Origin of the sequence: Aeromonas sp. S19(2024), from assembly GCF_041402625.1 — a bacterium.
Lineage (GTDB): Bacteria > Pseudomonadota > Gammaproteobacteria > Enterobacterales > Aeromonadaceae > Aeromonas > Aeromonas caviae.
The window spans coordinates 1-57,671 of the sequence record NZ_JBGLQU010000003.1 but is presented as its reverse complement, the minus strand read 5'-3'; the positions used below and the strand labels follow the sequence as shown (position 1 = coordinate 57,671).

The following is a 57,671-nucleotide window of genomic DNA, read 5'->3' as shown; positions in this document are numbered from 1 at the left end:
CTGGCATCGTGCTCACAGCAGCAAGACGGTGAGCACGCCCCCCGGCAGGGCTTGCCAGTGCAGGGTGGCGCGCCAGCCGGCTGGCAGGGTCGGTGTCAGCGGGCATTTGAGCTCCAGGGTGAGAGTCTGCGCCGTCATGGCGAGCCAGCGGGCATCGAGAAAGTCAAAGTAGCGCCCCACCCGGGAATAGAGCCCCTTGAAGAGGCTCTCCTTGGCGGAAAACACCAGAGTCAGTCCCTCTGCCAGGCTCAGCTGGGCGTCGTGAGCCCCCGCCTCCAGCCGTCCCCACTCCTCCCCATCCATGATGCCGGGCCAGAGCTGCGCCCCTTGGTCGCCATCGAGCCAGGCCTCCAGATCCAGCCCGATTCCCTCCTGGCCCGGACGCACCGCACACAGGGCCACCCCCTCTCCCGCCAGCCGGCTGTGGCTGATGCTCCCCTCCACCCCTTCAGGCCAGAGTGGCTCCCGGGCCGCTCCGATGGCCACGCTGCATCCTGCAAGACCGAAGGGACGCAGGGCCTCACGGGCTGCGAGACGCCCTGCCAGAAACTCCCCGAGGCGCTTGGGGGCAGCCCCCTGCAATGAAGCAGGCAGGATGATGCCCTGCGCCCCAAAGCACTCCGGCGAGAAGGCGGCGGGATCGAAACAGACCCGATGAAGAGGCAGCGTCTCCAGGCCCGGCAGGCACAAGGTATCGGATTGACGGACAAAGGATCCATCGAGTGAGGGACAACGAGGCAACATGCAAGGCTCCTGACAGGGGCCTGCGATGGTACCAAAGCAAGCCGAGGTCATGCCACAAATACAAATGACAACGCTTCTCACTTGCTTTGTGGTAGCATGTCCCCGCCCATTCGGGGCTGGCCGGGCGGCTCTCAGGCACTTTCCACAGACTCCGGCCCACCGATTTCACCCATAAGGATGTCACCATGAAGATCTTCTCCCCGCTGGCCACCTTGCTCATGCTGGCCAGCCTGACGGGCTTCCAGGCCCAGGCGGGCAGCCGCCAGGTCATCGATGCCAACGGCCAGCCCCAGAGCGTCCCCGATGCGCCCCGGCGGGTCGTCGTGTTGAGCGAACTCGATCTCGACAGCGCCCTGACTCTGGGGGTGCAGCCGGTGGGTACCGTCAATGGACGCGGCCAGTCCACCCTGCCCCGCTATCTGCTGGACAAGGCGGGCAAGGAGATCGCCGTGGTCGGGGATCTGGACAACCCCAATCTGGAGACCCTCATCGATCTGGAGCCGGACCTCATCCTCACCGGCCAGACCAAGCCCGAGCTCCTGGCCCTGCTCAAGGAGATCGCCCCCACCGTCGTCACCGGCAACTGGGGCGAGCCCTGGAAAACCGTGTTCGGTCGCAGCGCCGACGCGATGAACCGGGGGGCCGAGGCCAAGGCGTTCCTCACCCGGTATGAGGCCCGCCTGGCAGAGGCCCGCAGCAAGCTCGCCCAGCATCAGGGGGAACAGATGAGCATAGTGCGCTGGAACCCCAAGGGGCCGAGCTACATGCACGGCGGCACCTTTGCCAGCAGCGTGGTCACCGAGATGGGGCTCACCCGACCCTCTCACCAGATTGGCGACAAGAGCCCCCACTCCCCGGCCCTGAGCCTCGAATCCCTCAACCTGCTGGACGGTGACTGGCTGGTGATCGGCACCCTCAGCACCAGCGGGGATGCGGTGGATGCCATGAAGCAGGCCGAGCAGACACCGGCCTTCCAGCAACTCGGCGCCATCAAGGGCAAGCGCTTCGGCGCCGTGGACGGGTCGCTGTGGACCTCCACCGGCGGCCCCCAGGCGGCCCTCAAGGTGATCGACGACGTCGAGCGCCTGCTCACCAAACCGGATGCCGCCCCCATCGCTCACTAAGCCCCCTCGGTTTACAGCCAACAAGAAGCCCGCATGATGCGGGCTTCTTTTTTATCCATCGCTCTTACCGTCCGGCAAGGCCGCCTACTCGGGCAAGGGCAGCGCCTTTCTGTCGAGCTTGCCGCTGCCGGTCTTGGGCAGGGCATCCAGCAAGAGGATCCGTGCCAGCACCCTGTTGTTGAGGCATCGAGCCTGCAAGCCCTTTGTCACACCGGCAATGGCAGCGCCTTTCTGTCGAGCTTGCCACTGCTGGTCTTGGGCAGGACATCCAGCAGGATGAGCCGCGCCGGCACCATGTAGTGCGGCAGCGTCGCCTGCAACCCCTTGCGCAGGGCGAGGCGATTGAGGGTCACCCCGCTTTTCGCCTCCACGTAGCCCACCAGCATGGCCTCGTCCCCCTCTCCCACCAGACGCACCGCTGCCTCCTGCACCCCGGCCTGGCGGCGCAGTCCCGCCTCCACCTCGCCGAGCTCGATGCGAAAACCGCGCAGCTTGATCTGATCGTCGCGCCGCCCCAGATAGAGGAAGCGGTCCGCCCCAAGGAGGCGCACCCGATCACCGGTGCGATAGAGGCGATGGGTGGCAAGGCGCAGGAAGGCGGCGCTGGTCAAGGCCGGCTTGCGCCAGTACCCCTCGCACAGGGCCGGGCTCTCGATGCAGAGCTCGCCGCACTCTCCCTCTGCCACCTGCTGCCCCGCCTCGTCCAGCACCCAGTGCCGATAGCCGGGCAGGCTGTGGCTGATGGTGATCTGGCCATCAGTCGGTGGCCAGCGCACCTCGCTCACCAGGGACCAGACGGTGGCCTCGGTCGGCCCATAGCAGTTCCACAGCCGCCGGGTGCGGGCACAGAGCTGCTCGGCCAACCCTGAGTCCAGCGCCTCGCCACCGCACAGGGCGGTGAGGGTATTGCGCCCCTGCCAGCCCGCTTTAAGCAGCATACGCCAGCAGGCCGGGGTGGCCTGCAGCCAGTTGATGGAGGAATCGGCCTCGAGCAGCGCCATCATTCCCAGCGGATCCTTGTTGTGCTCGCCGCCGGCCACCGTCAGCCGACCACCGCCCCAAAGCGGCCCCAGCATCTCCAGCAGGGAGATGTCGAAGGCCGGGGTGGTGATGAAGAGCCAATGGCAGCCAGGTGATAACCCGAGCCGCTCGCGGATCCCGTCGAGGAAGCAGAGCAGGGCCCGCCGGCTGATGACCACCCCCTTGGGCTCGCCGGTGGAGCCCGAGGTGAACATCATGTAGGCGGCCAGGGCGTCATCCACCTGGGGCCAGGAGACGGGCCCTGTCGCTGCGGGGCCATCGAGGGTACGCAGCGGACAGCCGAAGGCGGGGGCCGGTCTGTCGCCGTCGCAGATCACCGCCGACAGGCGCGCCTGACGGGCGATCCCCTGCAGCCGCTCCACCGGAAAGTCCGGCTCAAGGGGCACGAAGGTGAGACCGAGCCGCAGGCAGGCCAGCAGGCTGGCCACCAGATCGGGGCTGCGGGAGAGATAGAGGCCGACCCGCTCCCCCACCGCCAGCCCCTGCAATCGCGCGGCAATCTCGCCGACTCTGACATTGAGCGCGCCGTAGCTGAGCCACTGCTCATCTGAACCGCCCTCACTGATGCCCTCCCCGCCCATACGGATGGCGGGGGCCAGCGGAGTGGCGGCCAGACAGGCCGCCAGCCGCGCGCCCAGGTTGGCCGCCCCCTCACGGGGTGCAGGCCGGGTTTGCACGAGCGGAGCCTCATGCTTGATGGTCACCGTCATAACGCTGCCTCCGTTTGGCTTACCAGCCAGTGCCGATAGAGCCGGCTGGGGGATGGATGGGCCTTGAGCGTCTGCAGGGTAAGTGGCGCCCGATCCTGGCCAAACGCCTCGTTGAGGGCCGCCAGCAGGGCGAGCTGCTGCACCGAATCCACCCCGAGTTCACACAGGGTCTGCAGCCAGATCCCGGGCACGCCGCACTGGCGCTCCCACAGGGCCACCAGCACGCGGGCCTCGGCCGGCGGCTGAGCCAGGCTGGGCTCCGCCCTGGTGGCTACCACCTGCGGCATCACCGGGGACTGTACCGCCGCCACGCTGGCCGGCTGGCTCAGATCCGCCTGTGCCAGCCAGGCGAGTTCGGCCAGCCAGTCAGCCAGCACCGCCTCGGTCCGGGCCTCGGGGATCTGCTCGCCGTCGAATTCGAGGCGCAGTTGGAGCGTCTCGCCCCGGCTGCTGACCACCAAGGAGAGCGGCAGCTCCACCTTCTCCACCACGGTGCCAAAGCGCGGCACCAGCTGGTGAGGCTCGGGGGCGACAGGGGTTGCCGGCATGGGGTAGTTCTCAAACACGAACAGACTCTGGAACAGACGCGACCGGCCTTTGGTCAGTGCCGCCAGCGACTGGGTGCCGTGCTCATTGAGTGCCATCAGGTCGGTCTGCAACCGGGCGATGTGCTCGGCCAGGGTCAGCTCGGTGTGCCACGCCAGCGCCAACGGCAGGCTGTTGATGTAGAGCCCGACGCTTGCGGTGATCCCCTCGATGGGGTAATCCCGGCCCGGGGTCACGTTGCCCACCAGGGTGACGGCATCGCCAGAGCGGCCTGCCAGCAGACGGTGCCAGGCATATTGGGCCAACAGGCCCGCGGTCACGCCAAGGTCGCGGGCACGATGGGCGAGCAAGGTCGCCACCTCGGTCGGCAGCGCCGTGGCGCACACCGCCGGTCGCTGCTGGGTATGGCGCCCGCTTGAGCCCGCGTCCAGCGTCACCCCGAACAGGCAGGCGAGATCGTTGGGCGTTGCCAAGAGCTCGCCCCGCCCCTGCCAGTAGGCGTCGGCGCTGCGTGCTTGGCTGGCGATATGGCGGCCAAATTCGAGCCAGGCGGTATCCGGCTCGCCCTGCGGCAACAGGCCGTTCATCAGCGCCTGATAGCCCCGATGCAAGGACCCCAGCAACACGGGGCCGCTCCAGCCATCCAGCACGCCGTGATGGGCGCTGAAGACAACCTTGTGGTGATCGGGGGCCACTTTGAAGCAGGCAAGGCGCAGCAGGGGGGCCTGCTCCAGCGGGATCGGGCGGGCCAGATCCTGCTCGCGGTAGGCCTGGATCCGTGCCTCTGCATTACCCACTTCAGACAAGTCCTCATAGTGGAATGGCAACTCGGCGTGCTTGAGGATGCGCTGGAGCGCCACCCCATCCGCCAGCACCAGCTCGCTGCGAAGGGCCGGCCAGCGGGCGATCTGCCCCTGCCAAGCCTGACGGTAGACCGCCACGTCCAGCGGCTGGTGATAGTCCATCTCGGTCTGCAGGTGATAGGCGTGATCTCGGGGCAGCAACGCCCTGTGATGGAACATGCTCTGCTGAAGCGAGGTCATGGGCAGCAGGGTCTCCACTTCGCGTCCGCTCAGCACCCCATCGAGCGCGGCTTGCGAGAGGCCAAGCCCCGGGAAGTCGCTCGGGGTATGGCGCGGAGCCTTCACCGTGCAGCAGTGCTCCACCAGCGCCGTCAGGTTGTCCGCCAGCCTTGCCATCAGGGCGTCGCTCGCCTGCTGGTTGAGGGCGCCCACCTGGCGCAGGGTGAGACGGCCATCAAACACGCCCCCGTGCAGGCTGACCAGCTCGCGCGGCAGGTTGTCAGGGGACGTGGGGGCCCCCGGCGCCACGGGCAGGGGCTGCCAGGGCTGAGCGGCCTCGCCCTGATGGCTGACCCCCAGGTAGTTGAAGACCACCAGGGCCTGGGGCAGCTCAGACCCACGGGGGTGGTGCAGTCGCAGGGCGTTGAAGCCCACCCCCTTGTCCGGCACGGCGCGCAGCTGCTCCTTGGTGGCGCACACCAGCGCATCCCACGCTCCGGCATCCGCCAGCGCCAGCGGGTAGGTGCTGGTGAACCAGCCCAGGGTACGGCTCACGTCGAGTTCAGCATCGATGGCCTCACGACCGTGTCCTTCCAGCATCACGCAGTGACGGCTGCCGTAACCCTGCTCGCTCAGGGTACGAGTCAGTGCCGCCAGCAGCAGGTCGGGCACCCGGGTGAAGTAGGCCTGGTTGGCGGTGTCGATGAGCCGGGCAGTGGTCTCCTGACTCAGTTGCAGCAGGCTGGCGGCGGCGCGGCCATCGGCGGCGCGCGCCGCTTCCAGCAGGTGACCCTGGCTGCCCTCCCCCTGAGCCAACCAGAAGCCAAGCTGATCCTCTTCCCGTTTGGCGTAGGCTGCGAGCCCCTCGCCCCACTGGCGATAGCTGCTGCCCTTGGCGGGCAGCGGCTCGCCCCTGCTCACCCGGGCCAGATCTTCGGCCAGAATGCGCCAGGAGACCGCATCGATGACCAGGTGATGGAAGGCGAGGAAGAGCCCCTCCACCGTCTCGCCCTCGCGCGCCCCCTCGAGGGCGAGATTGCGCAGGCGGGCCCAGGCCAGGGTGTGGCCGCTGGCAGGGTCGAAATCTCCCTGCAGCTCGGTCAGGCGGGCCTGCAGCTTGGCCTCATCGAAATTGGCGGCATCCAGGGTCGGCAGCGGCGGCAATGGCAGTTCGGCCAGGTAGCGCTGGCCGGTCGGGGTCACCGCCAGGCGCAGGGCATCGTGGTGCTGGCGCAGGGCATTCAGCCAGCCGCGCAGGGCCTCATCGTCCACCCCGGCCGGCAGACGCAGGATCACCCCCTGGTTCCAGTGACCGGACTTGGCAAAGCCCTGTTCGAAGAACCAGTGCTGAATGGGGTGGAGCGGGAACTCGCCGGTCAGGCTGCCCTGCTCGCTTCTGTGGCTGACGGCTTGCTGCTGGCCGAGCTGGCGGCAGAGGCGGCGCACCGTCTTGGCTTCGAACACGTCCTTCACGCTGCAGTGCAGCCCCGCATCCCGCAACCGGGTAGTGAGCTGGATGCTGAGGATGGAGTCACCACCTAAGCGGAAGAAGTCATCCTCCACCCCGAGCGGTTGCTTGAGCACCCCTTGCCAGATGGCAAGCACGGTCTGCTCCAGTTCGTTTTGCGGCTCGCCCTTGCTCTGCAGCCAGACGATGGCGGGCAGGCGGCGCAAGTCCAGCTTGCCGTTGGGGGTGAGTGGCATCTCGGGCAGCCAGCACAGGCGCGCCGGCACCATGTATTCGGGCAGGCACTCGCCGGCCCGCTGCAGCAGGGCATCGCCGTCGGGCTCCCTTGCCCCGGCCTGCAAACAGGCGTAAGCGAGCAGGCGCCCCTCCTGCACCACCACCTTGATCTGGCGGATGGCCGGGCACAATTCGGCAAGCCGGGTCTCTATCTCACCCGGCTCGATGCGATAGCCGCGCAGCTTGATCTGCTCGTCTATCCGGCCCAGATACTGGATGTTGCCGTCGCGGCGCAGCAGGGCCCGATCGCCGGTGCGATAGAGGCGATGGGTTCGTGCCGCCAGCGCCAGCTCGATAAAGGCCTCCTGAGTGCGCTCCGGCAGATTGAGGTAGCCGCGGGCCAGCCCCAGCCCCGCCAGGCAGAGCTCGCCGGGCACCCCCACCGGGCAGGGGTTGCCCGCCTCGTCCAGGATCAGCGCCTTCAGGTTGTTGACGGGTCGACCGATTGTGATGGGCGCCCCCGGAGTGAGCCGCGCGCAGAGCGCGGTGACGGTGCACTCGGTCGGGCCGTACATGTTGAACAGCGCCACCCGCTCCCCCCAGCGCTCCACCAGGCTGCTCGGGCACGCCTCGCCGCCAAAACCGATGGCCTTGAGGGAACCGAGATCCGTCGGTGGCAGCAGGTTGGCGAGCAGGGCGGTCGGCAAAATCATGTGGCTGGCGCCGCAAGCAAGCGCGGCACTGATCACCCCCTCACCCGGCTCGCCGAAGTGCAGGGCCGCGCCGCAGTAGAGCGGCAGCAAGCTGGTCATGTTGCCGGCATCAAACGAGAGGGACATGCAGTTGAACATGGCGCCATTCTGATCAAGGGCGATGCGCTCACCGTGATCCGCCATCAGGTTGACCAGGCTGCCCTGCTCCACCATGACCCCCTTGGGCAGGCCGGTGCTGCCGGAGGTGTAGATGATCTGGGCCAGCATGGCGGCGTCCCGAGGCAGTGCAGGCGTGCTGGCTGGCATCTTGTCCAGCGCCAGCCCGTGCAGATCGTGATATTCGGCCGTCGTGCCCGCCAGCGCCTCGCCAAGCCGCGGATCCGGCACGCCACCCAGCACCAGGCTGATGGATGCATCGCCAAGGATATGGGCCAGCCGCTCGGCGGGATAGGCAGGATCCAGCGGCACATAGGCCGCCCCCGCCTTCCAGCAGGCGAGCAGGGCGATAACGAAGGCCACATCGCGCCTGGCCTGGATGCCGATGGCGGCGCCCGGGGTAACGCTGCGAGCCTGCAACCAGTGGGCCAACTGGTTGGCTCGCACCTCCAGCTCGCCATAGGTCAACGATTGCGCACCGTCGCTGACCGCCAGCACGTCCGGCAACTGCGTGGCCCGCCGCTCGATATGACAGAGCAGGGTATCGCGGCTCGGGTAATCCGGTGGCAGGTCGGCAAGCTCGGCGGCCAGCGCGGCCTGGTCGGTGCCCGCCTCCAGCGGCAGTTGCCAGATGTCGGTCTCGGGGGCCGCCACCACGGCGCGCATCAGGTGCAGCAGACGATCGGCATAAGCCTGGATGGTCTCCCGCTCAAACAGGGCGGTGGCAAACAGCCAATCCACCCTGACGGAATCCATCAGCTCGGTCACCTTGACCGAGATGTCGGTCTTGGCCGGCAACACCGGCGAGGTCTCCTCCACCAGCTGGCAACCGGGGATGAGATCGTTGAAGTCCACCTTGGCCTGATACACCAGCATGATCTGGAAGATGGGGTTGATGGCGGTAGTACGATCCGCGCCGATGGCCTCAGCCAGCGCCTCAAACCGATAGAGTTGATGGTCAAAAGCAGCTAAATCTTCTTCCCGACACTGCTGCAGATAGTCGACAAAGCTGGGCTTGCCGCTGAGTTGAGTGCGCAGCACCAGGGTATTGACGAAAAAGCCCACCAGGGACTCGATCTCGTGGCGCTCACGATAGGCGAGCGGGGTGCCGATCACCACCTCCTTCTCACCGCTCTGGCGCACCATCAGCAAGGCAAACAAGGCGTGCAGGCCGATGAAGTTGGAGGTGCTGTGGCGCTGGCAGAGGCGCTTGAAGCTCTCCCACAGCGCGTTGTCGATGGTGGAGAAGACCAGCTCGCCGCCGCTGTCCTGATGGGCCGGGCGCGGCTTGTCGAGCGGCAGACCGTGCACCTCGGGGCTGCCACCGAGCCGATCGACCCAGAACGGCTTGAACTCGGCGTGATAATCGAGAAAACGCGGTGAGTTGAACCAGCGGGCATAGTCGATGTAGGTGAGCGGCAGCTCGCTCACCTGCAAGGGCTCGCGGTTCTGGTGGGCAAGAAAGGCGCGCTTGAGATCCGCAAACATGTTCTTGACCGACCAGCCGTCGGAGATGATGTGGTGCTGGGTGATCAGCAGCACGTGCTCGCGGCTGCCCAGCCGAATAAGATGCACCCGGCTGAGATCCCCCTGGGTCAGGGAGAAGGGACGTCCAATCTCCTCGCGCACCCGGCGAGCCACATAGGCCTCCCGCTCAGCAATGGGCTCTGCGCTGACATCCTCTATCTGCAGCTTGAAGGGCGTGTGGGGCAGGATCTCCTGGGCCCCCCTGCCCGCCTCGTCCTTGATGAAGCGGGTGCGCATGCTCGGGTGGCGGGCGAACAGGTGGTCGAAGGCAAACTCCAGCGCCGCCGTGTCCAGCTCTCCCTTGACGCGAAAATAGACCGGCATGTTGTAGAGGTGGGAGGCCTCCTCGTACTGCTCGATAAACCAGAGCCCGCTCTGGGACGAGGAGAGCGGCCCCTGCCGGGCGCCCCCGGCGGCGATTGGTTCTTCGAAGGCGGCGCGGGCCGCCAGGCAGCGCACCAGCTCATCCTTGTGGGCCTTGATGGTGGCGCCGATGGACGGCGTCACCGCCTCCTTGCTCGACTGGGAGATAAGCTGGCCCTTGTCGTTCAGGGCCAGCTTGACCCCCTGCCGTTCCAGCTGTTTCAACAGCAAAATCATATTGTTCATCTGTTTCTCAAGCCTCAGGCACTCAGGGTGGCGCCGCCGTCGACGACCAGATCCTGCAGCGTGATGTGGCTGGCCAGATCCGAGGCCAGGAAGAGGACGGTATGGGCGATCTCCGCCGGAGTGGCTACCTTGCGCAGGGGGATGCCGAGCTTGAACTGCTCCGGCAACCCGGCAATGGTGCGGGCCATGGCCTCCTCGCTTGGCAGCATGCCGCGCAGCATGGGGGTATCCGTCGAGCCCGGCGACACCAGGTTGGCGCGCACGCCGAAGGGGGCCAGCTCCAGCCCCACCGTCTGGGTCAAGCTGGTGACCGCCGCCTTGGAGGCGCAGTAGGCCGCCATCTGCATGCGCGGTACATGGGCGGCGTTGGAGCCGATGGTGACGATGGCGCCGCGCTGCTGCTCCTTGAAGTGGGGCACCAGGGCCCGCAGCAGATAGAAGGCGCCGCTGGCGTTGACCGTCATGCAGTCGTGCCAGTCGTCATCGCTTAAGGTTTCGGTGGAGCCGAGGCGCAGCACACCGGCCCCGTTGACCAGCACATCGAGCCCGCCGTCCGCCAGCAGCGCTGCGCAGCAGGCGTTGACCGCCTTCGAGTCGCCGATATCGAGCAGCCGGGTGGCATAGGGGTAGTCGGCTTCGGGAAACGCCAGGTCCAGCCCCACAACGGCGGCGCCTGCCGCCACGAACTGCGTTGCCACCTCGCGGCCGATGCCGCGCCCGGCTCCGGTCACCCAGACCCGCTTGCCAGTAAAATCAAAGGCCATTGCTTGTTGCTCCTTGCTCATCACCACACCATCTCCACGCTCTCTTCGTCCTCGGCAAGCAGGCCGTCGAGGAAACGGCAGAAATCATCCAGCCGAGGGTGATCGAACACGTCGGAGACCTTGACTTGCACCCCGAACTCGGCGCCGAGCCGGTTGACTATCTGGATGGTCTGCAGGGACTGGCCCCCCAGTTCGAAGAAGTTGTCCGTGGGCGCCATGGTGGCGAGCCCCAGGATCTGCTGCCAGATGGCGCCGACCCGGTTCTCGGTCTCGCTGCCCAGGGTCAGGGCTTCACCGCCCGCCTGGTAGGCGGCCAGCAAGGCCTTGCGATCCAGCTTGTTGGAGCCGGTGCGAGGCAGCTGGTCATAGTGGCGATAATCGGTGGGGATCATGGCGGCAGGCAGCACCCTGGCCAGCTGCGCCTTGATGACCCGGCTGTCGCGCTCCGGCCCCGCCACGAAGGCCACCAGCCGGCGCACGCTGCCGATGCTCACCCCCTGCACGCAGGCCTCATCCACCCCCGGCAGGGCCAGCAGCTGGGCCTCCACCTCACCGGGCTGGATGCGATAGCCACTTATCTTGAACTCGTTGTCGCGCCGGCCGAGGTAGACCAGCCGGCCGGCCACCAAGCGAACTCGATCGCCGGTGCGATAGACGGGCATCAGCTCCGCACCAACCCGCAAGGTATCGAAGCTGCCTTGCACGCCACCCACATAGCCGTTGGCCAGCTGCGGGCCAAGCAGCACCAACTCTCCTTCCTCGGCAGGTTGCTCCCCCGCCCCCAGAACGAGCGCCAGCATGCCGGCCAGCGGCAGGCCGATGGGCAACTGGGCCTGGCTCGGATCTTCCTGTTGCAGCTCCTGGGTGGTCACCACCACTGTGGTCTCGGTGGGGCCGTAGGTGTTGAAGAGGCGCACATCGGAGCGGCCCTGACGCTGCCACTGGGCCAGCTGCTCGGGGTAGACCGCCTCGCCGCCGATGATGACGGTGGCCAGATTGGCAGGGATATGGGCCTGACCCGCCGTCAGCGCCACCACCCACTCGTTCCAGAACGCGGTGGGCAGGTCGAGGTGGGTGATCCCCATCTGCTCCACCCCGGCCGCAAAGGCGGGCATGGATTCGAGCAGGGCGTCGGTGCGCAGCACCAGGGTGGCACCGGCGCTCAAGGTGGCGAACACCTCCTCGATGCTGGCGTCGAAGTTGAAGGGGGCGAATTGCAACATCCGCGCCTCTTCATCCAGGTGATAACGGCAGCGGGCGGCGGCGGCGAAGTGATCCAGCGCGCCGTGGCTCACCGCCACCCCTTTGGGCAGACCGGTCGAGCCCGAGGTGAACATCAGGTAGGCGACGGCGCGGCCGGCGGCCGGCTGGTTGAGCCGATCACCGCTCACCAGATCCCCCGCCAGCAGATCCCCAACCAAGAGAGTACGGCCCTCAAACAGGCTGGCCAGCTTGTGGCGGTACTCGGCCTGGGTGATCAGGGTCTTGACCTCCCCCAGCCGCAGGATATGGCCCTGACGCTCCAGCGGCTGCTCGGGGTCGAGGGGCACATAGACGGCGCCCGCCAGCAGCACCGCCAGCTGGGCGAAGATGGCCTGTGGGGTGCGGGCCAGCATGACCCCCACCTTGTCGCCGGGGACGACGCCTGCGGCCTGCAGGGCGGCCGCCATCTGTTCGGATCTGGCCAGCAGCGCCTCGTAGCTGAAGCGGGCCTCTCCCTGCTCCGTGCTCTGAATCAAGGCAATCTTGTGCGGGGTCTGGGCGGCGAAGTGGCAGAGCGCCTCCAGCACCGGCCGCACCTGGAGAGCTTCATGGGCGGGGCCGTCGATCAGGGCGCTGGCCCGCTGCTCGGCCAGCCAGTCGGCCTTGAGCCCCCCCAGCGTCTGGGCGGGCTCGGTCAGCCAGCGGCCCAGCAGGGCAAACAGGGTATCGGCGATGACCGCCAGATCGGCCTGACAGTAGCAGCCGGGGTTGGCGTCCAGATCCAGGCGTGGCTGGCCATCGACGCCGACCTGCACCTCGATGGTGAGATCCTCCACCGGGCCGGCGCTGATGTTGAGAATATGGGCAGATAGCGGCCCGAAGCGGCGAGCGTGATCGAACGGCATGATGTTGACCAGCGGGCCGAACAGGCGTTTGTCGCCCCCCACCAGGCCAAGGTCGCGGCGCAGCAGCTCGTAGCGGTAGTGCTGGTGCTTGCGCACCCCGCGCTTGGCCTTGGCCACGGCGCCGGCAGCCCCCGCAAGATCCAGCCCCTCTTCGAGCTCCAGAGCAAGGGGGGTGATGTTCATCTGCATGCAGGGCACGGTCAGCGACGCCGAGCCGATGCGGTTCATCATCATCAGTCCGAGCAGTGTCTTATTCTGGCCGCTCGACAGCGACAACTGAGCCGAGAGGCCGGCCAGCAGCAGATCGGGCCAGCCCAGCTTGTGCTCGTCGGCAAAGCCGGTCAGGGATTGCCACAGCGCCGCCGGCAGCGGACGGCTCTCGCGGATAAAGTCGGCGGCAATCGGTGCGTGGGTCTCGCCAAAGGACTTCACCTCGGGCCAGCCTTGCAGCTGCTCCTGCCAGAAGGCGCGGGCGGCGGCGTTCTTGCCGCTCTGCTCGCGGCTCGCCTCTTCGGCCAGCACCTCCGCCAGAGAGCCGAAGGGGGATGGGGAGTTCATCTCACCGGCCAGCCCCTCGGCATACAGTTCGGCGATGCGCTGGAACAGCAAGGTGGTGCCAAAGCCGTCGAGGGCGATGTGGTGCACGCAGCTGTAGAGATAATCGCGGCCGGGGCCGCGCAGCAGGGCGAAACGGCAGGGTGCCTCTTGGGTCAGCTCGAACGGGCGGCGCAGATCGGCCCAGGCCCAGGCGCGGGCCAGCGTCTCGTCATCGCGCTCAAGGGAAACCTCTTCATAGGCCAGGGGCAGCTCATGCGAGACGAAGCAGACCGCCTCCTTATCGTCTTCGAAGTGGCCCTTGAGTGCCTCGCACTCCCCCACCGCCTTGGCAAGGGCCGCGACCAGCACGGCCGCCTCGACCTTGCCGTCGAAGGCGATGCACTCGGCGGTGTTGAACATCGCCTTGTCGTCATTGAGCAGATGTCCGGACCAGAGCCCCTGCTGGGGAATGGTCAAGGGGAAGCGGTTCATGGGGTCACCTCCAGCGCCTGGGCTGCCAGCCTGGCCTCGATGAGGCGCCACCAGCCATTGAGGGTCGGCAGCTTGGCGAGATCCACGAAGCCGAGCTCCACCCCGGCGGCGCGCCACTCGGTGAGCAGGGCCATGATCCGCACCGAATCCAGACCGTAGTCGATGAGGTTCTCGTCGGGGTCAAACTCCCCTTCGTCCTCGTCGATATGACTCAGCAGCCGCGCCTTGAGCCCCTCATACGTCAGCAACGGATTGCTCTGGACGGCAGAAGCGGCAACCGGCGCAAGGGCCAGCACCTCCTCGCAGCGGATCACCTTGCCGCAGCGGGTTGCCACGTAATCGAGCGCCATCTGGTGATCGGCCAGGGAGAAGTCTGCCACCCCGTCCGCCAGAAAGAAGGGCTGGATGTCGCGCATGAAGGCGTCGCAGGCGGTCATCATGCAGCCGATATGGCCGTAGATGCCGCCGATGATCAGCTGATCCCGCCCCAGCGCTTTGAGCATCTGCTCCAGCTCGGAGCGCTGGAAGGCGCTGTAACGCCATTTGACCAGCACGGTGTCGTCACGCTCCGGGCGCAGCGCTGCCACCACCTGCTGCTCGGGCCGCTTGTTGAGACCCGGGCCCCACATGTCGTTGAGCAGGGCGCGATCTTCAGGGGATTGATCCTTGGGCTGGGCGGTGTAGAAGACCGGGATGCCGAGGGCCTTGCACTGCTTGCGCACGGCGGCCAGGCGCTCGGTGAGCGCCGCGATCAGCGGGCTGTTTTCGCCATAGAAGGCGGTGAAGTACTCCTGCATGTCGTGGATCAGCAGGGCGGCGCGCTTGGGATCCAGAGACCAGTTGACCTTGTTGGCCTTCCACTGGCTGGGCATGGCGTAATTGTTCAGGGTTGGGATAGCCATAACGTCATGATTCCTTTTTAGTTTTATGCTGTTGTCAGGGGCTGGTTGGCGGCGATGGCGTGCGCAATGCGCGCCCGCAGCCCCTGCTTGTCAATCTTGCCCACCGCCGTCATGGGCAGGGCGTCCAGAGTTTCGAAACGGTCGGGCAGCTTGAAGTCCGCCACCCCGCGCTCGCGCAGAAACTTGCGCAAGGCCAGCGGCTTCAAGGCGGGATCCGTGCTGACGATGAAGGCGCAGCTCTTCTCCCCCATGGCGCTGTCGGGCATGGAGACCAGGGCCGCATGGGTGATGGCCGGATGATGCAGCAGCTGGTTTTCCACCTCTTCCGCCGCGATCTTCTCGCCGCCCCGGTTGATCTGATCCTTTTGCCGCCCCACCACGGTGAGGTAACCATCGGCATCCTGTACCACCAGATCGCCGGAGCAGTAGAAGCCATCGGCATCGAACACCCGGGCGTTGTGGGCCGGGCTCTGGTAGTAGCCGCGGAAGGTATAGGGGCCGCGGGTGTGCAGGGCGCCAGGCTCGCCGGGGGCAACCGGATTGCCCGCCTCATCGAGGATGCGCACCTCGTCATCCGGGCTCATGGGGCGGCCCTGGGTATGGATCACCTTCTCGTCGGGGTCGTCCAGCCGGGTGTAGTTGACCAGCCCTTCCGCCATGCCGAACACCTGCTGCAGCCGGCAACCCAGCAGCGGCCCAATCTTGCTGGCCACCGCCTCCCCCAGCTTGGCGCCGCCCACTTGCAGCAAGTCGAGGCTCTCGAGCTGAGTGCGCGCTGTGGGATCCGCTTCCGCGGCCTGCAGCCAGAGCGAGACCGCCGGCGGCACCAGCGAGGTGAGATTGACCCGGTGGCGGGCGATCAGCGGGAAACAGCTGATGGGGCTGGGATCGGGGGCGAGCACCACGGTGCCGCCCGCCTCGAATACACCGAGCGCCCCGGGGGAGCTCAGGGGGAAGTTGTGGGGCGCCGGCAGGGCGCACAGATAGTGGGTATGGGGGCCGAGGCCGCAAATTTCGTTGCTGCGGCGCACGCTGTACAGGTAATCGTCGTGGGTGCGGGGGATGAGCTTGGGGGTGCCGGTGCTGCCACCGGAGAGCTGGAAGAAGGCCACCTCGTCCGCCGGGGTCGGGCCATATTTCACTGGCTCACTCTCATCCCCCTTCGTCAACCAGTGGGTCAGCCCCAGCTCCTCCCCATCGCCATCCAGCAGCACCAGCTCGGCGCCGATGGTTGTCAGCAGCTCGCTCTCGCGACCCTTGCTCGCAAACAGCGGATGAGCCAGCGAGCCGATAAAGAGGCGCGGTGTGATCTGCTCGGCATAAGAGAGGAGCTCCAGCCGGTTGTGGCTAAAGAGCGCATTGACCGGCGCGATGCCGGCTTTGAGCAGGGCGAAGAACACCAGATAGAACTCGGCCACGTTGGGGAGCTGCACCAGCGCGGTGTCCCCCACCCCCAGGCCGTGGCGGGCCAGATTCGCGGCCAGCCGGCTCGAGGCGGCGTCCAGCTCGCGATAGCTGAAGCGGCGCTCGCCGCAGAGGATCGCCTCGGCGTCGGGGGCCAGCTCGCACTGGCGCGCCAGTATGGTGGTCAGTGGCTCGCCGCGCCAATAGCCCTTGGTGCGGTACTGCTGGGCCAATTCGTCGGGCCAGCGGGTATAGGGCAGGAAGCGGTTGAATTGGCTCATTGCGCCACCTCCAAGCCCAGGCCCAGGGCTTCCAGATTCGGCTGTCCACTCTGCCAGCCCAGATATTGAAGCTGCGTCATTGCGCGACCTCCGGACTCAGGCCCAGTGCCTTGAGCATGGTGCCCAGCTTGGTGCCGGTCTCGGCCCACTCCATGGCGGGATCCGAGCCCGCGACGATACCGGCGCCGGCAAACAGCTCGACCTGATGGCCATCGAGCACGCCGCAACGGATCACCACGGCCCACTCGCCGTTGCCCTGGCTGTCGCACCAGCCAACGATGCCGCTGAACAGGGCTCGCCGGAAGGGCTCCTGCTCGCGGATGAACTGGCGGGCGAGTTCGGTGGGATAGCCGCACAGGGCCGGGGTGGGATGCAGCTGGCAGGCCAAGGAGAGCACCGACGCCTCGCCGCCATTGAGCCGGCCAGCGATGGGAGTGCCCAGATGCCAGAGGGTATCCGTGCTCATCAGCGAGGGATGAGCGGGGATCGCCAGCTCGCGGCAGTGGGGGGTCAGCACCCGGCGGATCTCGTCGATCACCAACTTGTGTTCATGCTGATCCTTGCGAGAGGCCAGCAGATCCCGGGCCACCATTTCGTCTTGCGCCGGTTCGCTCGCCCGACGGGCGGAACCCGCCAACGGGTGGGTGAACACCTCTCCCCCGCTGACCCGCAGCAGCAGCTCCGGGCTGGCGCCCAGCAGGCGGCGGTCCTGGCCGAGCGGCAGGGAGAAGTGGAAGGCGTGGGGATTCTGGGCCATCAAACGGGCCATCACCTGCTTAGGGTCGGCAGGCTGGTGCAGGGTAAGGGTGAGTTTGCGCGACAGCACCACCTTGGCGAGCTTGCCTTGTGCAAACGCATCCAGCGCCGCACTGACCGAGGCCTGGAATTCGCTGGCCGGCGGGGTGCTCTGCACCGAGATGACCCGGTTGGCCTCGACGGTCTGCTCCACTTCTGTCGCCGGTGTCGGCTCTGTCGGGGCCAGTTTCTCGCTCCGCTCATAACGGCCGGGCACATAGAGGCAGGAAGCCTCTGCCGGATCAAACGCAAAAGCACCGATGAGCAGGGGGTTGCTCTGGCCGGCAGCCCTGGCGGCATCGAGGGCCAGGGTTATCTGCTGTGCCAGCAGGGGCCACTCGCAGGCGGGGGTGGTGATGGGTTGCCCCAGGTCAGTGGCACTGATCGTGCCCTGACACGAGGTAAACAAGAAATCAGGCGACATCTTCGCCTCGGCAGGTGTGCCATTGTCCATTACTCGAGTCTTCACGTCATACCCTCAAAGAAGATTCAAAATGATAATGATTATCAGTTTGACTTTGTGCGGCGGTAAAATACTCGCTTTGAAATCGCGGGGTCAATGGGATTTTGCATCGTTAAAACAGGAGCTTGTCTGTGGGTATGTCGGGGATGACGCCAGGGCGGGCCTGCTGGCGGTGAAGGGAAATAGCTACTCGAATGAAAACGGATTGCCATCCCCATATGGGGGATGCGACAGAAACCGGTCAGGGCGGCCCCACTGGCGGCCAACCCGCTTTGCCTCTAAGATGGCGCCACCTCTTGTGACAGCCCCGAAAATGGAACCCTCCCATGTTGAAACACCTGCTTCTGCTCCCCTTCGCCCTGCTGCTGGCGGCCTGCTCGCTGACCCAGTACAGCGTCAGCGAAGGGGAGATCAACCAGTACCTCAAGGAGCGAGTCGCCTTCGAGAAACAGCTGGGGATCCCCGGCATCATGTCGAGCAAGATCCGACTCGATGACATGCAAAGCCGCATCGGCCGCAACCAGGCCGACAAGGTCGAGCTGGATGCCGCCGGCGAGCTGCAGGTGGCAAGCCCGCTGGGCAGCCAGCAGATGAAGATCCGCCTCTCCCTGCGGGCACGCCCGGACTATGTGGCCGAACAGGGCGCCATCTATCTGCGCGATCTCGAGCTGCTCTCCGTCAAGACAGAGCCAGCGGACGTGGGCACCGCCCTCTCCCCGCTCTTGCCCACCTTCAACCAGTCCCTCTCCCTGTTCCTCTCCCAGACCCCCGTCTACCGGCTCGATGGCAGCCGCCAGAACGAGGCGCGGATCAAGGAGAAGGTCGAAGCCCTCAAGGTGGAGCCGGGCCGACTGGTCATCCCCTTCAAACTGATGTGACACCTGCCGCCGCGCCTCTCCTCTTCACCTCACCGGGGCGCGGTTTTTTTCTTCTCAAGCCCCGCCCTTTGCCCCATAATGCACACCATTCTCATTTAGATTCATGAGAAGCGTCATAATAAAATCAACAATATGGTGAGAAGGACATGAGAAAAACCGTACTGGTGCAGGCGATCGCCTGCGCACTCCTCAGCAGCGCCGCACAGGCTGCCGTCAAGGTGGAGGACAAGACGTTCAACACCGCCGCCAACATGCTGGCCTACACCGAATTCGAGCTCTCCGGCGAGCCGCTGGCCGAGGCCCTCGGTCTGGATCTGGATGTGCTGGACGCCAACCGCGCCGACGAGCCGACCCCGTTCGACTTCGCCGCAGGCATCGAATCCTATGAATACTCCGAAGAGGCAATGTACGCCCTCAACTACCAGTCCGGCATGGGCCCCCATCTGGTAAACGGGCCGCAAAACCAGGCCCGTGGCGGCACCCTGGCCGACCTGGGCAAACGGGTACTGGCCATGGCCGAGGCCGTCGGCTTCCCCGCCGATGAAATTCCCCAGGGCATGTATCCCCTCTCCCTGCCCTACGCCTCCGCCAACCCGGAGTTCGCCCAGGCCGTGAACGCCACCCCGGTCAACGGTGACCAGATCACCATCAAGACCGCCAAGGGCAACGAGAAGAGCGTCAAGACCCAGGTCCCCGCCTACTTCCGCGACTACGCCACCCTGCGCTGGAGCGGCAGTGACAACCTGCTGGTCCCGGCCGCCGTGGGCGGCATCCTGCTCAAGGAAGTGATGTGGTCCCAGGACTTCCTGGGCGGCATGCACGTAGCCGAGACCGATGAAGAGGTGGAAGCCGCGTCCACCACCATGGATCAGGACGGCAAGCACAAGCTGGGGGTTTCTGCCGCCGACGGCTTCAACGGCATGATGCTGACCGAGCAGTCCATCGACAAGCTCGCCATCCTGCAAGGTCAGCTCGGCTTTGACGGCAAGACCCTGGGCGCCAAAATCACCCCGCAGTACGATCCGGCCAAGGGGGTTGTCTACTTCCCTCATCAGGTGAAAGTGACCGAGACCAGCAAGAACGACGCCGGTGCCATCGGCAAGCTGGAGGTCGTGGACGGCTCCGCCCAGTTGCGCGACGCCTGGATGCTGCTGTGGCCCCTCTCCGAGTTCTACGCCTTCAGCGATCAGCGCACGGCCAACACCAATCAGAACCCGGCCTTCCACGCCGTGTTTGACGGTGCCCCGTTCGCCGCCGCTCCGGCTGCCAACCAGACCAACGATCTGGGCAAGGCGGTGGCGGGTGACGATGCCTTCTCCCTGGCCCTGAACCTCTCCGGCATGGTGTTCAAGAACCTCAATGCTCTGCACTTCGAGCCCAAGGCCGGCACCCTGGTGGACAGCTGGCAAGCAGGCAAACAGGCCGGGCACGTCACCACCTTCGACGCCGCCTACGCCCTGGTCGCCCTGCAGATCTTCCAGCGCGCCCAGGATGCGCTGCCGGTGGGTTACGCCGCCGGTGACAATGGCGAGCTGAACCTCAAGACCCCGCAGGGTGAGCAGGCGATCGCACTGGTCCGCAAGCAGGCTGATTTCATCCTCGCCAACCTCAAGGGCAAGAACGGCCTGGTCCATGACGGTCTGACCCTGGGCGGCAAGCTTGACGCCGGTCAGTCCATCGACGCGCAGTTCGCCGCCATCCGCGGCCTGACCGCCGCCTTCCTGGCCACCTCGGATGCCAAGTACCGCACCGCGGCGCGCGAGCTCTTCATCGCCGCCGACAAGGCCTACTTCAACCAGAAGGCTGGTACCTGGCTCGCCGGCAAGCAGGGTGAATACACCCCCTGGACCCAGGCCGCCATCTCCGGCGCCCTGCGCTCCGCCATGCTGAACCTGCGCAACGAAGGGGCCGAGAAGGCACCCGAGCTGGAGCTGGCCCAGCTGACCCAGCGCTACGTGAGCTGGTTCCGCGGCACCGTCAACGGCGGCATGCAGATGGCCGAGTGGATCGGCGACTCCGGCGAGAACGTCATCGAGGGGGCCGGTGGTGACACCGACGAAGATGGTGTCCCGCAAGTGACCGCCGCCGGTGGCAAGCATGGCACCGCCATGGTGATGGCCGGCAAGGCCCTGGTCAGCGAGAAATAAATCGACCACCAATAGAAAGGGAGCCCAGGGCTCCCTTTTTTTGTCTGTGTCGACAAGGTTAGCCGAGCTTGGCCAGCATCGGCTTGGTCACCAGCACGATGCCCTGCTCGGAGCGGTAGAAGCGGCGTGCATCCTCGTCCGCGTTCTCCCCCACCACCAGGCCGTCTGGCAGCTTGCACCCCTTGTCCACCACTACCCGGCGCAAGCGGCAACCAGCCCCGATCTCGACCCCGGGGAAGATCACCGCCTGGTCCAGGGTACAGAAGGAGTGCACTCGCACGTTGGTGAACAGCACCGAGTTGAGCACGAAGGAGCCGCTCACGATGGAGCCCCCCGCGAACATGGAGTTGATGGTCATGCCGTGCTGGCCGTTTCTGTCCTGCACGAACTTGGCCGGGGGCGACATGTTCTGGCTGGTCCAGATGGGCCAGTTCTCGTCATAGATGTCGAGCTCGGGCACCACGGAGGCAAGGTCCATGTTCGCCTCCCAGAACGAATCCAGGGTCCCCACGTCGCGCCAGTAGGGTTTTTGCCCCTCCTTGGCCCCGACACAGGACATGTTGAACGGGTGGGCAAAGGCCTTGCCCTCCCCCACGATGCGCGGGATCACGTCCATGCCGAAGTCGTGCTTGGACTCCTGGTTGTGGATGTCCTCTTCCAGCAACTGGTAGAGGTACTCCGCCTCGAAGATGTAGATGCCCATGGAGGCCAGCGAGCGATCCTCGCAGCCCGGCATGGCGGGCGGATTGGCCGGTTTCTCCACGAAGGCGCGGATCTTGCGTTGCTCGTCGATGTCCATGACGCCGAAGGCCGATGCCTCGCAGCGCGGTACCTCGATACAGGCCACCGTCACCTTGGCGCCGAGGCGCACGTGATCGAGCAGCATGGCGGCGTAGTCCATCTTGTAGATGTGATCCCCCGCCAGCACCACGATGTACTTGGGACCGTAGTCACGGATGATGTCGACGTTCTGGTAGATGGCGTCTGCGGTGCCGCGATACCAGTGCACCTCGTCCACCCGCTGCTGGGCGGGCAGCAAGTCGATGAACTCGTTCATCTGGTAGCGCAGGAAAGACCAGCCCGATTGCAGGTGGCGCAACAGACTGTGGGACTTGTACTGGGTCACCACACCCACCCGGCGGATGCCGGAGTTGATGCAGTTGGAGAGCACGAAGTCGATGATACGGAATTTGCCGCCAAAGTGGACGGCGGGCTTGGCGCGGTTATCGGTCAACTGCTTCAGGCGGCTGCCCCGTCCCCCTGCGAGCACCAAGGCCATACTCTGATTCAATAGTTGCCGTGCTTTGGCGGTGTCTACGGGTTCTAGCAACATATCTACCTCTGCTCTGTTGGGGCTGTTTTCAACCCATCTTCGCTTTTTTTACAGACCATGAAAGTGTTTTCACTCACATTTAGTTGCATTCCGCCGGCGCTTTATCGTGGAGTTGCGTGAGTACTCATGTTTTGCGCCAGCGACTTGGTTAGAATTTCTACATCATGAACATCATCAAGGATGAAACGATGTTGAATAAACATGAGGGAAACCTGCTGCTGGTCAGCGCACTGGTCTGCATTCCCATGCTGCTGTTGCAGGGAGTGCTGCTCGCCCCCCCCGCCTCACCGCTCACCCTGCTGCTGGTCCTGATGACCACCCTGACGGGATTCGCCCTGCTGCTCTTTCTCACCCACAGCGTGCGCCGTGGGGAAAAGGCAAGGCAGGAGCAACGCTGGCTGCTGGCGCTGCAGCAGCGGGATCCCGCCATGCTCGACAGCGTACAGGCACAAACGGCTCTGCGCCAGCTCCTTGCGTCCTTCAATGAGGCCGAGATCGATGCCCACCGCCAGATCACCGAATTGCACAATCAGGCGACCCGGGACGAGATGACGGGCCTTGGCAACCGCCACGCCTTCCGGCGCGATCTGACCGAACTGCTGCAACAGGAAAACACCCAGACCGCCATCCTGGTGCTCATCCGCGCCACCGAGCTCGGGACCCTCAACGCCCAGCGCGGCTTCCAGTCCGGGGATGCCTACATCCGGGACATCGCCGCCCTCATCAGCCACACCGTCAGCCGCTTCCCGGGCCACCGGGTCTATCGCATCTCGGGGGCCGATTTTGCCGTCCTGCTGCCCCCCCTGGCCCAGATCCCGCCCCATCTGCTGGGACGGGATCTGAAGCTCGCCTTCGATCGCTATCAGCACGATCACGAGCTCGAGAGCGCCGCCTACTCGGGCATGACCCGCCTGAGCAGCGAGCAGAAGATAGAAGCCATTCTGGCCCGGGCGGATCTCGCGCTGGCCCGCGCCCAGACAGAGGTGGTCAATGGCTGGGCCATCCAGCAGAACGACGAGGTGGTCGAAGTGCAGGGTCAGCGTCACTGGACCCAGGTGCTGACCGATCTGCTGGAGCAGGAGAGCGTCAACTTCACCTGCCAGCCCATCCAGCCCCTGCATCGCGGCATGCTCGCCTATCACGAGATCTATCCCCGCTTTTGCAGCAGCGACGGCACCGTGCTGCCAAGCGATACCCTGCTCGCCATGGCGCAGCGGCTGGACATGGTACTGCGCCTGACCCAGATGGTGATCCGCCACGTCATCCGCCAATACCGCGCCTTCGGAGGCCACAACAGCCGATGGGGTCTCAATCTGCCGGGCTCTCTGCTGCAAAACAGCGCCTTTCTCATCTGGCTGGATCACCAGTTGCAAAAAGACCCCGACATCGGGGCCAACCTGGTGTTCGAGCTCGACGAGGAGCACCTGGAGCGCAACCTGACCGGGTCCAGGCGGCTGTTCGAGCTGCTCAGGCGCCACGGCAGCCGCTCGGCCATCTGCAACTTCGGCAAGGGGATCGGCTCCTTCAGCCTGTTTCGCGAGCTCAAACCCGACTACATCAAGCTGGACCCCGGTCTCATCACCGAGCTGGAGCAGGATCTCACCAATCAGCAGTTCGTGCGGATGATCGTCGACGTCTCCCATCGCATGGGCTGCCTGGTGATCGCAGAAGGGGTGGAACAGATAGGCCAGAAGCAGATGCTGCAGAGCATGTATGTGGACGGCTTGCAGGGCTACCTCATCGCCCGGCCCCAGGAGCTGGGACCGGAGATCGGTCAGATGGGGATCTTCACGGAGACGGTTTCAGCTTCAACAGGGTCAGAATGATGTCGTTGAGCTGGCGATAACGCTCCAGCTCCTTCTGATCGTAACGGGTCGCCAGCATGGTCGGGTTGTGGCGATGCTTGAGGTAGCGGTTGATCTGCAGGCGGTTGAACCCGGCCACCTTGTAGATCTGGCCGAGCAGGGCATTGAGCTCGTCGTCCGCCAGCCCGGCCCGGGTCAGGTAATCGGGTTGGGACGGGCTCTCCTGGCGGGCCGTGACCTTCTCCAGCTGGCCACGCTCCTGCAAATAGGTGAGCCACTGCTCCACGTAGAGCGGCTTGCAGCCCCCCAGCAGATTGAAGTACCCCACGGCATCACAGCGGCACCCGCTCAGCAGCACCAGGGCCAGCTCGTCGCTGTCACACTGAAAGCTCACCGGGCCGCTCTGGCTCCAGTCCAGCGCCTGCACCTGGATCCTCCCCTGCGCCCCCGCCTTCGTGGTCACGTCAAAGACAAACATGGCACCTCCCGATCGGCAAAGGGTTGATGATGACCCATCCCCGGGACGGGTGCAAAGGCAAATCGCCTTTTCATGGCCCATGGCGGCCATAAAAAAACCGGCCCCCCGAAGGGGGCCGGTTCATCACAATCCGGCAGGACGGCTGACTCAGGCGTCCAGTTCCACCAGCGCCTTGGCCAGCTCGATGGGCTCGAGCTCCTGGCCTTCCAGATCGGCGTTCCAGTTCGGGCCGACCAGCACGTCATCCTCGTCCAGATCGTTGATCCAGATGTCCAGGAACTCTTCGAGCTCGATCACTTCCGGCTCGTAATCCGCCCACTCGTCCACGCAGTGCAGGCGGGCATCCCCTTCGGCGGACCAGAGCGGCATCACGTCCGCATCTTCGAACTCGGCGGAGCGGCACACCACCCAGTCTTCACCGTAGCGCAGACCCCACACCTGACCCGACTCGCGGACTTCTTCGATGAACAGCTGGAAATTGGCGTCAAGATTGTCAGTTAGTTTGCTCATGGGGTCTCTCTCTTGCAAAGCAATGGCAGGCTGTCGGCCAGGGCTGGCCGAGAATGGGGCAGATGGTGTCCCAAAAGCCCCCCAGACTCAAGCCTTATCCCGAAAAAGCGGGGATAAAGGCCGTCAGATGCGATATTTCGCCACCAGGGCCCCCAGCTCGTCGCAGGCCAGCGCCAGTTGCCCGGATGCCTGCTCGGTCAGCCGGTTCTGGGCCAGGGCATCCGCCGCCAGCTGGGTGATGGCCACCAGCCGTTGGTTGATCTCCTCCGCCGCCCGGCTCTGCTCCGCCGCCGCCGTGGCAATCTGCCCATTCATGGCAGTAATGGTGTGGACGGATCCATCGATGGCATTGATGGCGACATCCGCATCGCCGGCCCTGTCCGCCGTCGCGCGGGAGAGCTGCTGCAACTGGCTGATACCGCTGACCACCTTGCCGGCCCCCTCCTGCAGCCGCTGGATCATCTGCCGGATCTCGTCGGTGGAGCTGTGGGTGCGGGTCGCCAGGGTACGCACCTCATCGGCGACCACCGCAAAGCCGCGCCCCTGCTCCCCGGCCCGTGCCGCTTCAATGGCGGCGTTGAGGGCCAGCAGGTTGGTCTGCTCCGCCACCCCGCGAATGACGTCGAGCACGGAGCCAATCTGCTGAGTCTCCTGCTCGAGGCGGCTCACCGCCTGCACCGTCTCCACCATTTCGTCCGCCAGCTGGCTGATGGACTCCCGGGTCTGGACCACCACCTCGCGGCCATGCTGGGCCAGATTGAGGGCCGAGTCCGCCGCATCGGCGGCCTGGGCCGCGTGCTGGCCCACTTCACGGCTGCTCACCGTCATCTGCTCCATGGCGCTGGCCACCCGCAGGGTATCCTGCTCCTGGCCGGTGACGATGGCGCCGGTACGCTCCACCACCTCGGCCAGCTGGTGGGCATGCACCCGGTTCTGATCCGCTATCTGCTGGCTGCGGGCCACCAGCTGCGCCATCTGGCTGGCGAAGAGGTTGAAGTTGATGCTGAGCTGGCTCAGCTCGTCACGCCCCGACTCCGGCAGACGTACCCGCAGATCCCCCTCCCCCCTGGCGATGTTGCCAAGGGCCGAGACCGAGCGGGAGAGGGGCACGACGATGCTGCGCACAATGAGGCCGACCACGGCAAACAGCAGGAGGGCCAGCATCAGCCCGATCCCCAGCAGGGTGTGCAGCACCTCCCGGTACTGGGCCTCGACGTCGTCCACATAGACGCCGGTGCCGATGATCCAGTCCCAGGGGGCGAAGCGCTTGATGTAGGAGATCTTGCGTACCGGTTCGTCCACCCCCGGCTTGGGCCAGTAGTAGGCCACCTCCCCCGCGCCCTGGGCCCGGGCCAGATCGGCGAAGGCGACGAACAGCCTGAGCCCCTGCTTGTCCTCCACCCCGGAGAGATCCTTGCCGTCCAGCTCGGGTTTCATGGGGTGCATCACCATGGTGGGGTGGCTGTCGTTGATCCAGAAGTAGTCATCGTTGCCGTAACGCAACCCCTTGATCAGCGCCAGCGCCTCGGCCTTGGCGCTCGCCTCGTCCAGCTCCCCCTTGCGCACCCTGGCTTCCAGCCCCGCCACCAGGCTGTAGGCGGTCTCCACCTGAGCCTGAGTCTGGCGGCTCTTCTCCCCCATCAGCCCCTGCTGATAGATCTGCAGGCAGAAGAACAGCAGCAGTCCCAGCAGCGCCAGCACCATCAGGGTCACCAGCGACAGACGCCGACCGATACTCCATTGTCTCAACATACCCTCGCCCCGCAGCAGCTACATATCCTTAACACAAGGTATGCCGCCGCGACGCGGGCTGTCCACGATGTCAGCAAAAGCGATGCCAAAAACATGATCCAGCCCCAAAAACAAGAAAGGGTGCCCAGTGGCACCCTTTCTCGTGGTCGACAGGAAGAGGTATCACCGCTCCCAGTACACCTCTTCCAGGCTGTCTTCCTTCTCCGGCAACCCGCGGGAGAGGCGCGGGCTGCTCTGCGCCAGCACCTCGTAGCTCACCCGGTTGGCGTACTTGCACACCTGGGCCAGAGAGGAGTAGGTCAGGAATTCCGAGAGATGCTTGGCGGAGTTCGGCACGTTCATGCGGTGGTAGGCGTTCGCCACCATGTCGTGCAGCACGGCGGACAGCGCCCCGTCCCCTGCCCCGTTGGTGTTCTTGATCTTCTCCGGGCCGCCCATGTAGGGGGAGATGTGGGAGTAGATACGCGCAGGCTTGCGGCACTTGTCCCGGGCCATGGGGCGGCTGAACTCGTACATGTTGAACTCGGGGATGACGCCGGGCAGCAGGGTGTGGGTGGTCTCGCGCTTGTAGTCCTCGTCGGTGTAGCTCGCCATGTAGAGGCCGATGGGGCCGGCGGTGCAGAGCACCATGTCCGCCCAGTCCAGCGCCTTGTCGGCCGCGCCGAGGGGATCCTTTATCCCGGTCAGGGCCTCCGCCTCGTCCTCGTTCATGGCGAGCACGGTCACGTTCTCGCTGATGAAATCGCGCCACCACTGGGGATTCTCGTCGATGACGAAGCGGGTGCCCAGAGTCAGCACCACGGGCACCCCGGCCTCGCGGGCATAGCGCACCGCGGCCATGGCGGCCTCCTTCATGGGGGTGCCGTCGGCGCCGCGCACCAGGTAGGCGGTGATCACCAGGGCCGAGGCCTCCTTGATGATGGTCTCGGGGATGTGGTCCACATCCAGGTGATCCATCTTGCCGGCGTTGATGCCAAAGCTGCGCTCTCCCCCTTCGGTGATGAAGGTGAAGCAGCGCCCGACCGGGCCGTCCACCGGCTGCAGGTAGTCGAGGTTGACCCGGGAGGAGGTGTTGCACAGATAGCGGTAGGCATAGCTGCCGATGCGGATGTCCTGGCTCATGACGCCAAGCAGGATGGAGTGGGAGTCCGCCAGCACGGAATAGTTGTGCATGGTGTTGCCGATGGTGCCGCCTGCAAATTCGCTCACCACCATGTTGTTGGCCTTGAGCTCGTCGTAGACCAGCTCCGCCACCTCGTCGGAGATGAGCATGGAGTGGCCCTTGCTCAGGCCGTACCGGTTCAGGAAGTCTTCGTCCACATGGGCTTCGATATCCACCAGAGTCTGATCGATGCCCACTACATAGGCCTTGCCCAGTTCGGTGAGCTGGGAATTCTGCGGGATCAGGGGATCACGTCTGTCGACCGGGAAGTAGTGTTTGGACTTGCGCTGACCGGGAAATTTCATGGCAATCTTCTGTGCTCTGGGGAAAAGAGGGGCGGGATTTTAACACAATCCACCACGCCGAAAAGTCGCACGATTGAATTTTGAGGTCAGTATAGACAAGGGTTTGCGAGGAAAACGTTTGACTTGGCTGCCACAAAAAACCACCCCGTGGCGGGGTGGTGTTGCGGGATGACATTCAGCTTGCCGAGAGCCCCTGCACCAGGGCCAGCACCGAGAACATCCCCAGCGACAGCCAGAAGAAGAGGGTGCCGAAGAGGCGCGGCATGTTGGGAGCTCTGGGGATCTGGATGCCGATGGCATGCAGGATGCGCCCCACCAGCAGCAGCACACCGCCCAGGTGCAGCCAGAGCGCCCCGCCCCCCGCCAGTTCGCACAGGGCCATCAGCAGCAGGGTGAGGGGCACGTACTCGGCAAAGTTGCCGTGGGCGCGGATCGCGGCCAGCATCTCGGGGGCTTCCCCCTCCCCTATCATCACCCTGAACTGGGCGCGGCGCTTGACCACCCAGAAGGAGAGCAGCAGGAACAAGAGCCCGAGCAGGCCGGCGTAAATCAGCGTGATATGCATCATCAGGACACTCCTTTATCGTTGAATCCGAACGTCCGCCACGTCGGGCACCGGATGAGAACGGCCATCATGCCAGCTCGCGACAGATGAGGGAAACCATCATGCGGATATGGGCCTGATCGCTGTTGAGGGCCGGGATGTATTCAAACTGCTCGCCACCGGCGGCCATGAAGATCTCCCGGTTCTGCACCTGGATCTCCTCCAGGGTCTCGAGGCAATCCGCCGAGAAGGCCGGGCAGATGACATCGAGCCGCTTGACACCGCGAGAGGGCAATTCGCCCACGGTCAGGTCCGTGTAGGGCTTGAGCCACTCCTCCTTGCCAAAGCGGGACTGGAAGCTCGCGGTCCACTGCTCCGGGGCCAGCCCCAGCGCCTCCGCCAGCAGGGCGGCGGTGCGTCTGCACTGATGACCATAGGGATCCCCTTCCCGCTCGTAGCGCTCGGGAATGCCGTGGAAGGACATCAGCAGATGCTCCCCCTGGCCGTGCTGCTCCCAGTGGCGACGCACGCTCATGGCCAGCGCCTGGATGTACTCCGGGTGGGCATGGTAATCGCGGATGAGCCGCACCACCGGCAGATTGCGCTCGGTTTTCATCGCCCTGGCCCAGGCGTCGAACACCGAGGCGGTGGTACTGACCGAATACTGGGGATAGAGCGGCAGCAGGATCACCCGGTTGACCCCCTGGGCCTTGAGGGCCTGCCAGCCATCGGCCAGCGACGGGGCGCCATAGGTCATGGCGAGCGCCACCGGCACTTCGACTCCTTCCCGCTTGAGCTCGTGCTCCAGGGCCGCGCGCTGCTGCTGGCTGATGACCATCAGAGGGGAGCCCTGCTCGGTCCACACCTGCTGATAGAGCTTGGCCACCTTGGGGGAGCGGGTCGGCAGGATGATGAAGTGAAGCAGGGGGCACCAGAGGTAGCGCGGCAGGTCGACGACCCGCTGATCGTGCAGAAACTGGCTGAGAAACGCCTTGACCGCCGCCGTGGTCGGCGCGGCCGGGGTACCCAGATTGACCAGCAAGATCCCGGTTTTCGTGGTCACGTTAGCATCCTGTCGTTCTGTGTCGTGGGAATGGAATGCAAGAAAGGGCCCGGTATGGACCCTTTTCTCACCCTCATAGCCAGCCGGCGAACGGCTGCGTCCTGCCGGCCCTGAATGGCTTAACCGAGAATGGCGGCCAGTTGCTGGCTGACCAGATCCACCGGCTGGGTGCCGTCGATCTTGACGTAACGGGTGTTGCCCGCTTCCGCTTCCTTGCCGTAGAAACCGATGAGCGGCGCGGTCTGCTGATGGTAGACATCCAGACGCTTGCGCACTGTGGTCTCTTCGTCGTCAGCACGGATCACCAGATCTTCACCGGTCACGTCATCCTTGCCTTCCACTTTCGGCGGGTTGAACACCACGTGGTAGGTACGGCCGGAGCCGGAGTGCACGCGGCGGCCGCTCATGCGCTTGACGATCTCTTCGTCCGGCACGTCGAATTCCAGCACGAAGTCCACGGTCACACCGGCATCTTTCATGGCTTGCGCCTGGGGAATGGTGCGGGGGAAGCCGTCCAGCAGGAAGCCGTTGGCGCAATCCGGTTGCGCGATGCGTTCTTTGACCAGGCCGATGATGATGTCGTCGGAGACGAGCTGACCTGCGTCCATCACGGCTTTGGCCTTCAGGCCCAGCTCGGTACCCGCCTTGATCGCCGCACGCAGCATGTCGCCGGTGGAGATCTGCGGAATACCGTGTTTTTCCATGATGAACTGAGCCTGGGTACCCTTGCCGGCGCCCGGAGCTCCCAACAGAACAATGCGCATACACGCTCCTAGTTGATTGGTTATTCAATTCTTGAGAAGGCAAAAAACTACACGTTTTCGCCCGTATTAACAAGCTCGCCCCGTGTGAGTGGCCAGATTATCACCACACTCCCGCCCCGTCTCTGCGACCAAAGACGCAGACGACGACCACGAAAAATGATTGAAAATGCAGCAGCGCACCAGAGAGGAACGGCCAAAAAAAAGCCCACTGTCAAGCAGTGGGCCAATCACAATCACATCACGCCTGGAGTAGCAGACGGTTGATACGGGAGACGAAGCTCGCCGGATCATTGAGGCCACCCTGCTCCGCCAGCTGGGCCTGCTCGTGCAGGAGGGAGACCCACTCGCCAAACAGGCTCTCATCCTCGATGGTGCCGAGCTTCTTCACCAGGGCATGGTCGGGGTTGAGCTCCAGGATGTACTTCTGCTCCGGCACCGGCTGACCGGCGGCGCGCATCAGCTTGATCATCTGGGTGCTCATGCCGTGGGCGTCGGTGACGATGCAGGACGGCGAGTCGGTCAGACGGTGGGTGACGCGCACCTCTTTCACCGCCTCCCCGAGGCTCTTCTTGACCCGCTCCACCAGACCGGCGTTGGCTTTTTCGGCCTCTTCCTGCGCCTGCTTGGAGGCGTCGTCTTCCAGATCCCCGAGATCCAGTTCGCCACGGGTGACGGAGACCAGCTGCTTGCCGTCGAACTCGGTCAGGTGGCTCATCAACCACTCGTCCACCCGCTCCCACATCAGCAGCACTTCGACGCCCTTCTTGCGGAAGATCTCGAGGTGCGGGCTGTTCTTGGCAGCGGCATAAGAGTCGGCGGTGATGTAGTAAATCTTCTGCTGACCTTCCTTCATGCGGCCAACGTAATCCTCCAGCGACACGGTCTGGGCTTCGCCCTCACCGGCGGTGCTGGCAAAGCGCAAAAGCTTCGCGATCTCTTCCCGGTTGGCGTAATCCTCGGCCGGGCCCTCTTTGAGCACATTGCCGAACTCGCTCCAGAACTTGGCGTACTTCTCGCCATCCTCTTTCGCCAGCTTGTTGAGCATGGTGAGCACGCGCTTGGAGCAGGCCTTGCGCAGGGAGGCGGTCACCTTGTTGTCCTGCAGGATTTCACGGCTGACGTTGAGCGGCAGATCGTTGGAGTCCAGCACCCCTTTCACGAAGCGCAGGTAGGTCGGCATGAACTGCTCGGCGTCGTCCATGATGAAGACGCGCTGCACATAGAGTTTCAGGCCGTGCTTCTGTTCGCGGTTGTAGAGATCGAACGGCGCGCGGGCCGGGATGTAGAGCAGGCTGGTGTACTCCTGGGCCCCTTCCACCCGGTTGTGACCCCACAGGAGCGGATCTTCGAAGTCGTGGGCGACGTGCTTGTAGAACTCCTGGTACTCCTCGTCCTTGATGTCCTTCGGGTTGCGGGTCCAGAGCGCAGTGGCGCGGTTGACCTGCTCCCACTCCCCCGGGGTGCCGACGATGGTTTCACCGTCTTCTTCCCGATCCGGAGTGCCCTCCTTGAACATCTCCACCGGCACGCTGATGTGGTCGGAATATTTGCTGACCACGGAGCGCAGGCGCCAGTCGTCCAGGAACTCCTCTTCATCGCTGCGCAGGTGCAGGATGACGTCGGTGCCGCGACCGGTTTTGGTCACGTCAGCCACGGTGAAGGAGCCCTCCCCTTGTGATTCCCACTGCACGCCCTGCTCCGGCGCGGTGCCGGCGGCGCGGGAGACCACGGTCACCTTGTCGGCCACGATGAAGGCGGAGTAGAAGCCCACCCCGAACTGGCCGATCAGCTGGGAATCCTTGCCCTGGTCACCGGAGAGGTTCTTGAAGAACTCGGCGGTGCCGGACTTGGCGATGGTGCCCAGGTGCTCGATCACCTGGTCACGGGTCATGCCGATGCCGTTGTCCGAAATGGTCAGGGTCTTGTTCTCTTTGTCCACCACCAGGCGCACGCGCAACTGGCCGTCGTTTTCGAACAAAGAGGCATCGGAAAGCGCCTTGAAGCGCAGCTTGTCCGCCGCATCGGAGGCGTTGGAAATCAGCTCGCGCAGGAATACTTCTTTGTTGGAGTAGAGGCTGTGAGCCATCAGGCTCAGCAGTTGTTTGACTTCAGTCTGAAAGCCGTGGGTTTCGGCGTGAACACTTTGGGTCATCGACCAGTCCTCAAAACGTCGGGTTGAACAGATTCCCAAGCTAGATGGGGTTGGCCTTTCAAATATCAAGGGGCTTGCGTGCAAACTTAAGAGCAAATTTGCACACCGGCCCCTCGCTTGGCCCACACATGCAACCCCCTCCCGGCCTCCTCCTTCACAAGGGGGAGGTGCACCGTCGTCCCCTGTCTGGCGAGGAGGGTCAGATTGGGATCGAGCGTGGAGCCAATAGCGTGGTCAGCCTTGCTCTCCCCTGCCAAGGGGAGGCATGAGACGGGATCCATTGCTCCCCTCCCCTATCAAGGGGAGGGCTGAGGCGGGGTTCGTTGCTTTCTCCCCTGCCAAAGGGAGGAGTGGGGCAGGATCCATTGCTCCCTCCCCTGCCTAGGGGAGGAGTGGGGCAAGATCCATTGCTCCCTCCCCTGCCAAGGGGAGGAGTGGGGCAAGATCCATTGCTCCCTTCCCTGCCAAGGGGAGGGCCGGGGTGGGGTCCGTGGCCTCTTTAGCTCAGGCGCTGGCGCCCCATCAGGGAGTGGGAGAGCGTGGTGCCATCCACCAGCTCCAGCTCCCCGCCCACCGGCACACCGTGGGCGATGCGGCTCACCTCCACCCCGGCGGTGCGGGCCATGTCGGCGATGTACCAGGCGGTGGCATCCCCCTCGATGGTGGGGTTGGTGGCGAGGATCAGCTCCTTGATCTGCTCCTCTTGCAGGCGGCGCTCCAGGATCTCGAGCCCCAGCTCCTCGGGGCCGATGCCGTCAAGGGGCGACAGGTGGCCCATCAGCACGAAGTAACGGCCGGAGAACTGGCCGGTCTGCTCGATGGCCGCCACGTCCGCCGGGCTCTCCACCACGCAGAGCAGGCCGTTCTCCTCGCGCTTGGGATTGGCGCAGATCTCGCAGCGATCGTTCTCGGTGAAGGTGCGGCAGTGGCTGCAATGACCTATTTCGGTCAGCGCCCGATTGAGCAGGGAGGCCAGACGCAGGCCGCCGCTGCGCTCGCGCTCCAGCAGGGTGAACGCCATGCGCTGGGCCGATTTCGGGCCCACGCCCGGCAAGACCTGCAGCGCCTTCATCATCTCATCGAGCAGGGGACTGAATTTCATGGGGATATCCTTTGATGCCGCGAAGAGAGGCGCCGCCCCAGGGGCATCGGCAAGCCGTCTCTCCAACCTCTTTTGTTGGCGCAGGACTATACCAGCCCAGGGCCGCCAATGGCAGATCCCGCCCGCTGGCGCCTCGCCGCCGAGACGCACCGGGAAACCGGGCTGACCTCCGTTTTTCAGGGCCGGCAGACCCCGCCAGCCCCCGCAAGGGGTAAAACAGCCCCCAAGGTGTTCAATTTTTCTACTCGATTGCCCGCAATCGTTAAATAAAACCAAACAAAAAACCTGCATGTTGGCCCCGCCATCCTCGATTTGCCCCCTTCAGGAGCCGGTTCAACGCCCCGGGGGCGCGGCGCCGCCTGCCCTCACACGCCGATCGCTGGCGGAGCAGGCTCACAGGATCGCAAAGAAGCGCCGCATCTGGCACTCAAACAGGGGCGAGATCAAGGTATTGGGGACCAGGGCCCCGGTAAACTTGGCCCCCGTGACAGGGCGAGGGCCTCCTCTGCCTGTCAAGGCTACGCCCCTTCTATCGCGACGCAGCCCGTTGCCCCCCGTTCGTTGCACCCGATGGCCCATGCCGTGGCGGCAGGCCAGCAGATGGGAGTTCGATATCGCATGACATCCCCCAGGATGATCGCCGGATGGCCGCCCCTGTCGGCCCTCCCCAGCCCCCCTGTCATGAGGGAGGGTTCCCTGCCCCCCGGTTATCAGGGAGGGGCGCTGGCCCCTCTTTGGATGGCGCCATGACCACGTCGACACGCCTTCGACTGCGCCGGGAATTTCATATAGACGGCATCGTACAGGGGGTCGGCTTTCGCCCCTTCGTCTATGGGCTGGCGCTGCGCCACAGCCTTGCCGGCTATGTATTGAACGACGCGAGCGGCGTCACCATCGGCGCCGAAGGCTCCCCCGAGCAGCTCGCCGCCTTTGCCCGCGAACTGCGGGAACTGGCGCCGCCCTTGAGCCGAATCGATCATTTCAGCGAGCGGGAGCTGCCCCGAGATCAGGATCCCGACTTCGATGGCCAATTTCATGGCCAGTTTCGAATTAAAGCGAGCCAGCAGCAGAGCGCCGCCACGGTCGCCATCTCGCCGGATCAGGGAATGTGCGAGGCGTGCGCCAACGATGTGGCCAACCCCAACGATCGCCACCATCGCTACCCCTTTACCAACTGCACCCACTGCGGCCCGCGCTACACCATCATCCGCCGCCTCCCCTACGACCGCCCCCACACCGCCATGGCGGACTTTGCCATGTGCCCGCGCTGTGCGGCGGCCTATGAAAACCCGCTGGACAGACGCTACCACGCCCAGCCGGTGAGCTGCCCCGAATGCGGGCCCCATCTCAGCTGGCGAAATGGCCGTGGCGATACCCTGGCCGAGCGCGAGGATGCCTTGCAAGCAGCTGCTCGCGCCCTGCAAGCGGGGGCCCTGATTGCGGTCAAGGGAATGGGGGGGTATCACCTGATGTGTGATGCCCGCAATGAACAGAGTGTTGCCAGATTACGAATGCTCAAGCGGCGCGCGCGCAAGCCGCTGGCGGTGATGCTAGGCACCCTTGCCGAGGCCAAACTGTATATCACCGGCAGCGAAGACGAGTGGAAGCTGCTCACCTCTCAGGCCAGACCCATCACCTTGCTGCGCAAGCGCAAAAACGATGATCGGCACTCAGAATCCCGACTGTCAGTCGCGCCGCTGGCCGAGGGGATCGCCCCCGGCATCCCCTACCTTGGGGTCATGCTCCCCTATACCCCGCTCCATCAGCTGCTGCTGGATGCCTGCGCCATGCCGCTGGTGGCCACCAGCGCCAATGGTCGCGGCAGCCCCATCCTTATCGAGTGCGAGGCGGTGGTCAGGGAGCTCGGGGGCGAGATTGACGGCATCCTGGATCACAACCGCCCCATCTTGCACCCTTGCGACGACAGTCTGGTGCAGTGGGCGGGCGGGCGACGCCAGACGTTGCGCCTCGCCCGGGGCTATGCCCCCTGCACCCCCAGCCTGCAAGAGGCGGTCAAGGCGCCGCTGCTGGCGGTCGGGGCGCAGCAGAAGAACCAGCTGGCGCTCGCCTTCGGCCGCCAGCGCATCTACAGCCCCTATATCGGCGATCTGCACAGCCTGCCAATGCAGGAGCACTTCGAGCAGACCCTGGCCACCTTTCGCGAACTCTACGATCTCAAACCCAAAGTGCTGGTATCGGACTGCCACCCGGGCTACCTCAGCCATCAGTGGGCCAAAAGCTATTGCCAGGATCAGGGTGCAACCCACCTCGAGGTGCAGCACCATCACGCCCACCTGCTGGGGGTGATGGCCGAGCACGACATCACGGGCCCGGTGCTGGGGGTTGCCTTCGATGGCACCGGCCTTGGGGATGACGGCACCCTCTGGGGCGGCGAGCTGCTGCTGGCAGACGTTCAGGGATTTGAGCGGGTTGCCCACCTTGCCCCCTTCAAGCTGATCGGCGGCGAAGCGGCCATTCGCGAGCCGGTGCGCCAGCTGCTGGGGCTGCTGTTTGAATCGCACACTCCTGAGCAGATCAGTGCCCTCGATATTCCGCTGATCAACAAACTGCCCCTTAAGCGGATCAGCAACCTGCACCAGCTCTGGCATCTCGGTCGCAACACCCCCTACACCAGTTCCATCGGTCGGCTGTTCGATGCGGTGGCGGCGCTCTTGGGAGTGATCGACACCCCCGATTACGAGGGCGAAGCGGGACTCCTGCTGGAGACAGCCGCCTTACAATTGGCCCCCGATGAATTGCCCTTCCCCCTCGCCTTTGATCTCAGCCAATCAACAGAGGGACCACTGCAGATCCAGTGGGCAGAGCTCATCAATACCCTTGTCAGCGAGCGGCGCAAAGGCACCTCCACCGCCAGCCTGGCCGCCGGTTTTATCCGCGCCATCAGCAAGCTGGTGGTTGCCCTGGCCGAGCGCTTCCCCGGCTATCCGGTGGCGCTCGGGGGCGGCGTCTTTCAAAACCGGGTGCTGATGGACCAGCTGGTCCCCGCTCTCGAAGCCGCCGGCCGGCAGGTATTGACCAGCGAAACCCTGCCGCTCAATGACGGTGGCATCGCCGCCGGTCAGCTCTGGTTTGCCATCCACCATCTTGCCACGCACCAGCCTGCCAAAGCCGGTTGTGCCACCTTGTCGGAGTCCTGAAATTCATGTGTCTATCCATCCCCTCTCAGGTGGTGCAGCTGCACCCCGAAGATAACTGCGTCACCGTCGATACCTTGGGGGTGCATCGGCGCGTCAGCTGCATACTGCTCGAGGAGCCCCTCCAGGTGGGCGACTATGTGCTGCTCCATATTGGCTTTGTGATGAGCAAGATTGACGAAGAGGAGGCGCAGGCCAGCCTCGAGAGCTTCCGCCAGATGGTGGCCCTGATGCCCAAACAGGATATCTTGCCATGCTGACCTTGAATGATCTGTTTCAGGGCTTTCGCCAGCCCGAGGTGATCCGCGCCCTCGCCGCCCAAATTACCGAACTGGCCAAATTACTCCCCGAGCCGCTGCGGGTGATGGAGGTGTGCGGCGGTCATACCCATACCATCATGAAGTACGGCCTGCACCAGCTGCTGCCCGCCAGCATCGAGTTCGTTCACGGCCCCGGCTGCCCGGTCTGCATCATGCCCAAAGAGCGCATCGATCAGGCCATCGAGCTGGCGAGCCAGCCGAATGTCATTCTGGTCACCCTGGGGGACATGATCCGGGTGCCGGGCTCCAAAGGCACGCTGGCCCAGCAGCGCGCCAAGGGGAGCGATATCCGCCCGGTCTATGACCCCCTCGATGCCCTGCGTATCGCCCGTGAGAACCCTGAGAAAACCGTGGTCTTCTTCGCCATCGGTTTCGAGACCTCCACCCCCATGACCGCCGCCTTGCTGGCTGCGGCTGAAGCTGAGGGGATTGAGAACCTGCTGTTTCATATCAACCATGTGCTGGTGCCCCCCGCCATTCATGCGGTGATGGCCGACGGGGTGGCCAAGGTGAACGCCTTTATCGGCCCCTCCCACGTCAGCGTCATCACCGGCGCCGATATCTACCTGCCCATCGTCGATCGCTATCAGGTGCCGGTGGTGGTGAGCGGTTTCGAGCCGGTGGATGTGATGGAGGCGCTCTTGATGATGGTGCGCCAGAAGGTGGAGGGTCGCTACGCGCTGGAGGTGCAATACAGCCGCGCCGTCACCGCCAGCGGCAATAAAGCCGCCCAGCGGCTGGTCGAGCGCTTTTTCGAAACCCGCGAGCACTTTCGCTGGCGAGGTCTGGGGGATATCAACGCCTCCGCTCTGCGCCTGCGCGATGCCTTCGCCAAGCGCGATGCGGAGCGCTACTTCCAGCTTGATCAGACCCCCATCGATGACCACAAGGCGTGCCAGTGCGCCGATATCCTGCGCGGCTTGGCCAAACCGAACCAGTGCAAAGTCTTTGGCCGGGGCTGCACCCCGACCCAGCCCATGGGCAGCTGCATGGTCAGCTCCGAAGGGGCCTGCAATGCCTACTACCGATATATGGGGATCCAATGAGAGAAATTCAGTTAAGCCACGGCGGCGGCGGTGTCGAGATGAATCAGCTGATCAACCAGCTCTTCTTTCACCACTTTGGCAACGAGATCCTGCTGCGCGGTGAAGATGCCGCTCTGCTGCCGGTAGAGGGCCCCGTCGCCTTTACCACCGACAGCTTTACCGTCTCGCCACTCTTCTTCGAGGGGGGCGATATCGGCAAGCTGGCCATCGCCGGCACGGTCAACGATCTCGCCATGATGGGGGCCAAACCCGAGTATCTGAGCGCCAGCTTTATCATCGAGGAGGGCTTCCCCTACGCCGATCTGGCCCGCATCGTCGAGTCGATGGCCGCCGAACTTGCCAAGAGCGGCGCCCGCATCGTCTGCGGCGACACCAAGGTGGTGCCCAAGGGGGCGGCCGACAAGATCTTTATCAACACCAGCGGGGTCGGCACCTTCCCGCAGCCTGAGCAGAGCCGGGGCATCTCGGTCCGCAACCTCAAGGCTGGTGACGCCATTCTGGTGTCGCGGGATATCGGCAGCCACGGCGCCTGCATCCTGATGGCCCGCGACGCCCTGCAACTGGGATCGGATCTCAAGAGCGACTGCACCACCCTCTGGCCGCAGGTCGAAGCGCTGCTAAAAGCGGGTATTACCCCTCACGCCCTGCGCGATGCCACCCGCGGTGGCCTTGCCGCCGTGCTCAACGAGTGGAGCAGCGCCTCCGGCGTTGCCATCGAGCTGGAGGAGTCCGCCATTCCGGTGTGCGATCCGGTGCGCGGCCTGTGCGAGCTCTACGGTTTCGAGCCCCATGATCTCGCCAACGAGGGAACCATGGTGCTGGCCCTGCCCGCCGAACAGGCGCGGGACGCGCTGGGCATCTTGCGGCAATTCAACCCCGCCGCCAGCCAGATCGGCGTGGTGCAGGCGAGCGATCGCCACAAGGTGATCTTGAACAACCCCTGGGGCAGCCGCCGTTATCTGGAGCTACCGCAGGGGGAGCTGCTGCCGCGGATCTGTTGAGCAACCATGCCGTTCCGTCAATTACAGGGAGGAGTCACAGCTCCTCCCCCTATCGGTTAAGGAGCTACCATGCACGAAATGTCTCTGGCCATGGCTGCCATCGATCTGGCGGCCGAGCAGGCCACCCAGCGGGGCTTTAACAAGGTGACCGCCCTCTGGCTCGAGGTCGGCAGCTTCTCCTGCGTCGACCCGGACACCATTGCCTTCTGTTTCGAGGCCGCCGCCAAGGGCACCGTGGCCCAAGGCGCCCAGCTTCACTTTCAGCACCAGGCGGCTGAGGCCTGGTGTTACGACTGTAACAAGACAGTCACCCTCACCGAGCGCGGGCAGGCCTGCCCCGAGTGTGGTGGATACAAATTACGCGTCGCGCTAGGGAACAGCCTGCGCATCACCGACATCGAGGTAAGTTGATATGTGTAGCGTATGCGGATGCGGCCAGGCGCGGATCGCCGGCCATGAGCACGATCATGAGCATCATCACGAACATGAACATCACCATGAACATGGTCATGAACACGACCATCATCATGCTCATGACGCCCATCACCACCATGACCACGAGCAGAGTGCGCCGCGCACCCTGATCATTCACCACCACTACCACCATCAGGGGGATGTCCATCACCACTACCACGGGGTACGGGCTCCCATAAGCCATGAGGGGCATGATCACCCCCATGAGCACCACCATGATCACCCCCACGACCCTCATCATGAACATGCCCACTCTCATGAACACGGCCATTCCCACGCGCATCCCCATGATCACAGCCATGACCATGACCATGACCATGACCATGACCATGACCATGACCATCAGCAGGGTGATCTGCACTATGGCAAAGGGGAAGCGGGATTGTCGGTGCCCGGCATGGGACAGCGCCAGCTGATCGCCATCGAGATGGATGTGCTGGCCAAGAACAATGCGCTGGCCGCCCACAACCGCGAGCACTTCACAGCTGCCGACCAGCTGGTGCTCAATCTGGTCTCTAGCCCGGGTTCAGGCAAAACCACTTTGCTGTGCGAAACCCTGCGCCAGCTGGCCGACAAGCGCCCCTGCGCGGTGATCGAAGGGGATCAGCAGACCAGTGCCGATGCGGATCGCATCCGTGCCACCGGTGTCCCTGCCGTGCAGATCAACACCGGCAAGGGCTGCCATCTGGACGCCAAAATGGTCCACGACGCCTGCCACCAGCTGCCCGCCAATGAAGGAGGCATCCTCTTTATCGAAAACGTCGGCAATCTGGTCTGCCCCGCCAGCTTCGATCTCGGCGAGAAGTACAAGGTGGCGATCCTCTCCGTCACCGAGGGGGAAGAGAAGCCCCTCAAGTACCCGGACATGTTCGCCGCCGCCCAGCTGATGGTGATCAACAAAATCGATCTGCTGCCCTACGTCAGCTTTGATGTGGCCCGTTGCATCGAGAACGCCAAACGGGTCAACCCCTATATTCAGGTGATCCAGGTCAGCGCCACTACAGGCGAAGGGATGGATGCCTGGCTCAACTGGCTGGCCAGTGCCTGAACCGGTTAAACACCGCTGATAACGGTAGGAGGGAGGCTGATGCCTCCCTCTCTTTTATCTGCGCGCTTTGCCAACGATCCTCTCTGTACAGAATGGCCAGCGACTCATACTCACGTCCCCTCACCCTGGCCCTCTCCCCAGGGAGAGGGAACCGGTTCGTGGATGTCGCGACTATACGACTCCCTCAACCCTCTCAGGGGGCGCTTCGAGCATAACAACCAGCCATATTTTCAAACCCAGAGGTTCTCCAAACCCTAAACCCCGAGCCTGGCGAAATGGCACCTTCTGCTCCCTTCTCCCCTTGCGGGAGAAGGGTTGGGGATGAGGGGGAACCACCTTTCAAGCCGCGCTTTCGGTCAGCTCCCCAGATTCGGGCTGCATCTCACCAAAGCGCAGCACCCGATGACAGATCTGGCGCAATAATGCCTGCTGGTGACTGAAGATGACCATGCCAAGCCCGCGCTGCTCGCATTCAACCATCAACTCCCGCCAGAGCTGGCGCTGAATCTGCGGATCCAGCTGGGCGGTCACCTCGTCGGCAATCAGCAGCCGAGTGCGGGGATCGAGGGCACGCAGCAGCGCGATGCGGGCCAACTCGCCACCGGAGAGCTGGCCGGGTTTACGACCAAGCCATCCAGGCTTGACCATAAAGCGGGCCAGCATGGCGTCATCGGGGCGCCACACATCCCAGAGCGCCTGCCCGGTGGTGCGATAGGGATTGAAGGTGAGCTCCGGGTGCTGGGGCACCAGCTGGATGGGGTTATAACCTTTTACCTGTTCAGGCACCGGCTGCCCATCCAGCAGGATCTGCCCGCTGGTCCCAACCGGTTGCCAACTCGCCAATACCCGCCCCAGCGTGGTCTTGCCATGGCCACTCGGCGCAGAGATGCCGAGCCGTTCGCCCGCTTTCACCGTCAGCGATAACCCCTGCCAGAGAGGACGTTCCCCCTGGGCGATAGTGAGATTTCGTACTTCCAACATCAGGAAACCTCCGGCACAGAGAAGAGCGCATTGAATTCCGGCAGCGCCTGCCAGTGGGCGCGGAGCATCTCGCTCCCCTGCCCCTGGAGCAGATGGTGACAGCTCAGGGTGTCGCTCACCTGCCCCTGATGCAGCGCCACAATGCGATCGGCAAAGCGGGCTGCCAGCGCCAGATCGTGGGTCACCCAGAGGATACCGCTGCCCTGATTGGCCAATTCACGCAACTGGCTGAGCAGCTGGCAGGCCAGCCCCTCGTCGAGCCAGGCGGTGACCTCGTCCGCCAGAATGTAGCGGGCGCCGCCAAGGGCCGCGGTGCAGGCCAGAATGCGCTTGGCCATGCCGCCGGAGAGCTGGCGCGGATAGCGGTCCAGAGTGGCAGCTGGCAGCTGGTAGCGCAGCAGCTGCTGGCCGAGCCGCTCGCGAGAACCGCTCTGGCCGCAGAGGCGTGCCGCACGTCCCAGCTGGCGCTCCACCGTCAGCAGCGGATTGAGGGCGCTCACCCCCTGCGGCACATAGCAGAGGGTGTGGCCGCGCAGTCTGGCCCGGCTGGCGTCGCACAGAGGCGTGCCATCAAGAGAGATGGAGCCGCGCATCCGCAGGTTGTCCGGCAGCAGGGTCAGGGCGCTTTGCAGCAGCAGGCTCTTGCCCTCGCCGCTCCCCCCCACCAGCGCCACGATTTCGCCGGGCGCCAGTTGCAGGCTGATATCGGTCAGCAAAGGCTGCCAGCTGCGCCGCCCCAGCCAGGAGTAGTGGGCCGCCTCTATGGTCACCTGATCAAAACTCAGCATGGTTCACTCCTGTGCCACAGCAGCTGTTGCAAGGCGCGGGTAGACTGATCAAACAGCAGAACCAGCAGCAGCAGCATCAGCCCCGGGAAGAGGGCCAGCCACCAGCCGCCGCCGGCCAGATAACGCAGGGCATCCGCCAGCAGCAGGCCCAGCGAGGCCTCGTGGGCCGCCAGCCCAAAGCCGAGAAAGCTCAAGGCCGCGCTATGCAGCACCGCATGGGGAAACATCAGCAAGGTGCCGATAAACCATTGGGGCAACAGCCCCGGCAGCAAGTGGATGCGCCAGCGACGCAGCGCCCCCATCCCCTGACAGCGGGCCAGCACCACGTAGTCACTGCAGACGATCCGCCGCGCCTCGGCGCAGAGAATGAGCGCCAGCTTGGGCCAGTGGGTGAGCGCCACCGCCAGGATCACCCCGCGCATGCCGCCCCCCACTGTGAAGCAGATAAGGATCAGCAGCAGCATATGGGGCAGCGCCAGCATGGCGTCGATCACCATTCGCACCGCCGCATCACATCTGGGGTGAATGAGCGACACGCTTGCCGCTACCATGGCCAGCAACCCGCTACAGAGCGCCGTGCTGATGCCGAGTTCCAGACTGGTGAGGGTGCCCTGAAAGGCCCGCAACCAGAGATCCCGCCCCATCTGATCGGTGCCGAACCAGTGGGTCAGCGAGGGAGGCTGCTGGCGCGCCAGCAGATCCATCGGCACATCCTGATGAGAGAGGCTCCAGCCGTAAGTGGCCAGTAGCGCCAATCCGAGCAGGGCAAAAACCAGCCGCAGTATGGAGGGAAGCGGATTAAACAGCATGATCGCCCTCCCAACCGCGGTTGATGCGGGCCAGCAATACCCGCGCCGCCGTGTTGCCCAAAAAGACCAGCAGGGTGCAGAAGAGCACGATTCCCATCAGCAGGGGGATATCCCCTCGCAGCCCCGCATCCACCGTGGCCTGGCCGAGCCCCGGATAGGAGAAGACCTTCTCTGCCAAGAGCGATCCGCCAATCAGCTCGCCAAGGGAGGCAAACTGCAGGCAGAGCGCCGGGGTCAGGGCGTGGCGCAGCACATGAAAACGCAGCATGGGCCAGCCGCCATCCCCCTGAGCGCGGGCGTAGCGGATAAAGTCGCTCTCCAGCACCTCGGCCACCCGCGCCCGGGTGTGCAGGGCGATGTTGCCCAACCCGAGCAGGGTCAAGGTCGCCACCGGCAGCAACAGATGGCGTGCTCGCATGACCCAATCTACCTCATCGGCGGAGAGGCCCGGCGTCCAGGCGCAGCAGACCGGCAACAGCGGCCAGTGCACCGCAAACAGCGCGAGCAGCAAGAGGCCGACCCAGAAGGTGGGCAGGGAGGCGAGCAGATAGGCAAACCGGCAAATCAGGCGATCGGGCCAGTGATTGAGATAGCGACCGGCGCAGAGGCCCAGCAAAATCCCGAAAAAGCCGGAGAGCAGCCAGGCGCCCGCCAGCAGCAGGAAAGAGGCAGCAAAGCGCTGGCCTATGACTTCCCCCACAGGCGCGTTGTAGAGCATGGAGTAACCGAGATCCCCCTGCAGCACCTGGCTAAACCAGTGCCAATAGCGCAGCCAGAGCGGCTGATCCAGCCCCCAGCGGGCGGCTATGCGGGCGTACTGCTCCGGCGGCACATGGAGCAGATCGTTGCCGATATAGGCCTTGATGGGGTCGATGGGGGAGTAACTCAGCAGCACAAAGGTGGCGACCGAGACCAGACATAACAGCCCTGCCAGACGCAGCAGGGCTTTTAGAGTGGCAGTCATCATAGTGGGGAACTTAACGGCACGTCCACCGCCAATCCTGCAGGTTGTTGAGCAGTGACCAGCTACCGTGGATTTCCGGCGCCCCCTTGCCAAGGTCGATGCAGCGATTGGCCAGATAAGTGTGCTGCACGTTGAGCAGCCAGGCCCAGGCCGCATCTCCCTGCACTCCGGCGCCGGTCTTGCCATCCCACTCCACCTGCTGCCAGAACGGCACGGCCGCCTGCCAGTTCGGGGCATCCAGCGCCTGCTTGAGGTGGCTATCCACCACAGGGTTGCTGTAGTAGCCCGGATTGTAGAACTCCACGCCACCGGAGCCGCTCTGGTAGTGGTGATAGAGCTCCATGGGATCCAGACTCCCCCACCCCATCAGCACCGGATTGGCGTGCATCTCCCGCTCCACCTGTTCCCAGCTGCCGGACTTGAGGCTCACCTCAAGGCCAATGGGCCCCAGCATGGCCCGCACCGCTTCCGCCAGATCCCGGCGGGTGCTGTCGCCACTGGTGTACCAGAGGGTAAAGGCGGCGCGCAGGGAGCCCTTGTGGCGAATGCCGTCACTGCCCATCTTCCAGCCGGCCTCGTCGAGCAGGGCGTTGGCGTGGGCCGCATCCCCATCCTTGAAGGCGGTGGCGTTGTTCAGCCAGGGCAAGCCTTCTACCGCGCTGTAGGCGGGGATGGCATGTCCTTCCAGCAGCTGGTCGGCCAGCAGCTTGCGGTCGATGGCGTAGTTGATGGCGCGGCGCACCGCCACATCCGAGGTCACGTCGTTGCCGATGGGATAACCCTTGGCATCTTTTTTACCCTCTTCGCCACGCTTGCTCGCTGCAGGAATGGGGAAGACGATGCCGCGGTTCTCGACACTTGGCCGCACCCACAGCTTGAGGGAGGCAGGCACGGTAGGCGCCAGTGACGGGGCAATGCGCACCAGGTCGAGCTGGCTGCTCTGGGCCGCGGCGTAGGCGCTCTCTTCATCGATAAAGACGAACACCAGCCGTTTGAAGTCATTGTTGCCACCGGCGTAATAGGGGTTGGCCTCCACCACCAGTTGTTGACCGGGTAGGAAGCTCACCAGCCGGTAAGGGCCGGCACCGACCGGCTTTTGGGCATATGCTTTTGCGTCGTAATCACGCTTCGACACTATCCCCAAAGATCCCAGCACGTTGACGAAAGTGCTCTGGGGAGCACTCAGGGTGATGGCCACCTCGGTAGGCGAGAGCACCTTGGCCGAGACAAAGTTGCCCATGTCGATCTTGCCGCCCCCCTGGGCTGCGCTGTTGTAGGTGAAGGCCACATCCTCGGCGGTGAGGGGCGCGCCGTTGGAGAATGTCAGGTTCGGCTTGAGGCGGATAAGCCACCCCTTGCCATCCTGGTTCGGAGTCACCGATTGGGTGAGCACATTCTGCCAGCTGAGGTCGGCGTTTTGCTTGAGCAGCGGACTGTGCAGCAGCAGGTAGCTGCCGTGGCTCCAGCCAAGCAGCGGGTCAAACCCTTCGGTGGGTTCGGCTCCGATGGCGAGCTTGAGTTCGGCGGGGACGGGCTGGGCAGCCAGCGCCATGGTAGAGAAACCGCCCGATAGCAGGGCCAGCAGGGGCAGTGCCTGCACCAGGACTGGCGCACCAAGCAGGCCATCGATGCGGCCATGTTCAATCTTCATCATGATCCTTGTTCCCAGGATTCACTCGCAGAGATGCAACGCCACCTCAATGAGGCGAGTGAGGGGCCCATGCCGGCCCCTGTGTCAAACTGACGCGCCCGGTTGTCGGCACGCCTTGGTCTCAGGACTTTCGTCCCCCGAACAGTCGTCGGCGCCCCAGATCCACGCCGCCCTCCCCCTGCTGCACCGGAAGCGAAAGCAGCATCTTGAGGGTGCTGCTCACCAGCGCCCGCCCCTCGTCGGCCCCCAGATGCGGGTCGATGGGGGACATGAGCGAGCAGGCCAGCAACTGCCCCGTCTCGGGCAATGCCCCCACCATAAAGGTCAGGTTGCCGCAGGGGAGCTGCAGGGCGAGCCGATCGCGGCTGCCACGCACCGGCCAAAGCTGATCCGGCCCCGGCAGCACTACCACGCTCAACATCCAGGGGGTGAGCACGCAGCCGAGCCACTGCCCTTCAAACAGGGTGCACTCTGCGACTATGGGCATGGTGGCGTGATAGAAGGGCAGCGCCTGCATCTCTTGCTGCGCGATCCGCTCGTACTGGGCTACCAGCAATGGCGCGGGATTCGCGGCAAAACCGGCGAACTCCTGCGCCGACTCTGTCGCGGCTTCGTTCACTGTCTTGTTCACTACCTCATTCACAATGGATTGCGCCATAGGCCCTCCCGCGCTCGCTCGGCCTTCTCCTGCTCAAAGAGCGGAATGGCCGGAGCTCCCAGGCTGGCCAGCAGGGTCAGGATCCGATCCGTCGCCTCCCCCATGGCAGCCGCCACCACGGGGGTGAGGCCGATGCGGGGTTCGAGGGATTCGGGCTCGACCCCGATCAGGGTGAGCCGCCTGGGGGACTCCCCCGTCATGTGCAGCGCCGAGAGCACGTCCGCCAGCCCCAGCTGATGGGGGGAGATCTTGCGACCGAACAGGGTCGGGATCGCTTCATCTTTCAGGGTCACCACGGTGCCCGGCGGATTGCCGCTGCGCACCGCGTCCGCCAGTATGATGTGGTCGCGACTGGCCATCGCTTCGAGCAGCTCCATGCCAGCGGTGCCGCCGTCAAGCAGCTCGATGCCAGGGGCGAAGCGGTAGTCGCGCTCCAGCCCCTCGACGATGCGCACGCCGACGGCCTCATCGCTCAAGAGCAAGTTGCCCACGCCCAGGATCAGGGTGTTCATAACAGCACCTTCACCTGAGTTGTTTCACCACTCTGGGTATCCACCACGTGCACCGCGCAGGACATGCAGGGATCGAACGAGTGGATGGTGCGCACCACCTCCAGCGGCTTGCCGGGATCCGCCACCGGGGTGCCTACCAGGGATTGCTCGTAGGGGCCGGGCTCGTCGTTGAAGTTGCGCGGGCCCGAGTTCCAGGTCGACGGCACCACCGCCTGATAGTTCTCGATCTTGCCACCCTTGATGACTACCCAGTGGGAGAGCATACCGCGCGGCGCCTCTTCAAAGCCCACCCCGCGAAACTCCTTGTCCGCCGGGATCTCGGTCTTGATGTAGGCGCTGGAATCCCCCTTGCCGATGTTGTCCACCAGCGCCTGCCACTGGTGAGACAGGGTATCTTTGAGCACGCAGCAGCGCACCGCGCGGCCGATGATGCGGCCCAGGGTGGAGTGCAGCTGTTCGGTCTTGATGGCCGAGCCGGTCAGTGCCTTGTAGATGCCATTCAGCTGATCGAAGTGCGCCACAGTCCCGGGGTGCTTGGCGGCCAGCTTCACCAGGAGGTCTGCGAGGGGCCCCACCTCCACCACCTTGCCGTAGAAGGTGGGGGATTTGACCCAGGAGTACTTGCCGTCATCCTGCCAGCCGGTGTAGTCGGGCTCAGTCTTGCCCTCCCAGGGCTTGAGGGGGGCGTCATCCTTGTACCAGGCGTGCTTGTTGCTCTCGGCAATGCCATCCATCAGCCACGCATCCTGATGGCTCTCGATGGGGCGATAGCCGGCCAGATCGCCGTTCTCGATGTAGCCACCGGGCATCAGGAAGCTGCCGCCGTCACCGTCGGTGGGCAGCTCCGGCACGCTCAGGTAGTGCTTGGCCCCCTGCCCCAGGTTCAGCCACTCGGGGTAGTGGGCAGCGATGATGGCGGCATCCACCTTGTAGACCTGCTCGATGAACTCGCCGAGCCGGTCGATAAAGCTCTTCACGTAGAGCAGCCGCTCGAGGTTGAGCACGCTCGGTGCATCCAGGTTGATGGGGTTGGCCACCCCGCCCACCGCCAGATTCTGAATGTGGGGGGTCTTGCCGCCCAAAATGGCGACGATGCGGTTGGCATCGCGCTGGCACTCCAGCGCCTGCAGATAGTGAGCCACGGCGATGAGGTTCACCTCCGGGCTCAGCTTCATCGCCTTGTGGCCCCAGTAGCCGTTGGCGAAGATGCCGAGCTGGCCGCTCGCCACCAGGGCGCGGATCTTCTCCTGCACCTTGGTCAGCTCGTCGACGCTGTTGAGGGACCAGGTCGATACCCCCTTGAGCAGGTCGGCCGCCTTCTGCGGGTTTGCCTCAAGGGCCGCGGTGATGTCCACCCAGTCCAGCGCGGAGAGCTGATAGAAGTGGACGATGTGATCGTGGATGTTGTGGGCCGCGATGATGAGGTTGCGGATAAACTGGGCATTGACCGGCACCTTGGCGCCGATGGCGTTCTCCACCGCCCGCACCGAGGCGATGGCGTGAATGGAGGTGCACACCCCGCAGATGCGCTGCACTATCATCCAGGCATCGCGCGGGTCGTTGCCCTTGACGATCTCCTCCATCCCGCGCCACATGGTGCCGGACGACCAGGCCTTGGTGACGACGCCGCCTTCGATTTCACAGTCGATACGCAGGTGACCCTCGATGCGGGTGATGGGGTCTATGGTGATACGTTGGCTCATACGTTGGCTTTCCCTCGGGCCTGATAATCTTGGTGAACACGTTCAAGTGATGGCAGTACCGGCAGCAGCCGGATCAGCAGCAAATAGGCACACACCTCGATGGCGACGAAGCCCAAGGAGATCAGCACTTCCGCCGCGGAGGGGAAGTAGTGGTAGCCATTGCCGGGGTTGAAGGCGAGCAGGGAGTAATCCAGTCGCCAGAGGGCTGCGCCCAGCAGCATGCTGAGAGCCCCCAGAAAGAGCATGCGCGAATCGCGGCGGCTCTTGTCCCAATGGAACACCAGCAGCGGGAAGATCATCAGCGCGATCTCGCTCCAGAACATCAAGGCGTAGCGATTCCACTGGGAGAGGTACTCCGACTTGTCGTTGATGACGATCTCGGCAAAGCGCAGCGCCACGAACAGGATCAGGAAGATGTCGATCACCTGGGTCAGCTTGTAGAAGAGCGACTTCTCGTTGGGGCCGCGCCCCGCCAGCCCTGCCTGCACCAGGGAGCCTTCAAACACCACGATGGAGAAGCCCATGATGAAGGCGGTCAGAAGCGAAAAGACCGGCAGCAACTCGTAGCTTTGCCAGAGTGGATGGATCTTCTCCCCCGCTACGATCATCAACGAGCCCATCGAGGACTGGTGCATGGTGGGCAGCAGAGCCCCCAGCGCCAGCACGAAGAACATGATCTTGTTGAGGCGAATGAGTGACGCCTTCCAGCCGAACTTCTCCAGCAGCACGGGCGCAAACTCCAGCGCCATCACCCCGATATAGATGGTCATGCAGACCGCCGTCTCGAACAGCACCGAGGAGGTGTTGAAGTGACCGGGCAGGTAGAAGTACGGCAGGTTCCAGTAACGCCCCACGTCGATGGTGATGGAGAGGCCGCCCAGCGAGTAGCCGAACAGGCTCGCCAACAGGGCCGGTCGCACCAGGGGGTGATACTCGCCCCGGTTGAACACATAGACAGCCCAGGCCAGTGCCCAGCCGCCGCAGGCGAAACCGGTACCGATCAATAGATCGAACGAGATCCAGAGTCCCCAGGGATAACCGCCATTCAGATCGGTGACCGAACCCAGCCCGAAGACGAGGCGTTTTAAAATCAACATGCCGCACAGCACGGCAAAGGGGGCCAGCACCAGCACAGGCCAGCTGACCAGCCTGCCCCCCAGCGGATGTGCCTTGTGATTACTCATGGTCCTTGCCTCCCGTATTCTGGTCATGACCCTTGCTCTGGCCATGGCTGGCATCATCCCCCTCTCCCCCGCCATGCTGCTTGGCATTGCGGCGAATGAGTACCGAGAGCCCGGTCAGCACCACCAGCGGCAGCACCATCCCCTTGTAGAGGGTGTGCTGGATATGCTCCGAGCGGGCACCGGAGGAGAGCTCCGGCAGATCGGGCATGTCGAGCTTGGTATAGGGCACCCCGGCCAGCACCAGCACCTGGGTGCCGCCCCCCTCCTTCTCGCCATAGACGTAAGGCTGGTAGTTGGGCACTTCGTGCAGGTAGGGGTCGTTGGCCTTGAGGGTCTGGCGCGGGTAGGCATATTCGCTGCCCGGGGTGGCCAGCAGGCGACGCCTGGCTTCTGCCATCAGCGCCTCGCGGGTGCCGAAGATGACGGCGCCGGTGGGGCACACCTCGACACAACCGGGCAACTTGCCCTGATCGATGCGCTCAAGCCCTTTCTGGTTGCAGAGCTCGCACTTGTGGATCGCCCCGAACGGGTTGTCGTAGTCATATTTGGGCACGTCGAACGGGCAGCCCACCATGCAGTAACGGCAGCCGGTGCAGACGTCCGGGTCGTAATGGACGATGCCGGTCTTGGGATCCTTGGTCAGCGCCTGCACAGGGCAGACGGAGACGCAGTTGGGATCGACACAGTGCATGCACTGCTTCTTGATGTAGGCATAGCCATCCACCAGCTGATCCTTGTGCTCACCCGTGCCGTTCTTCCACACCTGAATGATGTTGTTGGTGTAGGGGCTCAGCTTGTCGTTGTTGGACCAGGTCGCTTCCCCGGCCGGATTGGCCGGGTTGCCGTTGAGGCGCTGACACTCCGCCACACAGGCCTGGCAGCCGATGCAGAGGGTGGAGTCGTAGAGCATGCCGAGTGCGCCGGGAATGAGCGGCTTGTTCTCGGCCGCCGCCAGCGCGGTGCCGGAGACGGTGGTGCCCGCCGCCAGCGCACCGACGGAGGCGAATTTGAGGAAGTTGCGTCTGTTCACGGTCACTCCTCCCGTGAGGTGTGCTGCCCGGCTTCATGGCGCTTCTGCTGGCGACCGAGCTCGCGCACCGTCATCAGACTCACCCCGACCAGCACCCCGAGCGCGCCCCCGATAAGGCCGGTGGCGGTGGGCGAGATATGCCCCCCCTCCTGAATAGCCACGTCGGGTTTCTCCACCCTGGGGGTCGGATTTTCCACCTTGGCGAGCTGGAAGATCCCCTTGCTGAACCCCACCCCCTGCTCGTTGCAGCCGTAGCAGGGATGGCCTATGCCCACCGGCCAGATGCCGCCGCCCACGTCGCAGAACTCCAGGGTCGAGCAGTTGCCGTAGGTCTCCGGCCCCTTGCAGCCCAGGTGATAGAGACACCAGCCCTGACGGTGGCCCTCGTCGCCAAACTCCTTGGCGAAGCGGCCGGCGTCGAAGTGCGGGCGGCGCTCGCAGTTTTCGTGGATGAGCCGCTCATAGGCAAACAGCGGCCGCTTCTTGGCATCGAGCGCCGGCAGCTTGCCGTAGGTGATGTAGTAGGCGACCGTGGTGAGGAAGTTGTGGGGGTTGGGCGGACAGCCCGGGATATTGATAATCGGCGTGCCGAGGTTGCCGAGAGCCTCTTCCAGGCTGACGGCGCCGGTCGGGTTGCCGCCGCTGGCGGGCACCCCACCCCAGGCGGCGCAGGAACCGATGGCGATGACGGCGGCCGCGTCACTGGCGGCGCGGCGAATATGGTCGACGATGGGCTCGCCAGCCACCATGCAGTAGATGCCGCCATCTTTAAGCGGGATGGAGCCGTCCACCACCAGCACATACTTGCCCTTGTAGCGTTCGATGGCATTGTGCTTGTTCTCTTCGGCCTGATGGCCGAAGGCCGCCGAGAGCACCTCGTGGTACTCCAGCGAAATGGTGTTGAGGATCAGGTTCTCGATGGTGGGGTGGGTGGCGCGCAACAGCGATTCGGTGCAACCGGTACACTCCTGCGCCCCTATCCAGATCACCGGTGGCCGCTCGGGGCTGGTGAGCGCGGTGGCCATCTTGGCCACGGCATGCTGGCTTAATCCCAGGGTTGCGGCCATCCCGGCGCAAAGCTTCATAAAGTCACGGCGATTAATTCCATGAGCCGATAAAAAAGTATCCTCGACCATTCTTCTTATTCCCGTCAGTGAGCATTGTTTGACAAATGCTTAATTGCGGGAATGCTATGCCTCCCCTTCCCCCTTTATGTTGATCTCCATCAAGTCGAACCCTATTAATGCCTCTGTTGGACTGGAGAGTGAAATTAAAAAAGCTATATGCCACATGCATTTATTATTTGCTGAGCCCCAAAAACACCCACAAAGAGGTATTTCAAGAAAGACCTAATTAACACCATATAAATTACGTCTTTGTTTTCGGCATGAAATTATAAAAATTAAAGCATTGTCACAGAATTTATTTTTCGGCCCTGTTATTCCAGCATCTCATCTTCATCAATAGGTGTTGCAGCGTACATAACGCCACCAGTCAGTCCTTCATCTCTTGCCAAAACAGAAATAAATTAATCAAGCGCGGTACTTTAATAGCCAAGCTCAAGGACTACAGAAAGTGGCTGAATCACCAGCAGAAACGTTTGTGCCTCATACGAAACCTGCTTTCATTGTACAGACAAGGCAGGCCTCCCAAGCCAGAGCCTCCTCCCCCTCCAACCAACTATCCGGAAGAATGGCGATCACGTTTTCTGATGATGACACAAGAAAACACCGGCTGAAACCGGTGCTAAATAATACCTATACTGATAGCACATTAATGCAATGAGTCATAGCTCTGAAAATAACTCACTACCATCCGACATCTATTACCAAACCTATTAAAAGCAATGACACTATTTCAGTGAAAAGCTATCAGATTTTATCCAATAATTTTTCCCTCCTGATGGGGTTTTGTATATTATTTTATAAAACATTCCATCATCAGACATGTCAGAAAGAATGAACTCATCACCTCTAATTAAATATGCTTTAAGAACTTCGCTCTCCTTAGGTCCACTATAAAGATGAACTTTTGATTCTTCAACAATCCCATTTAATGGTTCTCGAGATAAAAAGTCGCTACCATCACTAAGAAGAACGGTGTGGTTGTTTTTTCCATCTTTTTTATAAATTCTCTTTACTTGTTGACATCCGACACATGCATCCCTAAAAAGTAACGTCCATTTATCTTGAATTATCATATAAACATCATCATTCCACTCACCCTTATCTCTCCAAGAGCTCACTACATATTTATCATGAAGTGATATATTACATAATTTCCCATCAACGCCAGCAGATGGAGTATCCTCTATCTTTCCATGTACGATTTTAAATATAATGGAGCACTGATTTACATCGTGTGAGGTTGTCACAAATAAATACTCTAAATCAAATATCTTCTTTATTTCAATTTTTTCATACCCATCATTCAAAAGTGTTTTCACTAAAGGTGGAGTGATAAAACCTTTGCATGACTGTGCATTGCAATCCTCTGCGTAAACAGGAAAGCTTACGCTAACTAAAAACAAACAAAACAACAATGCAACATTTCTAGCCGCCATTAATTCAGCCCCCACTCTGTCTTTATAAGATTAAAATATTTCATTCTATCCAACAATCCATTGTCACCACCATTTACAGCCAAAGTAATTAATTTTACATTATCTCTGTCATTGTCAACTAAGATGTTTATATCACCCTTTGCATCAAATTTTTTATGAACAGCACCGTTAAAACGCCAATACCAGCATGATGCTTCTATTGCATTTGCCATACTAGCAGCCACCAATGACGAGTCGTTGACACAGTCCACACCAGAATGTTTAGAGAAGCGTATATAATTATTTTTCCAAGTCAATTGAATCAGACCTCGCCCTCTATAGGTTGGACCATCACCTATTTTGGTGTTTCCGTTCTTCTCTGCATCTGCATGTCGGCCAGGATCATAATTAACTCCAGAGCCAAATTCCAATGTAGTATCTAGATGAGCTGACTCATGCAAGCATTGTGATAGGAAGTGGGCTCTATGATAAGGACCATTAATTTCGTATTTAAAAAGCATTTCATTAAGAAGTGCAACAAAATCAGTCTTATTATATTTGTATACATTAGGATAGTCTTTTTTAAACTTGCTTGCAAAAGCCTTGCCGCCCCTTTCACCAGTAAACCAGTCATTTTTGTGACCAAGTAATAGCTCTATTAACTCAGTAGTAATTATATGCTCCGAAACCATAGGCTTTATTATTATGGATAATGGATATAGATGTGAAACCTCTCCATTAAATTTTAACTTGGCTGCACTCTGCATCCACTCCAGCTTATCGATACGCTGTTTCTCGTGATCCACCAGCAGGTCAAAATCAGGCAAGCCAATTTTAGCCATCAGTTTTTCCAGCCACAGATAACTGCTGGCCGACGATTTTTCATACCACTCGCTGGGATGCTTGACGATAAGCTTGTGAAGTTGCTCTGCATTGCTGCTATTTTGCAGCGCGGTCTGTATCTCTTCACTGCTAAGTTCACCGCTCTTGTCGGTATCGAAACTGTTTACCAATTCGGTAAAGAAAGTAGGCGGCGCATCCGGGTCCAGATAACCATCTGATCCTGAACCATCGACCTTTTTAAAGCCAATCTTAAGCCAGTCATGCTGGCTCAATAGCTCCACTTGCTCTTTCTTGACATATTTTCCTGACGAAATGCTGACCCACTCCTGCTTGGCGGCATCTTTTTCAAACTTTGGTGATTCAACCAGCGCTTCCAGACTCTTATCACCGGTTGCCACCCAGAGATCTTTACCATCCTGCTTTTTCTTCTCGTGCAAGATGAGTCCCGCCGGGACCTTGGCATAGGTGGCACCACCTTTTGTTCCCGCTTTGTTGGCCAATACATCGTCCAGTCTGGGATCCTGGGTGAACACCTCAAGATGAACTTGATGCTTACTCTTTTTGCCTCCAATCAGAGAGCCTGGCGTTTCCACCAAGCCGAGATAGCCGATGGTCTCACCTGCGGCAATGGCCACGGGAGATGGCAACACATAGAGTTCGCCAAGATGGGAGGGAGGAAGCGTATTTGCCTCGATATATTTGTCTTCGACGCATACCCAGGCGACACCACAACTACTTGGCACACCGTCCACACTCGGTGTCACATATTTGCATCTGGCCATCTTGTGCGCCTTGTCACCATCCCAATGGAATTCGAGTTGGTGTGCATCATACTGCAACTTGGTACCGGCAGGCAGAGAAACACTTTTCTTTCCCACCACCGGACGACCTGTAGACCCATCAACTCCAGGATCCGCACGGCCAACCATATTAGTCAGCAGTTCCGCCTCTATCTGATCGAATAGCCAGGTAGGCAGGTTGGGTTTAATCACCTCAACAGCGGCCGGACTATTGGCGATCCAGACCGAACTCCCTTGACTGACCACAACACCGGCCTTCTCAGCCTCTTTCATCTGGGTATTGGACAGCTGACTCTTGATGATCACCTTGATGAAGTCATACACCTTGCCCCCGACATTCCCCTTTTGGGATGGTACACTGCTGTCCATTTCCAGTTCGGTATCTTTAGGTAGCGTGAAGCGCGGCAAGGCGGCATTAACACGCTGCTGCTCGGCATCGGGATTGGCATGTGGAACGGAATTGCGCGCATTCCACCCCTTCTTCAGTACCAGCTTCTCGGTGCTTTGGTACTGATCCCAAGGCAGCAGATGCATATAGAGCGAGTAGAAGGTGAACTCATTTTTCGCCTTAGTCTCTGCATTCACTTCACAATATTCATGCTGTACCAGGCAGAAGCAGTTGGAATAACGCAAGGACTCCCCCTGAAATTCAGAGGTCAGGTAATCCTTCATCATCCGGAAGGCCACCACCTTGCCATCAGCCATGGCTCTGACAGGATACTTATCCTTGCACCAAGGGGCACTCTTGTCGCTGATATGAATGCCACCATGCCATTTGTTATGATTGCCAAGAAGATAGTGACCCGATTGCTCGCCATTGATCAGCGCAGTCAATGCTTTGGCATCTTTGAACTCTTCCCCTTTGGCAGTGAGGATGGGAAATGCAAACTTCATGCTGTTTCCTTATTCAGAAAAGAGGTAGAACGCGCCGGGCTTCTCTTCTTTCAAGAGCGCCTCCATCGCCTTCTCGGTGGGGATGGCCTTGACCAGCTCGACCAGTTCGGGAGCCTTGACCACTTCTACCCCCTTGGGCACCACGGGAGCCTTGCCACCCCAGCCAGATCCAGACCCTGCGCTGCCGCCGGCGTTGAGCTTGATGGCGGGGCCCACCAGCTTGACGCCGCTCGGGTCCACTTTGACAAAGCTGCCGCCCCCCTTGAGGGTGATCTCGGAGCCCGCCTCCAGCACCAGCTTGTCCCCCACCTTGATATGCACTTCCTGCCCAGCTTCCACCAGCAGGGACTGCCCCAACTTCTGGTGCAGGCTGGCATCCACCGTCAGCGAGTAATCGGCTTTTATCTGGTCGCGCTTCTCACCCTCCACCGTCAGGTGGTCATTGGCCTTGATGCGGGTCACCCGCTCATTGTCGATGTCCCTGTGTTCGTCGTGCTTGATGTGCCACGCCGCATCGTTCTCGATAAGCACGTTCAGGTCTTTCTGACCGTGGATATAAATCTCTTCCTTGCCAGCCTGGTCTTCGAAACGCAACTCGTTGAAGCCCTCGCCTTGGTGGGTCTCGGTGCGCAGCACGGTGCGGGTCTTGTTGGCTGGCAACTCGTAGGGCGGCCGGTTGGTGGCGTGATAAGTGCGACCAGTCACGATGGGCTGGTCGGGGTCCCCTTCCAAAAAGCTCACGATGACCTCGTGGCCGATGCGCGGGATGGCCATCATGCCGTACTGACCGCCGGCCCAGCCCTGGGATACGCGCACCCAGCAGGAGCTCTGGTCGTTGGAGCTGCCGTAGCGGTCCCACGGGAACTGCAGCTTCACCCGGCCATGTTCGTCGCAGTAAATCTCCTCACCGTCGGGGCCCACCACCATGGCGATTTGCGGGCCGTCCACCATCGGCTTGTGAGGGGCCTCCGGGCTGCCAATGCGTGCCCGCCAGGTGGTGCTCGCTTTCACCACCCCGAATTCGTTGTGATAGATGGTGGGGCCGCTCCCCCCCTCCTCCTCCAGCGCCTGCGGCTGCAAGCCGGTGTGCTGGATGCGCACCACTTGCCAGTCGGTGTTGAGGCTGCCGTTGGGGTGTTCGGTGAGCGAGAAGCTCTGCCCCGGCAGCAAGGCGGCGCAGTTGGACTTAGCCTGGCCCGCCACCGCGTCATTGCGCAGCGCATCCAGCCGGTGCCGGGCAAAGGCCTTACCGCTCGGGTCCGCTTTGTAGCGGCCCGGATAGTCGAAGTGCTGGTAGGTATCCCGTTGGTGCTCGAGCTCTGTGCCCTGCTTCTTGTGAGAGAGACCATAAGCGGGGGTCTTGAAGCTGTAGTCCTTGAGCTCCACATCCGACGGGCGCACTGCCTCCCGATAGTGAAACTGGCGCACATAGGGCCCTTGTTCCAGCGAGCGGTTGCCGAGGTTGAAGAAGAGCTCGGGGCCGGCCGTCAGGGCAGCCGCGTCGTCAGCAAACACGATGCGGTGCTTGCCCTGCTCGAATTCGTGGAAGTAGAACATCCCCTCTTCGGCGGCGAGGCGGTTCACGAAATCGAGGTCGGTTTCCCGGTACTGAACGCAGTATTCCCGCTTGGCGTGCTCGTTTTTGAGGGCA

The 57,671-nt window shown here is 63.0% G+C and carries 42 protein-coding genes and 1 pseudogene; 10 read left to right on the top strand and 33 right to left on the bottom strand.

The window, feature by feature from the left end; translation table 11 throughout:
• Window positions 1-12 precede the first annotated feature (12 nt).
• Window positions 13-744 carry a 4'-phosphopantetheinyl transferase gene (locus ACB037_RS07710; RefSeq protein WP_214003009.1) on the bottom strand — a complete coding sequence of 244 codons (732 nt, stop codon included), beginning with the start codon at window positions 742-744 and terminating at the stop codon, window positions 13-15.
• Between the two features lie 185 nt (window positions 745-929).
• Between ACB037_RS07710 and ACB037_RS07705 the strand changes: the two genes are divergently transcribed.
• Window positions 930-1,868, top strand: a complete 939-nt coding sequence (locus tag ACB037_RS07705) for an iron-siderophore ABC transporter substrate-binding protein (RefSeq protein WP_042017262.1) — start codon at window positions 930-932, stop codon at window positions 1,866-1,868.
• 206 nt (window positions 1,869-2,074) lie between these two features.
• Here ACB037_RS07705 and amoH read toward each other — a convergent pair whose 3' ends face one another.
• From amoH to ACB037_RS07670, 7 genes are all read right to left on the bottom strand, one after another.
• Entirely contained in the window at window positions 2,075-3,619 is a 1,545-nt protein-coding gene (gene amoH, locus ACB037_RS07700) for an amonabactin biosynthesis glycine adenylation protein AmoH (protein ID WP_371175139.1), read from the bottom strand.
• Window positions 3,616-9,876 (bottom strand): amonabactin biosynthesis non-ribosomal peptide synthetase AmoG, encoded by a 6,261-nt coding sequence (gene amoG, locus ACB037_RS07695; RefSeq protein WP_371175138.1) that lies wholly within the window; start codon window positions 9,874-9,876, stop codon window positions 3,616-3,618. The genes amoH and amoG overlap by 4 nt, the downstream gene beginning before the upstream one ends.
• A 14-nt stretch (window positions 9,877-9,890) precedes the next feature.
• A complete protein-coding gene (amoA, locus tag ACB037_RS07690; RefSeq protein WP_371175137.1) occupies window positions 9,891-10,640 on the bottom strand; it encodes an amonabactin biosynthesis protein AmoA in 750 nt (249 codons plus the stop codon).
• A 20-nt stretch (window positions 10,641-10,660) separates the two neighbouring features.
• Entirely contained in the window at window positions 10,661-13,777 is a 3,117-nt protein-coding gene (gene amoF / locus ACB037_RS07685; protein ID WP_371175136.1) for an amonabactin biosynthesis non-ribosomal peptide synthetase AmoF, read from the bottom strand.
• On the bottom strand, window positions 13,774-14,679 hold the full coding sequence (gene amoB / locus ACB037_RS07680; protein WP_371175135.1) for an amonabactin biosynthesis bifunctional protein AmoB: 906 nt from the start codon (window positions 14,677-14,679) through the stop codon (window positions 13,774-13,776). The genes amoF and amoB overlap by 4 nt, the downstream gene beginning before the upstream one ends.
• Before the next feature lie 23 nt (window positions 14,680-14,702).
• Entirely contained in the window at window positions 14,703-16,364 is a 1,662-nt protein-coding gene (amoE, locus tag ACB037_RS07675; protein ID WP_045524968.1) for an amonabactin biosynthesis (2,3-dihydroxybenzoyl)adenylate synthase AmoE, read from the bottom strand.
• Window positions 16,365-16,440: 76 nt separating this feature from the next.
• A complete protein-coding gene (locus tag ACB037_RS07670; protein WP_371175134.1) occupies window positions 16,441-17,628 on the bottom strand; it encodes an isochorismate synthase MenF in 1,188 nt (395 codons plus the stop codon).
• A 320-nt stretch (window positions 17,629-17,948) separates the two neighbouring features.
• Here ACB037_RS07670 and ACB037_RS07665 point away from each other — a divergent pair, with 320 nt between their 5' ends.
• Together ACB037_RS07665 and ACB037_RS07660 are read left to right on the top strand one after the other, a co-directional pair.
• A complete protein-coding gene (locus ACB037_RS07665) occupies window positions 17,949-18,500 on the top strand; it encodes a lipoprotein (RefSeq protein WP_124244610.1) in 552 nt (183 codons plus the stop codon).
• Window positions 18,501-18,646: 146 nt separating this feature from the next.
• A complete protein-coding gene (locus ACB037_RS07660; RefSeq protein WP_371175133.1) occupies window positions 18,647-20,647 on the top strand; it encodes a hypothetical protein in 2,001 nt (666 codons plus the stop codon).
• A 58-nt stretch (window positions 20,648-20,705) separates the two neighbouring features.
• Here ACB037_RS07660 and glgC read toward each other — a convergent pair whose 3' ends face one another.
• A complete protein-coding gene (gene glgC, locus ACB037_RS07655) occupies window positions 20,706-21,980 on the bottom strand; it encodes a glucose-1-phosphate adenylyltransferase (protein WP_039038908.1) in 1,275 nt (424 codons plus the stop codon).
• A 188-nt stretch (window positions 21,981-22,168) separates the two neighbouring features.
• On the opposite strand from glgC, the gene ACB037_RS07650 reads away from it, so the two are divergent.
• A complete protein-coding gene (locus ACB037_RS07650; protein ID WP_069652607.1) occupies window positions 22,169-23,806 on the top strand; it encodes an EAL domain-containing protein in 1,638 nt (545 codons plus the stop codon).
• On the opposite strand, the gene ACB037_RS07645 is transcribed toward ACB037_RS07650, so the two are convergent.
• The 9 genes from ACB037_RS07645 to recR form a co-directional block, all read right to left on the bottom strand.
• Window positions 23,769-24,263 (bottom strand): hypothetical protein, encoded by a 495-nt coding sequence (locus tag ACB037_RS07645; protein ID WP_010674428.1) that lies wholly within the window; start codon window positions 24,261-24,263, stop codon window positions 23,769-23,771. The two genes, ACB037_RS07650 and ACB037_RS07645, sit on opposite strands and share 38 nt — an antisense overlap.
• A 147-nt stretch (window positions 24,264-24,410) precedes the next feature.
• Complete coding sequence (locus tag ACB037_RS07640) at window positions 24,411-24,773, bottom strand: DUF2750 domain-containing protein (RefSeq protein WP_010674427.1); 363 nt, start codon at window positions 24,771-24,773, stop codon at window positions 24,411-24,413.
• A 123-nt stretch (window positions 24,774-24,896) separates the two neighbouring features.
• A complete protein-coding gene (locus ACB037_RS07635; RefSeq protein ID WP_319859848.1) occupies window positions 24,897-26,525 on the bottom strand; it encodes a methyl-accepting chemotaxis protein in 1,629 nt (542 codons plus the stop codon).
• A 162-nt stretch (window positions 26,526-26,687) separates the two neighbouring features.
• Window positions 26,688-27,992: an inosine/guanosine kinase gene (locus ACB037_RS07630; RefSeq protein ID WP_010674425.1), complete on the bottom strand. Its 1,305-nt coding sequence runs from the start codon at window positions 27,990-27,992 to the stop codon at window positions 26,688-26,690.
• Between the two features lie 175 nt (window positions 27,993-28,167).
• Window positions 28,168-28,560, bottom strand: coding sequence for an MAPEG family protein (locus ACB037_RS07625; protein ID WP_371175132.1), 393 nt, complete (start codon window positions 28,558-28,560; stop codon window positions 28,168-28,170).
• Window positions 28,561-28,624: 64 nt separating this feature from the next.
• Complete coding sequence (gene hemH / locus ACB037_RS07620; RefSeq protein ID WP_042017278.1) at window positions 28,625-29,599, bottom strand: ferrochelatase; 975 nt, start codon at window positions 29,597-29,599, stop codon at window positions 28,625-28,627.
• A 119-nt stretch (window positions 29,600-29,718) separates the two neighbouring features.
• Window positions 29,719-30,363: an adenylate kinase gene (gene adk / locus ACB037_RS07615; RefSeq protein ID WP_010674422.1), complete on the bottom strand. Its 645-nt coding sequence runs from the start codon at window positions 30,361-30,363 to the stop codon at window positions 29,719-29,721.
• 238 nt (window positions 30,364-30,601) lie between these two features.
• Window positions 30,602-32,515 carry a molecular chaperone HtpG gene (gene htpG / locus ACB037_RS07610; protein ID WP_104455789.1) on the bottom strand — a complete coding sequence of 638 codons (1,914 nt, stop codon included), beginning with the start codon at window positions 32,513-32,515 and terminating at the stop codon, window positions 30,602-30,604.
• A 499-nt stretch (window positions 32,516-33,014) separates the two neighbouring features.
• Entirely contained in the window at window positions 33,015-33,617 is a 603-nt protein-coding gene (gene recR / locus ACB037_RS07605) for a recombination mediator RecR (protein WP_202007128.1), read from the bottom strand.
• A 746-nt stretch (window positions 33,618-34,363) separates the two neighbouring features.
• Here recR and hypF point away from each other — a divergent pair.
• The 5 genes from hypF to hypA all read left to right on the top strand — a co-directional run bounded on the left by hypF (window position 34,364) and on the right by hypA (window position 39,550).
• Complete coding sequence (hypF, locus tag ACB037_RS07600) at window positions 34,364-36,775, top strand: carbamoyltransferase HypF (RefSeq protein WP_371175131.1); 2,412 nt, start codon at window positions 34,364-34,366, stop codon at window positions 36,773-36,775.
• Between the two features lie 5 nt (window positions 36,776-36,780).
• A complete protein-coding gene (locus tag ACB037_RS07595) occupies window positions 36,781-37,032 on the top strand; it encodes a HypC/HybG/HupF family hydrogenase formation chaperone (RefSeq protein ID WP_371175130.1) in 252 nt (83 codons plus the stop codon).
• Complete coding sequence (gene hypD, locus ACB037_RS07590) at window positions 37,026-38,138, top strand: hydrogenase formation protein HypD (protein ID WP_319873467.1); 1,113 nt, start codon at window positions 37,026-37,028, stop codon at window positions 38,136-38,138. The genes ACB037_RS07595 and hypD overlap by 7 nt, the downstream gene beginning before the upstream one ends.
• Window positions 38,135-39,139, top strand: a complete 1,005-nt coding sequence (gene hypE, locus ACB037_RS07585; protein ID WP_319873466.1) for a hydrogenase expression/formation protein HypE — start codon at window positions 38,135-38,137, stop codon at window positions 39,137-39,139. The genes hypD and hypE overlap by 4 nt, the downstream gene beginning before the upstream one ends.
• 69 nt (window positions 39,140-39,208) lie before the next feature.
• Window positions 39,209-39,550: a hydrogenase maturation nickel metallochaperone HypA gene (hypA, locus tag ACB037_RS07580; RefSeq protein WP_319873465.1), complete on the top strand. Its 342-nt coding sequence runs from the start codon at window positions 39,209-39,211 to the stop codon at window positions 39,548-39,550.
• Here hypA and ACB037_RS07575 read toward each other — a convergent pair.
• Window positions 39,528-39,902 (bottom strand): hypothetical protein, encoded by a 375-nt coding sequence (locus ACB037_RS07575; protein ID WP_319873508.1) that lies wholly within the window; start codon window positions 39,900-39,902, stop codon window positions 39,528-39,530. The two genes, hypA and ACB037_RS07575, sit on opposite strands and share 23 nt — an antisense overlap.
• Here ACB037_RS07575 and hypB point away from each other — a divergent pair.
• Window positions 39,789-40,661: a hydrogenase nickel incorporation protein HypB gene (hypB, locus tag ACB037_RS07570; RefSeq protein ID WP_371175255.1), complete on the top strand. Its 873-nt coding sequence runs from the start codon at window positions 39,789-39,791 to the stop codon at window positions 40,659-40,661. The genes ACB037_RS07575 and hypB overlap by 114 nt on opposite strands.
• Window positions 40,662-41,000: 339 nt before the next feature.
• Here hypB and ACB037_RS07565 read toward each other — a convergent pair whose 3' ends face one another.
• The 14 genes and pseudogenes from ACB037_RS07565 to tssI all read right to left on the bottom strand — a co-directional run.
• Window positions 41,001-41,642: an ATP-binding cassette domain-containing protein gene (locus ACB037_RS07565; RefSeq protein WP_371175129.1), complete on the bottom strand. Its 642-nt coding sequence runs from the start codon at window positions 41,640-41,642 to the stop codon at window positions 41,001-41,003.
• Window positions 41,642-42,430, bottom strand: a complete 789-nt coding sequence (locus ACB037_RS07560) for an ATP-binding cassette domain-containing protein (protein WP_323926047.1) — start codon at window positions 42,428-42,430, stop codon at window positions 41,642-41,644. Before ACB037_RS07560 ends, ACB037_RS07565 begins: the two co-directional genes overlap by 1 nt.
• Window positions 42,424-43,239: an ABC transporter permease gene (locus ACB037_RS07555; protein WP_371175128.1), complete on the bottom strand. Its 816-nt coding sequence runs from the start codon at window positions 43,237-43,239 to the stop codon at window positions 42,424-42,426. The genes ACB037_RS07560 and ACB037_RS07555 overlap by 7 nt, the downstream gene beginning before the upstream one ends.
• A pseudogene (locus ACB037_RS07550) lies at window positions 43,229-44,232 on the bottom strand (ABC transporter permease). Before ACB037_RS07550 ends, ACB037_RS07555 begins: the two are co-directional and overlap by 11 nt.
• Window positions 44,217-45,854: an ABC transporter substrate-binding protein gene (locus tag ACB037_RS07545; protein WP_371175254.1), complete on the bottom strand. Its 1,638-nt coding sequence runs from the start codon at window positions 45,852-45,854 to the stop codon at window positions 44,217-44,219. The pseudogene ACB037_RS07550 and the gene ACB037_RS07545 overlap by 16 nt, the downstream one beginning before the upstream one ends.
• 121 nt (window positions 45,855-45,975) lie before the next feature.
• A complete protein-coding gene (gene hybE, locus ACB037_RS07540; RefSeq protein WP_368220075.1) occupies window positions 45,976-46,512 on the bottom strand; it encodes a hydrogenase-2 assembly chaperone in 537 nt (178 codons plus the stop codon).
• Window positions 46,494-47,024 carry a HyaD/HybD family hydrogenase maturation endopeptidase gene (locus ACB037_RS07535; RefSeq protein WP_371175127.1) on the bottom strand — a complete coding sequence of 177 codons (531 nt, stop codon included), beginning with the start codon at window positions 47,022-47,024 and terminating at the stop codon, window positions 46,494-46,496. The genes hybE and ACB037_RS07535 overlap by 19 nt, the downstream gene beginning before the upstream one ends.
• On the bottom strand, window positions 47,021-48,727 hold the full coding sequence (gene hybC, locus ACB037_RS07530; RefSeq protein ID WP_371175126.1) for a hydrogenase 2 large subunit: 1,707 nt from the start codon (window positions 48,725-48,727) through the stop codon (window positions 47,021-47,023). The genes ACB037_RS07535 and hybC overlap by 4 nt, the downstream gene beginning before the upstream one ends.
• Complete coding sequence (gene hybB / locus ACB037_RS07525) at window positions 48,724-49,911, bottom strand: Ni/Fe-hydrogenase cytochrome b subunit (protein WP_371175125.1); 1,188 nt, start codon at window positions 49,909-49,911, stop codon at window positions 48,724-48,726. Before hybB ends, hybC begins: the two co-directional genes overlap by 4 nt.
• Window positions 49,904-50,941: a hydrogenase 2 operon protein HybA gene (gene hybA, locus ACB037_RS07520; protein WP_371175124.1), complete on the bottom strand. Its 1,038-nt coding sequence runs from the start codon at window positions 50,939-50,941 to the stop codon at window positions 49,904-49,906. The genes hybB and hybA overlap by 8 nt, the downstream gene beginning before the upstream one ends.
• A gap of 2 nt (window positions 50,942-50,943) precedes the next feature.
• Window positions 50,944-52,077, bottom strand: coding sequence for a hydrogenase 2 small subunit (gene hybO, locus ACB037_RS07515; protein WP_371175123.1), 1,134 nt, complete (start codon window positions 52,075-52,077; stop codon window positions 50,944-50,946).
• A 716-nt stretch (window positions 52,078-52,793) separates the two neighbouring features.
• Window positions 52,794-53,519, bottom strand: a complete 726-nt coding sequence (locus ACB037_RS07510; protein ID WP_151028074.1) for a hypothetical protein — start codon at window positions 53,517-53,519, stop codon at window positions 52,794-52,796.
• The gene (locus tag ACB037_RS07505; RefSeq protein ID WP_371175122.1) at window positions 53,504-56,020 is read right to left on the bottom strand and encodes a glycoside hydrolase family 19 protein; all 2,517 of its coding nucleotides are present in this window, start codon (window positions 56,018-56,020) and stop codon (window positions 53,504-53,506) included. The genes ACB037_RS07510 and ACB037_RS07505 overlap by 16 nt, the downstream gene beginning before the upstream one ends.
• A gap of 9 nt (window positions 56,021-56,029) precedes the next feature.
• On the bottom strand, window positions 56,030-57,671 hold a 1,642-nt coding region (tssI, locus tag ACB037_RS07500; RefSeq protein ID WP_371175121.1), incomplete at its 5' end, for a type VI secretion system tip protein TssI/VgrG.

Excerpts from the sequence above, each read along its gene's own strand:
- ACB037_RS07640 (WP_010674427.1), bottom strand. The coding sequence starts at position 24,773 with ATGAGCAAACTAACTGACAATCTTGACGCCAATTTCCAGCTGTTCATC.
- adk (WP_010674422.1), bottom strand. The coding sequence starts at position 30,363 with ATGCGCATTGTTCTGTTGGGAGCTCCGGGCGCCGGCAAGGGTACCCAG.
- ACB037_RS07555 (WP_371175128.1), bottom strand. The coding sequence starts at position 43,239 with ATGCTGTTTAATCCGCTTCCCTCCATACTGCGGCTGGTTTTTGCCCTG.
- ACB037_RS07565 (WP_371175129.1), bottom strand. The coding sequence starts at position 41,642 with ATGTTGGAAGTACGAAATCTCACTATCGCCCAGGGGGAACGTCCTCTC.
- ACB037_RS07665 (WP_124244610.1), top strand. The coding sequence starts at position 17,949 with ATGTTGAAACACCTGCTTCTGCTCCCCTTCGCCCTGCTGCTGGCGGCC.
- ACB037_RS07535 (WP_371175127.1), bottom strand. The coding sequence starts at position 47,024 with ATGAACACCCTGATCCTGGGCGTGGGCAACTTGCTCTTGAGCGATGAG.
- amoB (WP_371175135.1), bottom strand. The coding sequence starts at position 14,679 with ATGGCTATCCCAACCCTGAACAATTACGCCATGCCCAGCCAGTGGAAG.
- htpG (WP_104455789.1), bottom strand. The coding sequence starts at position 32,515 with ATGACCCAAAGTGTTCACGCCGAAACCCACGGCTTTCAGACTGAAGTC.
- ACB037_RS07645 (WP_010674428.1), bottom strand. The coding sequence starts at position 24,263 with ATGTTTGTCTTTGACGTGACCACGAAGGCGGGGGCGCAGGGGAGGATC.
- amoG (WP_371175138.1), bottom strand. The coding sequence starts at position 9,876 with ATGAACAATATGATTTTGCTGTTGAAACAGCTGGAACGGCAGGGGGTC.
- ACB037_RS07710 (WP_214003009.1), bottom strand. The coding sequence starts at position 744 with ATGTTGCCTCGTTGTCCCTCACTCGATGGATCCTTTGTCCGTCAATCC.
- hypA (WP_319873465.1), top strand. The coding sequence starts at position 39,209 with ATGCACGAAATGTCTCTGGCCATGGCTGCCATCGATCTGGCGGCCGAG.
- hypE (WP_319873466.1), top strand. The coding sequence starts at position 38,135 with ATGAGAGAAATTCAGTTAAGCCACGGCGGCGGCGGTGTCGAGATGAAT.
- ACB037_RS07635 (WP_319859848.1), bottom strand. The coding sequence starts at position 26,525 with ATGTTGAGACAATGGAGTATCGGTCGGCGTCTGTCGCTGGTGACCCTG.
- ACB037_RS07575 (WP_319873508.1), bottom strand. The coding sequence starts at position 39,902 with ATGGGGATGCGCGTGGGAATGGCCGTGTTCATGAGAGTGGGCATGTTC.
- ACB037_RS07630 (WP_010674425.1), bottom strand. The coding sequence starts at position 27,992 with ATGAAATTTCCCGGTCAGCGCAAGTCCAAACACTACTTCCCGGTCGAC.
- hybO (WP_371175123.1), bottom strand. The coding sequence starts at position 52,077 with ATGGTCGAGGATACTTTTTTATCGGCTCATGGAATTAATCGCCGTGAC.
- glgC (WP_039038908.1), bottom strand. The coding sequence starts at position 21,980 with ATGTTGCTAGAACCCGTAGACACCGCCAAAGCACGGCAACTATTGAAT.
- amoA (WP_371175137.1), bottom strand. The coding sequence starts at position 10,640 with ATGGCCTTTGATTTTACTGGCAAGCGGGTCTGGGTGACCGGAGCCGGG.
- amoF (WP_371175136.1), bottom strand. The coding sequence starts at position 13,777 with ATGAACCGCTTCCCCTTGACCATTCCCCAGCAGGGGCTCTGGTCCGGA.
- recR (WP_202007128.1), bottom strand. The coding sequence starts at position 33,617 with ATGAAATTCAGTCCCCTGCTCGATGAGATGATGAAGGCGCTGCAGGTC.
- ACB037_RS07705 (WP_042017262.1), top strand. The coding sequence starts at position 930 with ATGAAGATCTTCTCCCCGCTGGCCACCTTGCTCATGCTGGCCAGCCTG.
- ACB037_RS07560 (WP_323926047.1), bottom strand. The coding sequence starts at position 42,430 with ATGCTGAGTTTTGATCAGGTGACCATAGAGGCGGCCCACTACTCCTGG.
- hybC (WP_371175126.1), bottom strand. The coding sequence starts at position 48,727 with ATGAGCCAACGTATCACCATAGACCCCATCACCCGCATCGAGGGTCAC.
- ACB037_RS07595 (WP_371175130.1), top strand. The coding sequence starts at position 36,781 with ATGTGTCTATCCATCCCCTCTCAGGTGGTGCAGCTGCACCCCGAAGAT.
- ACB037_RS07625 (WP_371175132.1), bottom strand. The coding sequence starts at position 28,560 with ATGATGCATATCACGCTGATTTACGCCGGCCTGCTCGGGCTCTTGTTC.
- hypF (WP_371175131.1), top strand. The coding sequence starts at position 34,364 with ATGACCACGTCGACACGCCTTCGACTGCGCCGGGAATTTCATATAGAC.
- ACB037_RS07545 (WP_371175254.1), bottom strand. The coding sequence starts at position 45,854 with ATGAAGATTGAACATGGCCGCATCGATGGCCTGCTTGGTGCGCCAGTC.
- amoH (WP_371175139.1), bottom strand. The coding sequence starts at position 3,619 with ATGACGGTGACCATCAAGCATGAGGCTCCGCTCGTGCAAACCCGGCCT.
- ACB037_RS07505 (WP_371175122.1), bottom strand. The coding sequence starts at position 56,020 with ATGAAGTTTGCATTTCCCATCCTCACTGCCAAAGGGGAAGAGTTCAAA.
- amoE (WP_045524968.1), bottom strand. The coding sequence starts at position 16,364 with ATGAGCCAATTCAACCGCTTCCTGCCCTATACCCGCTGGCCCGACGAA.
- ACB037_RS07660 (WP_371175133.1), top strand. The coding sequence starts at position 18,647 with ATGAGAAAAACCGTACTGGTGCAGGCGATCGCCTGCGCACTCCTCAGC.
- ACB037_RS07650 (WP_069652607.1), top strand. The coding sequence starts at position 22,169 with ATGTTGAATAAACATGAGGGAAACCTGCTGCTGGTCAGCGCACTGGTC.
- hybB (WP_371175125.1), bottom strand. The coding sequence starts at position 49,911 with ATGAGTAATCACAAGGCACATCCGCTGGGGGGCAGGCTGGTCAGCTGG.
- hypD (WP_319873467.1), top strand. The coding sequence starts at position 37,026 with ATGCTGACCTTGAATGATCTGTTTCAGGGCTTTCGCCAGCCCGAGGTG.
- hybE (WP_368220075.1), bottom strand. The coding sequence starts at position 46,512 with ATGGCGCAATCCATTGTGAATGAGGTAGTGAACAAGACAGTGAACGAA.